Source organism: Staphylococcus sp. EG-SA-10, assembly GCF_017151945.1.
Classification (GTDB): domain Bacteria; phylum Bacillota; class Bacilli; order Staphylococcales; family Staphylococcaceae; genus Staphylococcus; species Staphylococcus aureus.
Map to the genome: position 1 here is coordinate 1 of NZ_JACVZJ010000007.1, position 57,671 is coordinate 57,671.

Consider the following 57,671-nt stretch of genomic DNA (forward strand, 5'->3'; position numbering starts at 1 on the left):
TACAAAGGAGAAAAAAAGAAGACAACCAAGCCCAATAATGGACTGGCCGCCTAATAATAAAAACTCTAAAAGTTGTAATTTAAAATAGTTCTTTAAATTATATACCCACCACATTTGGTGGAGAACCATAATATACAAGCTATATTTCTTTATATAAAAGTAAATGGACTGATCATTTTTTATAAAGTTAATCAGTCCGTATAAAAATAGGGCTTTGTTATGAATGGTCATAAATCACTAACCACATAACAAAACCCTTTTTCCTTTTATAAATCAGAAAGGTTTATAGCTTATATTTTATTCGTATAACCAAGCATCACGTGGTGAAGCATAGCTAGTAATTTCATTTTCATTAAACCATAAATTAATTTCACGTTCAGCAGACTCTAATGAATCTGAACCGTGAATGATATTTCTACCAACAGTTAAACCTAAATCACCTCTAATTGATCCTGGTGAAGCTTCTGAAGGATTGGTGCTGCCAATAATATGTCTAGATACATTAACTGCATCTTCACCTTCAACTACCATTGCGAACACTGGTGCTGATGTAATAAATGAAATTAAATCATTATAAAATGGTTTACCTTGGTGTTCACCATAATGTGTTTCAGCAAGTTCCATTGGTACTTGCATTAATTTACCACCGACAAGTTTTAGTCCTTTTCTTTCAATTCTTGAAATTACTTCACCAATTAGATTTCTTTGTACTGCATCTGGTTTAATCATTAAAAATGTACGTTCCACTTTATGTATCCCCCTGTGTTTAATAGGTTTATGTATATTACTATTATATATTAACAGGTTGGTAAAGCGCTTTCAATACTTTTCATAAATACTATGTGTTTCTTGACCCCATTTTTTTCGTCAAACTTAAAAGTAGTGATTTCGGATGTCCATCTGGTAACTCAGAAATCAAATCCAAAGCTTTACTTAAATACTTCGAACTTACTGCCTTAGCTTCATCGATGCTGTCAGATTTTCTAATGATTTGGATACATTCTTCAAATTCTTTGCGTTCACTATCACGACGTAATTGTTCGATTTTCAATTTGAAGTCTGGATTTTTACGCATTTCTAATAAAATCGGTAACGTAATATGACCATTAAGCAAATCACTTCCAACCGGCTTACCTAATTTCTTTTCGGTACTTGTGAAGTCTAATACATCATCAATGATTTGGAAGCTCATGCCTATATAATGACCAATCATTTTCAATTTTCGTACAGTCTCTTTATCAGATTGAGATGTAATTGCACCAACTTCAGTTGATAATTGAATTAACAGTGCTGTTTTACGATTGATACGTCGTAAATAATTGATAATTGTCTGTTGACTGTTAAATTGGTCTTGAAATTGGAAAAGTTCCCCTCTACAAACATCAACGATAGATTCAGATATTAATTGATGTACACGATTATCTTTAACGGCCATTAAGTGTTCAAGTCCTAATGCCAATAAAAAATTCCCAGTTAAAATAGCAGTTGTCTGATCCCATTTCTTTGATATGGTTAACTTGCCTCGACGCTTGTCGCTTTTATCAATAACGTCATCATGAACAAGTGTTGCCATATGAATTAACTCTAATGCGACTGCAACTTGATACGTTTGTTCAGACGTTTGTTCATCTTTGCCAAATTGGCTACTCAGAATTACAAATGCTGGGCGTACTCTTTTACCACCAGAAGACAATAAGTGTAATGATGCCTGTTCTAATACAGAATCTTTACTTTTTATTGCCTTTTCAAGTCGTTGTTCCACTTTCTTAATTTCATTGTTCATGTTTAACTTTGCCACGTTAATCACCTTTGGTATTATCTTTTTCTTTATAGCCAAGGTGCATTGCAGCAACGCCCCCTGTAAAACTACGTACTCTTACATTTATGAAACCCGCTTCTTCAAACATGCGCTTCAACTCTTCTTTTCCAGGAAAATTAAACGTAGATTGCTGTAACCATTCATATTCTTCTTTTGATTTTGCAAATAATTTTCCAAAAATAGGCATAACAAATTTAAAGTATAATGCATACATTTGTTTAAAGACTGGCAAAGTTGGTTGGCTCGTTTCAAGACATACCACCATACCACCTGGTTTAAGTACTCTATTCATTTCTTTTAACGCGACTAAATAGTCTGGAACATTCCTTAATCCAAACCCAATTGTTACATAATCAAAAGAATTGTCTTCAAACGGCAATTCCATTGCATCACCATGAACAAGTTTAACATTTTCCATTGAAGCAGTTTTTTCTTTTCCTACTTCTAACATATTCTCACTAAAGTCAATACCAGTAACTTCACCTGTTGGTCCTACAGCTTTGCTTAATGCGATTGTCCAATCACCAGTACCACAACAAACATCTAATGCTTTCGTACCTTTTCTAACACCCATGTCTTTCATGACACGTTTTCTCCATACTTTATGCTGCTCAAAACTAATAATATTATTTAATCTGTCATATTTTTTTGAAATATTTTGAAAAACGCGATGTACTTGCTCTTTATTTGCTTTATTGTCAGCCATGCTTAATTACCTCTACTTTTTAAATAACTTTTTTGGATATCGTGTAAGTAATGCTTTACTTCACTTTGATTATATTTCTTGAAGTATGATGGATAGTAATCAGACATATCTTCAAATAAATAATTATATATTTCCGACTCATCAATATTGATACCGAAATGAGATAACGTAATATATGGGAAAAGTGTTTCAATTTTTACTATTGCTTGAGAAATTTCATAATCATTTAAAGCTTGATGATGTAATGAAGATTTCAATTCATTAATTTCAACAATTGCTTTACTAATTTCATTTTGAAATGACAAATCATTGATTTCTGCTAGTAGCGTATAAAAATGTGCACTAATTAAATCTCCAATCAAAATGGAATGCTTAGACAAATGATTATATGTAATGTCATCAAGGTGTCTCATTGATGTGTCAATTGTGAGGCATGCTACTTTGGCAACATCTGGAATATCATATGAATCGAGTAACTTACCTAACCGATGATTAATATTAATGGATTCATATTCTGATACGCCCTTTAATCTTTCTTCTATTTGTCTTTCCAATTTGCTAACAGTTGTTTCCATGTCTACACCTCACGATATTATCACTATTCATATTAACATTATATGTAAGAAATTAAAATCTTTTGAAGCATTAAGATTACTTATCATTTTTAAATTTCAATTTAAACTAACAGTAATTTATGTAGCTTTTGTAATTCTCATAATAACCCTTACTTCATTTACATTATTCATCATTTTAAATAACGTAAAATACTATAGTAGACATGGTTACCTTTTAAGTAAATTCAACGCTAACAATTAATCTCATTATTCATATGTATATTTTGTAGTTGCTATTTTTATCAAAACTATGATGTCATGTAATATTTTGAACGCTTAAACAATGAATGTTCCAAAGATTAAAAACTTAGAAGAACATTACAATTTATGTACAGGTTGTAAGTATTAAAAGCAAAATAAAAAGCCCTTATTCAGGGCTTTTTAAGTAAAATTATTTTACAGCATCTTTTAATGCTTTACCAGCTTTGAATGCTGGAACTTTACTTGCTGGGATATCAATTTCTTTACCAGTTTGAGGGTTACGACCTTTACGTGCAGCACGTTCACGTACCTCAAAGTTACCGAAACCAATTAATTGTACTTTTTCACCTTTAGCAAGTGAGTTTTGGATTGATTCGAATACAGCATCTACTGCTGAACCAGCTTCTTTTTTAGTTAAATCAGCTTGCTCTGCAACTGCATTGATTAAATCTGTTTTGTTCATTAGACATTCACCTCCTGAGGTTTGATAATGATATGTTTATATCATTATGGTAAAACTTTAACACAAGCATTACATAAATCGCAATCATTTATGTGGCAAAAACGTTGAATTTAAGCCATTTCTATTCATTTTGCGTAATTATTAGCTGTATATGTGTAATAATACACATTTTATTCAGATTTTTTATCGCGCTCCATTAAATCTTTTACGCATTCTTTTACCGAAATATTTTCAAATAATACTCTATATAATGCATTTGTAATTGGCATATCCACATTTTTTTCTTTAGCTAAATGATAAACGGATTTAGTTGTATAAATACCTTCAACAACCATATTCATTTCAGATAATGCTTGATCCATTGATTCACCTTGTCCAAGTTTATATCCTAATGTGAAATTTCGAGAATGTGTTGATGTGCAAGTAACGATTAAGTCACCGATACCACCTAAACCTAGAAATGTCATAGGATCGGCACCTAACTTTTCACCTAATCTGCTAATTTCCGCTAAGCCACGAGTCATTAATGCAGCTTTTGCATTATCACCGTAGCCAATTCCAGCTACGATACCACTTGCTACTGCGATGATATTTTTCAATGCACCACCAAGTTCAACACCAATCAAATCATCATTCGTGTACACACGTAAATAATCATTCATAAATAAATCTTGCGTTAATTTACTTACATTTTTATCTTTTGATGAAGCAGCAACTGTAGTTGGTTGCTTGACTACAACTTCTTCCGCATGACTTGGCCCGGACAACACACCAATACCTGCATTATATTCAGGTGAAATAGAATCTTCAATCATTTCTGACACACGTTTAAATGTCCCATTTTCAATACCTTTAGCAACATGTATAAAAGTCTTTTTAGATGTCAGCTTATCATTAATTTGAGTAGCAACTTCTCGCATTGCTTTAGTAGGTAAAGCCATTAAGTAAATATCTGCAAATTGAATTGCTTTGGTCATATCTGAAGTAGCGATGATGTTAACGTCTAATTTCGCGTATTTTAAATACTTTTTATTTGTATGACATGTATTTAATTCATCAACAGCATCTTGATTTTTACCCCACATCAAAACATCATGTCCATTTTCTGCAAGAACATTGGCAAGGGCTGTCCCAAAACTTCCCATACCAAAAACGGTAATTTTAGTCATTGTTATCCCCCAATCGTTAATTTCTCTTTCGAGCTATAATATGAATTGGTGTACCTTCAAAACCAAAAGCGGCACGGATTTGATTCTCTAAATAGCGTTTATAAGAAAAATGCATTAATTCTACATCATTAACAAATACAACAAATGTCGGTGGTTCTATAGCAACTTGTGTTGCATAAAAGACATTCAAACGTCTACCTTTGTCTGTTGGTGTAGGGTTCATGGAAATTGCATCAGTAACGACTTCATTTAAAGTTGAACTTTGAACACGTTTTTTATGGTTTTCACTTGCTTCATTAATGTAAGGGAATAATGTACGTAATCTTGTGCGTTCTTTAGCAGACACAAAAGCAATTTGTGCATAATCTAAAAATTGGAATTCTTTACGTACTTCATCTTCAAATTTCTTCATCGTTTTACTATCTTTTTCCACAGTATCCCATTTATTTACGACAATCACGACTGCTTTACCTTGTTCATGTGCATATCCTGCAACACGTTTATCTTGTTCAATAATGCCTTGTTCTGCATCAATAACCACTAAAACAACATTTGAACGTTCAATCGCTTTTAAAGCTCTTAATACTGAATATTTCTCAGTTGATTCATATACTTTTCCTTTTTTACGCATACCAGCAGTATCGATTAAAACATAATCTTGTCCATCATAACTATACTCTGTATCAATAGCGTCTCTCGTTGTCCCTGCAACATTAGAAACGATAACGCGGTCTTCACCTAAAATAGCATTTACTAAACTTGATTTACCTACGTTTGGTCGTCCAATAATGGATAGTCGAATTGTATCTTCATCATAAGGGTCTTCTTCCTCTTCACCAAAATGAGAAACAACTGCATCTAACAAGTCACCAAGCCCTAAACCATGTGACCCTGATATCGGATACGGTTCACCAAATCCTAATGAATAGAAATCATACACGTCTGTACGCATTTCCATATTATCTACTTTGTTAACCGCTAATACGACCGGTTTTTTAGATTTGTATAAAATTTGAGCGACCATTTCATCGCTTTGTGTCAATCCTTCACGCACGTTAACCATAAAAATAATAACATCCGCTTCATCTATGGCGATTTCTGCCTGCGCTCTAATTTGTGTTTGGAATGGTGCATCACCAATTTCAATACCACCTGTATCAATAATATTGAAATCATGTGTTAACCACTCACCTGAAGAATAAATACGATCTCGTGTTACACCTGGCGTATCTTCAACAATCGAAACACGTTCTCCAACTATTCTATTAAAAATTGTAGATTTACCTACATTAGGCCTACCTACAATAGCTACTATAGGTTTAGTCATAAGCTAACTTCCTCTCTTTCTTATATCTTTTTAATAATATCACATGAGACTGTGTATTCAAAATGAGTTTATTACTGTAATGATAAAAACCAGCACTTAAAACTTTATCTTATAAAACACTTAGTTAAATTTGTCCACGTTATCATTCCGAATATATTTTGTTACATAAAAATACTCCACATGCAATCATAAACATGTGGAGTTGACTATTAAATATTGAATTATAGTTTAAGATTTTTAAGTTTATCACCAATCATATCGCCAATTGTTGGATTATCTTCTTCTTCGCTTTCTAAGTACGCCTTAGTCGTAGAAGGATCACTTTCAACAACATCTTCGTTTGGTAATGTTGCTTTAATAGATAGTGATACTCTTTCATTCTCTTCATCAATACCTAATATTTTAACATTTACTTGTTGACCAGGTTCTAACACTTCACCTGGCGTACCAATGTGTTTGTGTGCAATTTCAGAAATATGTACAAGTCCTTGTACACCTGGTGCAATTTCAACAAATGCACCAAAGTTTGCCAATCTTACTACGACACCTTCAATGACATCATTTTCGTGGAATTGACCTTTAATATTTTCGAAAGGTGTTGGTAACGTATCTTTGATTGATAATGAAATACGTTCTGTATCTCTATCAATAGATTTAATTTTAACTTTAACATCTTGACCAATTGAAACTACTTCTTCTGGTGTTTGAACATGTTCGTGAGAAAGTTCAGATACATGCACTAAACCATCAACACCGCCAATGTCTATAAATGCACCAAATTGAGTTAAACGCGCTACTTTACCATCAATAACATCGCCTTCATTTAAAGATTGTAATAATTGATCTTTTTTAGCATCGTTTTCTTCTTGTTCAACTGCTTTACGGCTTAAAATGACTCTATTATTTTCAGGATCCAATTCTTCAACTTTAATACGAATTGTTTGTCCATCAAACACAGAGAAATCCTCAATGAAGTCTGTTGAAATTAGTGAAGCCGGAACAAAACCTCTTTGTCCTACATCAACAACCAAACCACCTTTAACTACTTCTGTTACTTTCGCTTCGATGATTTCATTATTATCTAATTTTTCTTGTAAATAACTATAAGACTTCTCAGTTTCAAGTTGTCTTCTAGATAAGATGTAAGCTCCAGTTTCATTTTCTTCATCAAACTCAACTTTAGTGACATATGCTTCAACTTCGTCGCCCTCTTTTACAACTTCACTTGGGCTATCAATATGATGCGTAGATAGTTGACTAATAGGAATAATCCCATTAAATTTACCACCGTTGATATGAACAACAACTTGCTTGTCTTCAACTTGTTGTACCTCGCCAGTGACTTTGTCACCTTCTTTAATATCGTTAATCATTGATTCATTGAATTCTTCAGTCATCTTGTTTGCCTCCTTATACACTACATATTTATAACATCTTATAAACTGACAGAATTGTCAAGAAATTCTACCTTTATTACATTTAGTAAATTAGTTGTATCCATAAATATGTCACTTAATCTCATTCTGTGTATTAGTTGGACATATATTTATTACAACCATATATTAATACAAGTAATAAAGTCCGCTATGTTTATACATATTTTTTGTATAAAAATTAGCATAGCTCACTATTTTGTTTTATAAGTCTGTCATTTCATTGTTCTCTACAAGATATATTATAGTAAAATTTTATACTTTTATAAAACAAAAAGCCACGCAAATAAGCAACTTTTACATTTGAATAGTAAGAAGACCGTATATAGTGCATCTTTCTCGAATTATTACATAGGACACTTTTTGTGACTAAATCAGCTTCTTTTGCAATACTTAGATTTGTAACACTCATTTTCTTACCATTTGTAAAATGCTTTATGAATGTAATGAATTATTTTTGGAATTCTAATAATTTATCTTTATTATTTCTGTTTACGTTTTGAAAAACTTACACAATTGACTGATGCATTAACTTTTACCAAAAATAAAAAGGCAACTTTCATTCATCGTTGAATAAAAATCACCTTTTAATTTGAGTAAATTATTAACAGCACATTCAATTTGTATATGCATTAAGCGTTGCCCATTACAAATAAATAGTTATGACTTACTAGATTATTTAATTTGATTCACCATCGCTAAAATCTCGTCAGTAACTTCTTCAATCGTCTTGCCTGTCGTATCTAAAGTCACTGCATCATCTGCTTTTCTTAATGGTGATATTTCACGGTTCATGTCATATTGATCACGTGCTTCAATATCACGTTTTAAATCTTCAAAATTTGATTCGATACCTCTTAATTGATTATCTTTATATCTTCTTTCTGCTCGCTCTTCAACTGATGCAATCATATATACTTTTAAATCTGCATCTGGTAGCACTACAGTTCCGATATCGCGACCGTCCATTACGATACCTTTTTCTGCAGCTAACTCTTTTTGTTTTTTAACGGCGAATGAACGTACTGGCTCTTTAGATGCAACGTATGAAACATGTTGCGTCACATCATTATTTCTCAAAAAGTCTGTTACATCTTCGTTATCTAAAATGACACATTGACCTTTATCTGCTTTATAAGTTAAATCTAATGTTGTTTGGTCAACTAGTTTTGCAAAGTCCTCAGTTTTGTTTAATTTTAAATATTTGTATGTTAATGCACGATACATTGCTCCTGTATCTACATAAATCATTGATAGTTCACTGGCTACACGTTTCGCAATTGTACTTTTTCCGGCAGCAGCTGGACCATCTAATGCAATATTAATGGCTTTCATGCGTCATTTCCCTTCCTTGTCGTTTTATAAATAATATTTTATCATAATTAAGTAAATGAAATATAGGAGGAAATATATGAAACATCTACTTGTTATTCATACTGGTGGCACCATTAGTATGTCACAAGACCAATCTAATAAAGTAGTAACAAATGATATTAACCCTCTTTCACTGCATCAAGATGTCATAAATCAATATGCACAAATAGATGAATTAAATCCTTTTAATGTACCATCACCTCATATGACAATCCAACATGTTAAACAATTAAAGGATATTATTTTAGAAGCAGTAACAAATAAATATTATGATGGTTTCGTTATCACGCATGGTACCGATACGTTAGAAGAAACTGCCTTTTTACTTGATTTAATATTAGGTATCGAGCAACCTGTTGTTATTACTGGCGCAATGCGCTCGTCTAATGAAATTGGTTCTGACGGATTATATAATTATATTTCCGCTATTCGCGTTGCCTCTGATGAAAAGGCCCGTCATAAAGGCGTGATGGTTGTATTTAATGATGAAATACATACGGCCCGTAACGTTACCAAAACACATACGTCTAATACAAACACATTTCAAAGTCCAAATCATGGTCCGCTAGGTGTATTGACAAAGGATCGTGTGCAATTCCATCATATGCCATATCGCCAACAAGCATTGGAAAATGTCAATGAGAAACTAAATGTACCATTAGTAAAAGCATATATGGGTATGCCAGGTGACATTTTTAGTTTTTATAGTCGTGAAGGTATCGATGGTATGGTTATTGAAGCGTTAGGGCAAGGCAACATACCTCCAAGCGCATTAGAAGGCATTCAACAATTAGTATCTTTAAATATACCTATTGTGCTAGTTTCACGTTCCTTTAATGGTATTGTGAGTCCAACTTACGCATACGATGGTGGTGGTTACCAACTCGCACAACAAGGTTTTATTTTTTCTAACGGTTTGAATGGTCCAAAAGCAAGATTAAAATTATTAGTCGCGTTAAGCAATAATTTAGATAAAGCTGAAATCAAATCATATTTTGAATTATAATGATTACTTAACATAAAAAGGTCTATGTACAATAATTAGTCATCAACCTCATTTGACATATCATGAATGTCAGTCGTTGTAAAACTAAGTTATTTAGTACATAGACCTTTATTTTTATGATTCTAACGGCGTTTGTTTCTTAGCTAGCATGCTTTGAGCAATAATGCCACCGTGGAATTTACCATTTTCAATAAAAATGGTATTCGCATCGTTCCCTGCAGCAATCACACCTGCAATGTAGCAATTTTCGATATTTGTTTCGTATGTTTCTTTATTATACATAGGCGCTGTTCCAAATTCATTTGTATTAATTTGAATGCCTACAGATTTTAAAAATTCATAATCGGGATGATAACCAATCATCGCAAATACATAATCATTGTGTATCGTTTTACTTTCACCATTTACTTCATAAGTCACAGTATCTTCAGTTATTTGGGTAACATTAGCATTAAATTCCATGTCAATTTTTTCATGATTTACTAATGCTGTGAAATTTGGAAGTATCCACGGTTTAATTGAAGGCGAATAATCTCCACCACGATATAGAACCGTCACGTTAGCACCAGCTTTTTCCAACTCCAAAGCAGCATCGATAGCCGAATTCTTACCACCAATAATAACAACATCTTGATCAAAATACGGATGTGCCTCTTTAAAATAATGGAACACTTTAGGTAAATCCGCACCTTCAACCTCTAATGTATTATGCTGACCATAATAGCCTGTCGCGATTGTTAAAAATCGACATTCATAAACATCTTTCGTCGTAGTAATTGTAAATTTATTATTCATTTTTTTAACAGTTAATACTTCTTCAAATGCATTTACTTTTAATTGATGATGTTTTACAACTTCTCGGTAATAAACTAGCGCTTGATTACGTCTTGGTTTACTTTCTTCAACGATAAACGGTACGTCCCCAATACTTAATTTATCACTTGATGAGAAAAATGTTTGGTGAGTAGGATAATTGTAGATTGATTCAACGACATTACCCTTTTCAATAATTAAGGTATCAATACCTTTTCTTTTTTGTTCAATAGCCGCACTTAATCCGCATGGCCCTCCACCAATTATGATACTTTCAACTTTTTGCATTGTTTCGGCCTCCTTTAATCCCAAACTATTATAACAGTTCAGTGAATGATGCGCTAAGTCTGTGCTTGAAGATTTATGATATATTTTTGACAATTTGTTTAATGTGCATAGAGAATTGTTAGCTACGGAGTTGAATAGCACTACAATTTAATATGTTGATTTATTTTTTATTCTTCCTTGTTAAATTTGTTGATTATGGTGTTTTATCTTTTTGATGACTATGTAAAAAGTTAAATTGATATGTCAATATTCGAGACAACACCTTGTTAAATAACAAACTTTGAAAATGAAAAAACTGCTACATACTTATAAGCGCAATTTAAGTTTTCTAAATTATTTAGAGAAACTTTATAATATGCACGTTTGTATATAGCAGTTCAGTTACAATTTATTTAGTTATATTATGGAATAACGATTTGTTGCCCGTTTCTAATATTGTTACCACTTAAACCATTGGCACGTCTAATTTTTTCAACATTTTCCGGTGAACCTGAACCGTAGTATTGAATTGCGATACGGTATAAGTTTTCTTGACCATTCACTGTATGTCTTTGGCCACCACCTTGACGTTGTTGTTGCTGTTGTTGATTTTGATTAGCTTGTTGTTGATTTTGATTATTTTGTGCTTGGTTGTTCGCTTGATTAGCGTTGTTTTGATCATTATCAGATTCATCTTTAGTCGCTTTGTCTTGATCATCTTTTGATTTATCACTGTCTGTAGATTTTGATTTATCTTTAGAAGCGTCTTTAGATGTGTCTTTATCTTTACTTTCATCAGCATTATTTTTATTTGTATTCGCGATTTTATTTTCTTTTGTACCATTATTATGATTGTTTAATGCCATGCCTCCAAATATCGCTAATGCACCGATAATTAGTACAGCTGCAATTAATGGTAACAATACTTTGGCCATGCCACCTTTTTTACGTTCTTTATCTCTGTCATGGTGGTCATGTTCATCATGGTTTTGACTTGCATTATTAGAGGCATGTGATTTTGAAGCGGCAGAAGCACTTTTACTTGCTGCGCCTCCAGCCAAACCTGCTGTTCCAGCACCGATTGCTGCACCTTTTTTACCATTATGATGATCTTTAGATTCATCTTTGTCTTGCTTAACAGTTACATCATCATGTTTATCTTTTGATGTATTTGCTTGGTTAGCACCTGTTGCAAAATATGGTTTAGGTTGCTGAGATTGTTCAGCTTCACTCTTATCAGAAACTGTTGAATGCTCAGTGCTATTTTCTGCATCTTTAATAGTCTCGTGTTTATCATTGTCTTCGATTGGTTCTGGATGTGATTTATCCATTGCAAAAGCATTCTTATTATAATATTCCTCTTCATGTTGAGGTGTACTGTCTTGATGGCTAGGTTCTTGATTTACAGAACTATGCGCTGATGATTCGACTTGACGATCATCTAATGTGCCAGCCTCATTGTGAGCATTATCGTCAGATGCTTGTGATTCATCGTGATGTTGTTTGTTATGATTTGTTGCTAAATCACGGCGTCTTTTTCTTCTTTGGGCATTTCTTGGTGGGAACTGTTGCTCCGTATTCTCTGTTGTATCTTGATGTTCTAATTCTGATTGGTCTTTTTCGACATCTTCCGTATGGTCTTGATGTGAATTTGTGTCTATCGATTGACGATTTTTTTCAAAGTCATCTTTAAAATTATTAGACATAGCCATCTTCCTTTCTATTCTATTACAATGATTTTACATAAAATATACCCGTATGACACAAGTTTATGTATATTTTTCAAAATTATTTCAATCATTTTCCAATTGTGTATACACTAATTATAGCTTGTCAATTTTCTTTTAGTAAAGTAATACTATCTGAGAAATAAATTTTGCAACTTTTCATCAAATCCAATACTTCTAATTACCTTCTTCTTATTTAAAATTGCGATATCAGTTATATTAGAATCATTGTCACAACATCGATCTTGTGCCGGTGGATATTCACCGAAAAATTCTAATAAATACTTCCGTCTACATTGATCCAATTTGCAATAGCCAATCATGCGAAAGAATCCTAATTGCTTTCGTTTAAATGATTGCTTAAATACCTGTTTCAAGGCGCCGATACTATAGAATGAATGCAACGTTGTCAAAACGTCTTGTTTATCGGGAGCTAAAAATTCTCCTATTTCGAAATTTTGTACATCTTCTTCTGTTATCATATCTGCAAATAATAACGTTTCTAAAATATATTTATCGTCCGGTTGGAATAAACTAATTGCCTGACTTAGTTCACCATCGCGACCCGCACGGCCAATTTCTTGAATGTAGTTAGAAGGACTTGTTGAAAGATGAAAGTGAATGATTGTGCGAATATCTTTTTTATTAATCCCCATACCAAAAGCACTCGTTGCGACTATAATCGGAATATCATTATTTAAAAATTGTTGTTGAACTGTGTGTCGCTCTTGATAATTCATATCACCATGATAAATGCCTGTAAGAAAACCTGAATCATAAATAAGTTGCGCTAAATTCAGACACATCTTTTTCGATGAGACATAAATAATCGTTGGTCCCGACTGTTGTAGAAACGGCAGTAGCCACTCAATTTTATCCTCATCATCATGAAAATTAAGATGCTTAAAGCTTATGTTTGGGCGATTCATTGTAGTTTTAATAACGTTGAATTGAACCGCTAACATTTCCGTCAAATCATCTTGCAAATGTGGTGGTGCAGTTGCTGTCAACGCCAAGACAACTGCGTCCTTAAAATGCTTAGTTACCTTACCTATTAGCGCGTAATGTGGTCTGAAGTCGTAGCCCCATTCAGATAAACAATGTGCTTCATCTAGTACAATCATGCCAAAGTCTATCGTGGAAATTAATTTAAAATTTGCCGGTTGCAGGAGAAATTCTGGACTTAGAAAGATGAAGCGGCTATGTCGTAAACATTTAATATTATGCTTTTTCTCAATTTCATCCATACCAGAGTGGATACATGTTACACGTTTTTCTCCATTTATTTTCAACTGCATAACTTGGTCATCCATTAAAGATATTAACGGTGAGATAATTAATGTCGGCTTACCTGATAAATACGTAGGTATTTGATAACACAAACTCTTACCACTTCCAGTTGGAAGAATACCTAGAGTGTGTTGTTGAGACATTATACTTTCTATAATTTCCTGTTGTCCCGGTTTAAAACTCTCAAAACCAAATTTGTTTCGTAAAATATCATGCAACATTCAGATCACCTCTTTCAAAACCAACGATTAATACTTTTAATTGAAAATATGATAACGTGTCAAATTGTTCTTTGTAAAATTTTAATCGCTCGCCACGATGTTGTTGATAAAAATTCAAAAATTGCAGTTGATCTTCTTGTTCAACATAATCATCGTAATTAGACATATAACCTTTGATAAAGATTTCAAGTACATGATCTTCGATAGTATTGATTTTAACTTGTTGTTGAACCGCTATATCTTCCATCGTGAATTGTTCAAGCAATCTTGTATAAGTAATATAGGTTTGATTTAATAATGTAGGTTTCATTATTATTTTTGATAAAATAGTATATTCTCCACTTTCTAATTCAAACATCATTGTCACTAAATTATTCATTTCGTATTCAAACAATTGCTGTTGAGATAGTTTTTCTATTAAACTAACTTGCTGTCTCGTATACATTGGTTCATCATAGCCTTGCAAATAATAATGTAAGTAACATGGCCCTTTTAAAGTTATTGCTTTAAACAAGTTATGTAGTTCATTTTCAAAGTCAAATTGTAGTTTGTTTTCTTTAATGTAGTTATAGACAATTTTTACAGTTTCTTGTATCTTATTATTTTGAGAGATTGGTACGAAACGAAAATCTTGCTGCATAGTATTAGACATGGTTTGCACTAATAGTTGAATTGCTTGAAATGTTTGCCCCATACTTTCAAATGTATATCTAGGATGCAATATGATTTGCATTTCAGCATTAAATTCAGTTATATTTTCTAAAAATAGCTCAAAAGACGGATATTTTAATAGTGGTAAACTGTGATATAATGACAACTGTTGTTGACTACAAGCGTCAAAAAAGGTTTGGTGAGATTTCTTACCAACTAAGATATTGTAAATACTTTTATTTGTTTTATAGTTAAATGTTTGTTGTAATGCTGTTTTTATAATGTGTTGCAAGTTTAACCCTCACTCTGTAAAACGGATAATTTGAAAATAAAAATGATGCTGTCTAAAATTTTAGTCACATTACTATTTTAGCATTTTTATCAAAGGAGGCGAAGACATTGGCAAAATATACAATTGTTGATATGGATACTTGTATTGCATGTGGTGCATGCGGTGCAGCAGCGCCAGATATATATGATTACGACGACGAAGGTATTGCTTTCGTAATCCTTGACGATAACCAAGGTACTGCAGAAGTACCTGAGGAATTATATGAAGATATGGAAGATGCAATTGATGGATGCCCTACAGATTCTATTAAAATTGCAGAAGAATCATTTGATGGGGACGCTTTAAAATTTGAATAATTGATTTTTTAGACAAATGTTCCATAGAAAAAGCAGGCAAGCTATCGTTTATTGATAGTCACCTGCTTTTTATTATTATGTGTATATTATTTTGCTTTAATTTGATTAAATTCTTTTCAAGAAATTCGCAAGCCTTCTATATAGTAAAATAAATACAATAGAAATGACGATACCTTTAATAATATTGAATGGTATAATTCCTGAAACAATGATTACTTTAAGATTATTTGCGATATCAGCTAAGTTAAATATCATACCGTATAAAGGTAATAGAACGAAATAGTTCAAGATACTCAACACGATAGTCATAACGATTGTTGCAATGATTAATCCAGTAATCAAAGATTTTGTTGAACGTTTATTTTTATAGATGGCGTAAGCAGTTAATAAGAAACTTGCGCCTGCTAAAAAATTAGCAAATGGTCCAACTGGATCGCCCATACTAAATAAGTAGTTCAATAAATTTTTAACCAGTTCAACTATGATACCGGCAACTGGTCCAAACGTAAATGTAGCTAGCAATGACGGTACATCACTAAAATCTAAAGTTAAGTATGGTGGCAAAAATGGTATAGGAAACTTGATAAAAGTTAACACAAACGCAATCGCGCTCAACATACTTATTGTGATAAGACGTTTATTTTGTTGCATATTCAATTTTCTCCTTCCATTCATCTCGTAAGAATAGGAGGATTATTGCACAACAAAAAACCTCCATCTTCTCCCATCCAGACTATACTGTCGGCTCTAGAATCTCACTAGATCAGCCACTAATATGATACATACTAGCAGGTCGCAGGCTTTATTTACTGCCGGTTGGGAATTACACCCGACCCCGAAGATGAATTTTACATTATTAAATTTAATTCTCATTAATTTTATACTATATATCACAAAACCTCAATAACTATGCTTTAATTAGATCATAGTTACGTAATTGGAGAATGTTTCATTGGTGAGTTGCGTTCATTGGTTGGAATGTTGTTTGTTTGATTGTTTTTTGAGATGGATTTTGGGACGGTTTTTTGATTCTATCACTCAATTGGGTCAAGATCGTCATTAAATGGAAAGCAAATTATAAGAATCTAATAGGTCAAAAAGCTTTATATCAGTATTTCCATTTATATTATTAATTAAATCGCCAGAAGTTATACTTAAAATCTCTACTTATTTGCCTTCACAACAATAGTAGAATTGTCTTTCAATACTTAATCTAGCCAATATACACTAATCTCCGCTAAATATTCATCATTTATTTTATTCTTAGTCAAACACACCATATTCTGAAGTGCTTTTACCGTTATAATTTGGTTTAACTGTATTTATTTTTTTGTCCGAAAATTTTATACTAAGATCTATACCGTTTGGTATCTCTTTTTCTTTTTTTATTTCTTCTGCCATTTTTATTACATTTTCACTGTTACTTTTTTTAGTATAGTTCTTTTTTTACTAAATAGAGTAGTAGTTACCGAAACTTTAGACTTATCTTTTAATTGCTTCTTAACATTTGACAATTCTTTTGAAAATTCACTGTCACTTTTGTTTATTAATGGTTCAAAATAGTCTCTATACTCAGTTAAATTATACGGTATAGTCGTAATATAAAAATATTCATTTTCATATCCACTATTTTGTGTCTTGTTAATTGCCTCTTTTGTAAATCCTGTATATTGATATTTCTTTTCATTATCTTTGAAAAATTTATATAAATTGTCATACTTTTCTTTTTGTGCTCGATATTCAAAGCCACTCAACACTGTACCAACTAAAGTACTCATATCATCGCCTTTGTCCTCACTTCTTAATGAGCTATTACTGTCAATAATTGATTTGTCAAATGGAATACTCGCATTAAATACGATGTCGTGGTCATCACAATGCACGAATACTTCTACGCCGTCGCCACTACCTACAACATTGGTAGCTTTAACTTTTAGACCAAAGTTATCCATAAAAAATTGTTCGCCTCGTTTAGCAATTTTATCTTTATGCTTCTTCGCAAATTCAATCGCATCTTTTTCTGCAGGTGGTTGGAAGCCTTGTCCTACATATTTTGAAGCTTCCATTTCTTCTGGTACTGATTTTGTTTCATTGTTGGATTTGTTATTGGTAGTTGAACATCCTGATAGTAGTATCGTTGCTATTAAAATTAATTTTGCCTTTTTAAGCATATCTCATCACCCATTTATGCGCTTTTAAAAGTTACATTTTGTAAATAATTATACTCTCTTAATTTATTTGCGTCTTATAGTTTCTCTCTATATAAATCTTCAAATACATCTGCCTGCTTAAATCGTTTTTCGTTAACTGTAAAGTTATTATCTTTATTGATGTCTTGATAAACCATATAACTACTCAATTCTGTTAAATCTCTATCATTTATTTTATTCATCTTCAAATGCTCCAAACGACACTACTTTCTTATCATCAAAACGAGCTTTTTTTGTGCCAATAAGTTTATTTCCTAATTGAGTAGTTATAGTATTCTTGATTGGCATATCTTTTGTTTTTTCAATTTTCTCGGATAAATCTATTACATTATTTATCTTTTCTTTTCTATTCCTTTCATCATTCGTACTAAATAACGTTGCTACAGTATTTGTATTAGCAGTATAGTTTAGCTCTTTTCTAGCTTTTTGCATACCCTCTTTAAATTCTTTATCATTTTTTTGAATCAATGGTTCGTAATATTTACGATATTCTTTTAAATTTCTTGATAAATATGTAATATAAAAATATTCATTTTGATACCCGACGTTTTGCGTCTTGTTAATTGCTTCTTTAGTAAAACCTGTATATTGATATTTCTTTTCATTTTCTTTAAAAAATTTATATAAATTATCATACTTTTCTTTTTGCGCTCGATATTCAAAGCCACTCAGCACTGTACCCACCATCATACTCATATCATCACCGTTGTCATTACTACGCATTGAACCTTTTTGATGGATGGCGTCTTTGTACAAAGGCAGACTTGCATTAAATACAATGCCATGATCTTCACAATGCACATAAACTTCTACACCATCATCTTTACCTACAACATTGGTAGCTTTAACTTTTAGACCGAAGTTGTTCATAAAGAATTGTTCACCTACTTTTTCAAATTCTTTACGATGCTTCTTCGCAAATTCAATCGCATCTTTTTCTGCAGGTGGTTGGAAACCTTGGCCTACATATTTTGAAGCTTCCATTTCTTCTGGTACAGATTTTATTTCTATATTCGTGTCTTTTTTTGATTCACTTTCCATCGCGGAACATCCTGATAGCAGTATTGTTGCTATTAAGATTAGTTTAGTTCTTTTAAACATAGCTCATCACCCATTTATGTGTTTGTTTAGAATATAGAGAAATTAGCTGATTTCAAGTCATTCGACCTCAATCCTTATAGACTCATTATCACTGTAATTAACTCGATTAGTACTAATAGTAGATTTTGCTAGTTGTAAAAATATTTTCGTATTTTCAAAATTAAGGTGTAACTTTTTCGTACTTTCAGACAAATCTATAACATCATCTAATTTTTTGTCCTTTGAAAAGTTACTACTTTTCGAAAACAATGTAGTATGTACTTCTATTTCAGCTTTATAGCCTACTCCTTTCCTTGCTTCTTTCATACCTTTTTTAAAATTCAGATTATTCTTCTTTATTAGGGGTTCGTAATATTTTCTATATTCTTGGAGCGTCGGTATATTTGCAACTATATAAAAATATTCATTTTCATAGCCACTATTTTGTGTCTTGTTAATTGCCTTTTTTGTAAATCCTGTATATTGATATTTCTTTTCATTATCTTTGAAAAATTTATATAAATTGTCATACTTTTCTTTTTGTGCTCGATATTCAAAGCCACTCAACACTGTACCAACTAAAGTACTCATATCATCGCCTTTATCCTCACTTCTTAATGAGCTATCACTGTCAATAATTGATTTGTCAAATGGAATACTCGCATTAAATACGATATCGTGGTCATCACAATGCACGTATACTTCTACGCCGTCGCCACTACCTACAACATTCGTAGCTTTAACTTTTAGACTGAAGTTATCCATAAAAAATTGTTCGCCTCGTTTGGCAATTTTGTCTTTATGCTTTTTCGCAAATTCAATCGCATCTTTTTCTGCAGGTGGTTGGAAGCCTTGTCCTACATATTTTGAAGCTTCCATTTCTTCTGGTACAGATTTTGTTTCTTTATTAGATTCGTTATTGGTAGTTGAACATCCTGATAGCAGTAGTGTTGCTATTAAGATTAATTTTGCCTTTTTAAGCATATTTCATCACCTATTTATGTGTTTGTAAAACTTTTATGTTTGAAAAAGCTACTTATTCTCAATGAAAACAAGTAGCTTTTAATAAATAATTAGTATACTGCTTGTTTTTCTAATTGTTCTTTAACTTGAATTAAGTTTGAACGAATTAACGAAGCAGATTGATCCATTGTTTGAATAACTTGCCCTTCATTTTCGTTCAAGCCATTACAAACAACTTCAAACTGTTGTGCCATTTGATCAAGACGTGCATGAGCTTGAGTGTTTAAAATAAACATATCATCATAATGAGATGGTAAATTGACATTTCGTCGTTGTACGCAAATGTATAAAACCCTTGTTATACCAAGTTCTTTATTATTTTTAACCTTTTAAATTTTCCACAAGTGTTTGCCCTTATTTAAATAATCCGCCCTTTTTTTGCCCTGAAAAAATAACCACGTCAATTAAGACGTGGTTACCCTAAATATAGAAAGAAAGTGTTTGTAAATTTTAACATATTTAAGATTTTTTGATTATCTATCTGTTTAGCTCATAGGATTTTTTTCCTTAGATTGAGTATCTATTAATTTAACTGTATGATTTTCCCAATCAACTTCATAAATTGATGTATGAGTTGCTCTATTTTCATCTTTATAATTATTACCTATCCAGTGAAGTTGATTCCAAAAGTTTGTATATCTATCCATTTCTCTTTGATAAGTAACAGTAATTTTTGATTTTTTTGCAGCGTTTTGTTTTCGAGATAGGACACCAATAAATTCTGGATTGAAGTTACCTCTGGATAACACTGGCATTTTGTGATATTCCAAGAAGTTTTGTCCAGCATTTAAGTTGCTTTGTCTTGAGCCTAAAAACATTTCATTACCATAAGTTGAATGATAACTATCTCTGCCATATGGTCCCCAACCATTATTCATAATTTTATGTGCTTCAACATCCCAACCAATTTTTTTGAAATTAGTTCTTTTATCTAAGCTAGTTCTATAGCTTTCTTGTTTATAGTTAATTGTCTCTGAAAAAGATTTTGAACCATTACCTCCACCTGATAAGCCGTTAGAGATATTAATATCTCCACCATAAGAATAACCTACCGTTTGTTGTACTTGAAATTCTTCATTTTGATTTTTAGGTGCATAATCTACAACGTTTACTGAGTCATTAGAATCTGAATTAATTGAAATGTTGTACTTAGAACCCCAATAAAATTGAGAACTAATAGTGTCTTTTGGATTTGGCTTTGTATAGCCAGAATAAATGTTTCCAGCAGCTTTGAGTATTAATGTATCTTTATCATAACTTTTATCTTTAATAAAATTAAAAGTTAAAATCTGAGAAATTTTTAACTTATCGGAATCTGATGTTGCAGTTGTTTTGTACAAAGTAATTTTATCATCAACCTTTTTCTCACTTACAGGTGTGATATGTTGAGCTGCATCAACTGTATTGGATAGCAAAAGCAATGCAATTGATGTAACAACTGATGATTTGACTATTTTTTTCATATCAATTATGTCCTTTCACTTTAATTTCATGAGTTTTCCAGTTCACTTCATATTTAACTGTGTAATTTCTGTTTACAAATGCGTTGTGTATTCTAGATCCTTCTAAATAACTATTGCCATAGTGTGTTGTTCTTCTAGTAGCATGAGTAACATCCATATTTCTGCCATACGTTATTTCAAATTCACTTGTATCTCCTGAGCCTTTTTCATGAGAAACAGTTGCAATAAATGAAGGATTGAAACCACTGTGTACTAATGGGGGTAATTCATTGTCTGGCACAAAATAGTCTCTCGGATTTTGACTATATGGTTTATATCCAACAAATAAATTTGGATCATGTCCAGACATTTTACCTAATGATGTGATAAATGAATTAGCTTTTATTCCCCATTGAACACTTTTTGAATTTTGATGTTCTACTTCACTGATATAGTTTTGTTGATTATAACTAATTGTTTTTGAATAATTAAATGAACCATTACCTCCTGTTGATGGACCACTATTAAAATTACCACCTATGTTATAACCTAATGTTTGACTAACATTTACTGAATCTATTTTATTTTTAGGTAGATAATTTATTAAATCTACATTGGGGTCATTTGTTTTGAGACCAATATTGTATTGGAAAGGCCACCTCATTGCTTTTATATGATCTGTGTTTTTGTAATTGTAATAAGTAGTCTTTGAATTGATAAAACCTTGCATTTTTAAAATCAAAGCGTCTTTGTTATACTTTTTATCTTTAACAAAATCAAACTGAATATTTTGTGTGACCCCCCACTTATCGCTACTTGTATCTTCTGTTCTTTTGACTACCTCAGCGCCATCACCAATATTCTCAATATTGTTATCAGCTTTAGATTCATGAAACGAAGTAGCAATAGGAGTGATTATTCCTAACGACAATGTTGCAGCTAATAGTCTTTTTTTGACCATAAAAATCATTTCCTTTCTTTATAAATTTTATTACATTTTTATATTAAACCTTTTTAACTTTTAATAAAATTAAATATTTATTAAAAGATTTATCGAGTTTAAAATATCTACAAATGTGTTTTTTTACTATTATTTCGAAAAAAACCCGTTCATTACCAAACAAATTATAAATAATTTATATTTTGATTGATAATAAACATAAAACCACGATATAGTTGACCATAACAACTTTTTAATCATAGCACACAATACGAACACAAAATAATTTATATACTAAAAACGTTTGTTTTTTTAAAATTTAATATATTCATGTAAAAATTAACTGTTTATTAATTTTAAATAATAGGCAAGTACCGATGTACCTGCCTAAGATTCATCATATACAATTATCAAACTGCACTAAACTTACCAAAACTGCTTATTCTATTACCTGCCTTGTCTACCTCTCCTGTAGCAATATAACGACGTTGTCCACTATTAGCAATATAAGTAATCCATCTATACCCATTGATGCAATATGCTCCGTCATATTTGATTGTTGCGTTATTAGGTAATACACCTGTAATTCTTGAATTAGTTGAATAGCCATCCCTCACGTTATTACCTTTAACATTGGCAACTGTGTAATAACCAGTTTCTTTTTTATACGGTACATTATTTTTATCGGGTGTATAACCTGCTGGCACTGGCGGATTCTTTTGGTTTTTAGCTGATGTTTTAACATTACCAGCTACCAAACCACCTATAGGCTTACCATGAATCGCACCAGCTATTAATTTAGAATACAAGTCATAATTCTTCTTAATCCAATCCATATCTTTTTTATTAGTAATAAAACCTAATTCAGATAAACGATAATTGATATTTATTTCTGCTGATACATTAACGTTCAGTAAATCATTACGAGGTGTTACACCTCTTATTTGTCCTAAGTTATTTTTAATAACATCTTGTATACTTTTATCAATAGTATCTGCATTGAATTGACTTGAAATAATAACATGCCCACCACTTGCACTTTCTCCTGCTGCGTCTAAATGAATCTCTAGAACAATGTCATACCCCTGTGATTTAACCCAATATAAGCCATAATCTTTATTATTTCCTACATTAACACCGTAAGCAGTATCTTGATACATATCTTGTGATTGACTTGAGCCACCATATAATGCAACTTCGTGACCTGCATGTCTTAAATACTTAGCGATATTTGGTGTTATATATTTACGGATAAAATCACGTTCATTTGTTCCGTTTCCGACTGCTCCAGGATCGTTATAACCATGACCGGCTACAAGCATAATTTTTTTAGGTTTAATTACTGCTTGCTTTTTGGCAGTTGCTTGCTTAATAACGCTTTTAGCTTTATCTCCAACACTTACTTTATCTGGGAAATTTAATCTAATAAAATACATTGGGTCATCGTAATAATGAACATGTCTTGTAACGGTTTCGGGACCCCAACCAGGTTGCGCAACGCCATTTGTCCAACCTTTACCATTCCAATTTTGGCCAAACGATGTGAAAGTGTTTAGATTAGCGCTCTCAACAATTTCAACATGTCCAGCTCCGCCACCATACTTTGACGGGAAAACGACAATGTCCAACTTTTGCGGTAAAAAGCTATCATAGTTTTTAATTATTTGCCCGTATTTTTCAATCCTTGCTTTATTATCAAATGGAATATTATAAGCGTATAAACCTTGTAACCTTTCGCCTGTTGCTATCATAAAAAACATATTTGCGTAATCGTAACACTGAAATCCATAAAACAAATCAGGATTGAACTGCTTCCCTAATGAATTATCAAACCATTTTTCTGCTTGGTTTTTTGTTATCAACATTGGTCAACACCTACCCTAAATCATTTGTGTCGTTCATATTCGTAGGTGTCATTACTTCTTTAATTGGCGCTTGCCCTGTTGCTTTTCTATACTTGTTTTCAGCTTTATATTTCTTTAGCTTTTGATTTGCCCATTTACCTTCTTGAGATGTTGGATTGTCTTTATACGTAGTATATAAAGCAACAACAGTAAGTATTATTGATGATATAGTCTCATCGTCTACTGGAATCGGGCTAATACCTTTGTTCGCTAAGAATTGATTTACTAATGCTAAGATCAATACGATGTATCTTGTTATTACTTTTGCATCCATTTGTTTGCTCCTTTTTTCCAAAATAAAAAGCCAGTGCCGAAGCACTGACTCTTAACTATTACTTACACTTACTAAACCAGAAACACGACCAAAAGCTATATCCTAAAATTCCCTTAAGCATGGTAATCACCTCCTTTAAATGCCAAAAATAGTTTTTAACAAGGCTATAACAAATGTACTTAGAATCGTCCCTATTAATCCTAGAATCCACATCTTGATGTCTCTAATATTTTTAGCATTTTTCTCTTTATTTTTTTCATCTTCTTCTTTGTCACGCCTTAGTTCTTCGAAATTTCTATCTAACTTGTCATAAATTTTTTCTTGCGTTCTCAGACTGTCTTCTATTCTGTCGAATTTTTCAAACATAGTCTTATCATTTTCTTCTAATCGCGTTAAACGCCAATCTTGTTCGTGTCGTTTGGTAAATCCAAACATTACACCACCCACTTTATTCAAATTAAAAAGCCATAAGATTATAACCTATGACTCTAGATTTTCTGGATACTTTTCTCCTGTAATAATTGCATATTCCTCTTTATCTATAACTTCCATATCTACATACCACGCTATATCTTCTTTACTATATTCTTTCAATTGATACCATGTTTTAATATCTTCGAATGTTGGTGAAATTAATTTAAGCATTTTCAGTCTTTCCTTTAACCTCTTCTAATTTTTTATTAAGTGTCACAAGTTGTTTTGCCATTAGTGCATTTTGCTTATTAACTTGCATCGATAACTTTGTACTTTGAACAACTTGTTTCTGCATACTAGCAACCATTTTTCGTAAGATGTCATCAGAAGCGACTGTGTTTTGTTCTTCACTGTCAATCTGTTGATGCAAGTCATCTTTTTCTTCTGAATAATCTTCGTTAAAAACTATTTCCCCATTTGAATATTTAAAGGCTTTAGGTCTAAAAACTTGAGAGAAATTTTCTGGTAAATTTTCAATATCAATACCTTCTTCAAAGCCACCAATGATAGCGTATGAAATTATCTCATTACGCTTGTTAACTAATATTTGCATTATTTTCTCACTCCTATAATTTTGTTAATTGTCCCTCTATTTGCGTTCGCACCAGAGCCTCTTTGACTTCCTAAGTCGAAATAGACATCGTTTGATATAGTTAAAGATGTACGACTAGATTTAGTTAATCCAAACTCATAAACACCTCCACCATTTCCATCACCATCTGGAAGATTTGAGGGATTCAATGAAATCTTTCCTCCTCCAAAAGGACTGCCAAACTCTGTAAAGTCACCACCTGGAAAAGTCCCATAAAAAATTAATAAAATAAATTGGTCTAAACTCTCATTTAAGTACAATGTAGAGCCCACACCATTTGCTGTTCCATCAAAAATAACCGAATACCTTTTATTAAACTTGTCATCTGCGTATAATTTAGCGTTACTTTCGGCCATATTAGCTTTTGATTGGGCACTTTGAACAGTTTCAAAAGGTGTATTGTAATCATTAATAGCTAATTCTGACCACTCAGACCATGAACCCGCTTCTTTTCTTTTAACAAACACTTTATTTGTACCGTTCGGTCGATAAGTCATACGCTTGTAATCTGAAGTTACTACTAAATATTCGACAGTACCGTTAGTACTAACACCTCTTGGATAATTTATAGCTTGCGAAACATAAATAAATTGGGTTGAATCACCTATTCTTTGTTCTGGATTATTAAAATCAAATCCAGTAATCTGCATTATCTTACCATCATCTTTAGTAATCTTAGCTTTTTGCCAATTTGAAGTAGAACCACTTGTGACTAAACCACCACTATTCACTGACTGCTTGAAGGCTTCATGTTTCTCATCCATATATCGCTTTTGCTCATCGAATGTTCTTGAATATGCTTGCGCTTTATTTTCCAAATCAGATATATGGCTATTAGCAAGTTGCTTTAATTCATCTATACTTGAAGATTTTGCTATTTGAATATCTGATAGACCTTTTTCTTTAGCTTTTTCAATCAGACTCGCATAATCTTCACCATTTTTTATAGCCTCGTCCATTGCTTTCGCACGATCCATAATAGTTTTTTCTAATTCCTGAAATTCAACAATATAGTGTAATTTTGTTTCAGATGGAATCATGCTAAACAAACTTTTTTCAACGTTAAATGTGATAGTTCTCTCGACAACTACCACGTCTGAATTACCTAATTCTGCAACCGAAACTTGAGCTTGATAACTTCCATCTCGTTTAATTACATCATTAGGTAATTGAAATTTTAAAATACCTTTAAATGGATCTAATATTTCTAGTGGAGCAACTACCATGACTCCTTTACCTCGAATCGCTATTCGTGCTTTGATATTTTCTTCACTCAATAATAACGGTTGATTATTTTTAGTGATATTAAAAAGAAGAACAGAAGAATCACTCTCTCCTGTTCTAAAAGTTATATCTAGATTTGAAATATTTTCATAATGCGCTGTGTTTTCTAAATTTATAGCTACAGATTTCTCTAAATTACTCATTAACTTATAATTCTCCCATCGTGGAACATCCCCCTAAAATTAATGTCGTAGCTAAAACTGATCCAATGAATTTTTTCATATGACACCTCGAATAATTTAATTATTACAATATATCTATATTTTACCCTATTTTTATAATCAAATAAATAACTTTATCAAACTTTATATTTTTATATAAATTAGTAATATATTTAATAGTTGATATTCGCAAAAACCCTAAATCCTAATCCACATACAAAATTCCCCACATCAATAAAAAAACGCATGCTATAAATTAGAGTCTCTAATTAATAACATGCGTTCTTAAATAACTATATTCAGTTTTATTCCGGCTTTGGTAGTTTGATAATAAACGTTGTGCCTTTTCCTAATTCGCTTTTAACATCAATGGAACCACCATGCTCTTCGATAATCATTTTACAAATGAACAAACCTAAACCGGTACCTTGTTTACCTCGCGTTCTCGCTGCATCAACTTTATAAAAACGATCAAATACTTGTTGTAAATGTTCTGGTGCAATGCCTGTACCTGTATCTTTAATGTATAAAATATCTTCGCTTTCATTTTCATCACAAGTAATTGCAATTTCATCACCAGGTTTCGTATAACGTGATGCATTATCAATTAAGTTCGTTAGTACTTGGTCCATGCGATCCATATCATAACTCCAAACACGCTTCTTACAATAATTAAAAGTCATATTTAGACCTAAATCATCAGCTTGTTGACGGTACTTAATTTTCATCTTATCTAGTAACGCTGCAATAGGCTGAACTTCTTTATTTACGGATAACCCTTCAGCATCCATGCGAGCGACATTTAACAATTCATTAACTAAACGATTTAAACGTTTCGATTCGTCAAGGACAATGGCAAGCGATTCTTTTATTTCATCCGGTTCTGTAACAATACCATCTACAATTGATTCAGTATAACCTTGAAGTAATGATATCGGTGTACGTAATTCATGTGATACATTAGCAATGAAATCTTTCTTCATTTGATCTAGATTGTGCTCATTAGTCATATCACGAACTGTCACAACAACACCACTTTTACCCCCCTGTTCAATCTTATCGATATAGCTTGTGGTCACAACAAAGAATCGTGCATTCATTTCTAAATCACGCATTTCTGTTTGTTTTGATTTAAAAGTATCTTCAATTTGTCTTAATAAGAAAGCTTTAGCATCCTCATCAATATTGTCCATAATATCATTCGCCATCTTATTAGATAAGATAATTTGTCGACTCTCATTAATACCTAGGACACCTTCTACCATAGAGTTAATTAAGCTGTCTCTAATATTTTTAGATGTGGATAATGCGTCGACATGCTCTTCGATTTCTGTACTCATCTGATTAAATGCCTGCGATAATTGACCAATTTCATCTTTCGTTGTGACAGAAGGTTTATAAGAGTAATCCCCTTCAGATACACGTGTAGCTTGGTCTCTTAAACGTCTTAAAGGTTTTGTAATTCTTGACGATAAGAAAAACGCAAAGACTGTTGTAATTGTTAAGAAAATAACAGCCGTAATTATAGTGATAATCGTAATAGCATTATTTGTATCTTCGATTGATTTCAAGTCTTTATATATAAAGACTCCACTATATTTGCTATGACTATTCTTCTGTGCTTTTGTTGGATAGCCTAACAGAATATACGTTTGGGATGAACCCTTTTCTTTAATCGTTACATTTCGAGTAACAGATTTACCTTTATCAAACACATCGTCAAAATGGTCGTTGTTGACTACTTCATTCAACATTTGCTTTTTAATGTTAGAAAGTGAAGCCGTTGATTGACGATGTTTATTATTTATAATCATCAACCCACCAGGATTTTCAATTAATGTTTGACTATATTTTATTGCTTCTTCTTTATTATGTGATTGTTCGACCAGTGAACTTATACGTCTAGCATCTTCTCTTATGGCATTTTCGGTTTCTTGTGTGAAATAGTATTGCATAAAGGTAATTAAAGCAATACTTAATAAAATTAAAACTGTCGTCACTATTAAAATAATAGTTAACCACAGTTTAATTACGACACTATTTAGCCGGCTCATCATTAGATTTAACCTCAAATTTATACCCAACGCCCCAGACTGTTTGAATCATATGCGCAGCTTCGCTAGACACACGATTTAACTTTTCTCTAAGTCGTTTAACATGAGTATCAACTGTTCTTAAATCACCATAGAATTCATAATGCCAAACTTCTTTTAATAATTGTTCACGGTCAAATACTTTATTTGGTGTTTTAGCTAAATATATTAATAATTCATACTCTTTAGGAGTCAAATTAACTTCTTGATTATCAGCAAGTACGCGATGTGCATCATTATCTATTTCTAAATGTTTAAATTCAATCACATCACGTGCGTGAGGTTCGCTTTGTTCTACAGTTGTAGATTGCGTTCTTCTTAGAAGTGCTTTAACTCTTAAGACTACTTCTCTTGGTGAAAATGGTTTGACGATATAATCATCTGCACCAGATTCAAAACCTTCAACACGGTTTGTTTCTTCACCTTTAGCAGTCAACATAATAATCGGTGTTTGTTTATGTTCACGCAATTTAGTTGCCACCTGGATACCATCCATTTCAGGCAACATTAAATCTAGTAGTATGCAAGCATAATTATTCTCCATTGCAAGTTCATAAGCCTCTTGGCCATTACTTGCTTCATGGATTTCAAAAGATTCTCTTTCTAAATACATTTTAAGTAATCTTCTGATTCTATCCTCATCATCTACGATAAGTATTTCGTTCGACATACAGGTCTACCTCCCACACATGCTTTTCTTTACAAAAGTATTATATCACAGGAAAGCGCATACAGTTATTAAAAACCTAAAATTTTGTGAAAAAATTCTCAAACTTTGTGATAAATACATATTTTATTTAATTATTTCCCATGTTCTGCTAAATGACGCATCACTTTTACTTCATGAGGCGTCAATACACGTCCTTCACCAGCATTCAAACCGACAACATTTAAAGGTCCATATTCAATACGAGACAGTTTCGTCACTTGATGACCAAAATGTTCGAACATTCTTCTGACTTGACGATTACGCCCTTCTGTAATTGTAATTTCAACCAATGTTGTGTTTTTATCTTTATCTTGTTTCTTAACTTTCACTTCAGCCGGTTGCGTCATACCATCTTCTAATTCAATACCTTTTTCTAGCGCTTTCACTTCTTCTCTCATTAAATAACCTTTTAATTTTGCGACATATTTCTTCTTAATTTGATATCTTGGATGTGTCATTAAATTAGTAAATTCACCATCATTTGTAAGTAATAACAATCCAGAAGTATCATAGTCTAAACGACCAACAGGATAAATACGCGCTTCGATATCTTTAAAGTAATCTGTAACCACTGTACGTCCTCTATCATCAGATACACTTGTTATCACTTGAGTTGGTTTATGGAATAAAATGTAAATTTTGTCTTCTAGCTCTATTTTAATACCTTCAACTTCAATCGTATCTGAAGGCTTCACTTTTGTTCCTAATTCAGTGACAGTTGTACCATTAACTTTCACTTTACCTTCAGAAATTAAAGTTTCTGCTTTACGTCTTGAAGTATAACCGCTATTTGCTATACGTTTTTGTAATCGTTCTAATTCTTTAGTCATTATTTTCTCCTTTTTGATTGACTAGATTACTGAAAAAAGCATCCATTTCTTCATCGTCTTCTTCAGTTGTCGGCAAATCTTCTATACTTGAAATACCAAATACATTTAAAAATAAATCAGTAGTGATTAATTGTTGGCTACGCTGTTCATTGACCACTTTAGCCTCTACTAGTCCTTTAGCAATCAATGTCTTGACCGCACCATCTGAATTGATACTACGAATTAATTCAATATCACTTCTTGATAATGGTTGGTTATAAGCAATAATTGATAGAACTTCCATTGCTGCTTGTGATAATTTCATTTGTGACTTTTGTTCAATTAATTGTTCAATGTACGTTGCCGCTTCTTTTTTAGTCGTTAAAACATACGTCGTTCCAAATCGTTGTATTATTAATCCATGTGATGAATAATTTTCAATTAATTCTACGAGTTGGTCTTTCGATATATCTAAAATTTCTAATAGCTGTTTTTCATCTAAACCTTCATCGCCAGCTGTAAATAATAGCGACTCTAATATACCATGATTATCCAAAATGGTAGTTCACTCCTCTAATAATGTTAATATCTTCAAAATTACGTTGTTGCTCAATATTAATTATTCCTGCCTTTGACATCTCTAAAATAGCTAAAAAGTGAGTGACTACTTGTTCAATTGGCTCAGAAAACGTAAACAGACTAAAGAAGTTAAAATGATCTTTATCTTTCAATCTCGATGTCACTTGTTCTGTAGCTTGTTGAATGGTAAATGTCTCTTTTCGGATTTCAACAGATTTAGGTGTATTTAACTCAACTCTATTTTTAACTCTTTGATAAGCTACAATTAATTCAGTTAAATCAATCGTATGATTTGGATCCCAAGATTCATCTGTTTCCAAATGAGATAAATCTGTCGGTCTTTTTGTAAAATAAAAATCTCTTTCTTCTTTCATGTCATTTAAAATAGCAGTATATTCTTTATAATTTTGATATTCTATTAAACGCCCAACTAAATCTTCCCGTGGGTCATCATCAACATCCATATCTGATGTTGATTGTGGTAATAGCATCTTACTTTTAATCATTAAGAGTTCTGACGCTAATACTAGGTATTCACTTGCAATATTAATTTCAAGCTGTTTCATTGCATGAACGTACTGCATATACTGCTCTGTTAATGCTTGCATAGGAATATCATAAATATCTATTTCAAATTTTTGGATAAGATGCAGTAATAAATCTAATGGTCCATTGAAAGCATCTAATTTAACTTCATACATAATATCTACCTCGTACTGCGTCATATGTGCATAATTCTCTAAAATATTATAGCATGAAAATAACTTACTTTTAAATTGGGGTGATAACAAAATGCAACAGGCACTGATAAATTTCTATTATCAATTTCATACTAAGCAACATTATTTCCTATGTCATGACATTTTAGAAGATGCATGGAAAGCTGAAAATAACTACAGTAAGCAAGATGCAGTTGTTAGTTTAATCTTGTTTGCAACTGCTTGTTACCATTATCGCCGCAATAATTTAAAAGGCGCCTATAAGTCTTTTAATAAATCTAAAGAAATAATACAAAATGCTAAAGATAGAGATGCGTTACACCTTAATTTAAATGATTATCAGTTGTTAATTGAGCAACAAATTGCAAAATTGAATGCAGCAAAGCCTTTTTCATCTGTTATATTACCAATAACTCCAGACTTTGAGCGCATCATCAAGGCCAACTATCCAGATTATGATTATAATCACGAAACAGCAACAGATCCTTTTATTGTAGACCATCACATGCGGCGTGATCGTTCAGAAGTGATTGCAGCAAAAGAAGAAGCGATTCAATTAAGAAAACATAGACGTAATTAATCAACCAATTTAAAAAAGCCACAATAGCACAGACATTTTTAGTCATGTGTATTGTGACTTTTGAGTTATGGTTCACTTTATGCTCTAGGATGAAATTGGTTATACATTTTTCTAATCTGAGATTTTGAAACATGTGTATAGAGTTGGGTAGTAGATATGTCAGAGTGACCTAACATCTCTTGCACTGCTCTTAAATCTGCGCCATTTTCCAATAAATGTGTCGCAAAAGAGTGGCGTAACGTATGTGGCGTTAACGTCTTTTTAATGTTTGCCTTTACACCATTTTGTTTAATCATTTTCCATATTGCTTGTCGTGATAAAGGTTTACCATGCATATTTAAAAATAAGACTTCGGTAACAGTCTTTTTTAAAAGTTGCGGTCTAATCGTTTCAATATAAGTAGTTAAGTACTCAATGACTGCGTCGCCTAATGGTACAATTCTTTCTTTATCGCCTTTACCAAATACGCGTACAAACCCCATTATTAAGTTCACGTTCTCTAACTCTAAATGTATCAATTCAGATACACGCATTCCCGTTGCGTACAGAAGTTCTAACATCGTACGATCACGATAACCATTAATTTTATTTAAATCCGGCGTTTCTAATAAAGCCAACACTTCGTCAACATTTAAAACGTCAGGCAATTTTTTGTCATATTTTGGTGAATCTAATAATACCGTTGGATCTTTCGCTGCATATTTTTCTCTTATAGCAAATTGATGAAAACTACGGATTGTTGAAATAAATCGCGCAATAGATTTAGCAGATTGCCCTTGGTCTATTAAATGCCCCAAACACTCTTGAATTAATTGTCGATCTATAAAATCAATATGCGAGATATGATGTTCAGTCATATAATCTTGATACTTTTTCAAATCACGTCTATAAGCACCAATTGTGTTAGAACTTAGACCTTTTTCAATTTGTATAAAACGCAAATATTCTTCAATAATTGTTTCCATAACCACACCTCTAAAAAAAGCGAAGGTTAATTTAACCTACGCAATTTACTATCCTTTACCTTTAGCTTGGCACGTTTCACACACACCATGGAAAGTTAAACGATGATCTAAAATTTTAAAATTGAACTCATTTTCAACTCGATTTTCAACTTCTGGTAACAAATCTTCATCGATTTCATCTACACGACCACATTCCATACATACTAAATGATGGTGGAAATGTTTTGCGCCTTCTTTTCTTAAATCAAAACGAGCGACGCCATCACCAAAGTTAATTTTGTCGACAACTTTTAGTTCAGCTAACAACTCTAACGTTCTGTATACTGTCGCCAAGCCAATTTCAGGCGCTTTGTCTTTTACTTTCAGATATACGTCTTCAGCACTTAGATGATCTTTTTCATTTTCAATTAGAACTCTAACAGTAGCTTCGCGTTGTGGCGTTAGCTTATATGATGATTGTTGTAATTGTTGCTTAACGCGATTTAATCGTTCTTCCAACGATGTCCACTCCCCTACTAATAATTAAAATCATTACAAATTATTTCAAACTTCACAATTAAAACTAACAGTTTTCTCAATAAAATGCAAGCTTTTCTCATTTGTTATTTAGAATGATTATAATTTAATAATAGGTGTTGTAATGCAATGATAGTCTTCGCATCTTCTATTTCTTTATTCATTAGCATCGATTTAACATTCTCAATCGGAACTTTAATGACTTCGACAAATTCATCTTCATCTAAGTGAACTGTGCCTTCTTCTAAATTATCCGTAAAATATATTGATAATTGTTCATCACAAAAACCTGGTGAACCATACATATCTACAACATGCGTTAACTCTTTGGCAATATATCCTGTTTCTTCTTCTAATTCACGCTTAGCCGCTTCGACTCTATCTTCATCATCTTCTAATTTACCAGCTGGAATTTCTAGCAATGGTTTTTCTACTGGTTTACGATACTGTTTCACTAATACGACTTCTTTTTTAGGTGTCAATGCACAAACAGCAACTGCACCATTATGATAAACTAATTCCCTTGTTGACGTTTCACCGTTTGGTAATGTCACTGTATGAATTTCTACATCTACAATTTTGCCATTATAAATAACTGTTCGATCAATTGTTTTTTCATTTAAATCCATTATAATCACGTTCCTTTAAATTCATATTATATATTGATACACTATGCTTGTTAGCTAAAGTGTATCGAAAGGAGAACAGACATGCAAAAAAATATATTAAAAAGTGGTATTGCATTATCTGAATTAGGTCTAGGTTGCATGAGTTTAGGTACAGATTTAAAAAAAGCCGAACAAATTATAGATTGTGCTGTTGAAAATGGTATCACTTATTTTGATACAGCAGACATGTACGATAAAGGTATAAATGAATCAGTTGTTGGTAAGGCACTTCTTAAATATCAACAACGCGATGATATTGTCATTGGTACTAAAGTAGGCAATCGTTTAACAAATGATGGCAGTACAACATGGGATCCGAGTAAATCCTATATTAAAGAGGCGGTTAAAGGTTCACTAAAGCGTTTAGGTATTGATCATATCGATTTATATCAACTTCATGGCGGAACCATTGATGACCCATTAGACGAAACAATAAGTGCATTTGATGAATTGAAACAAGAAGGAATTATACGTGCTTACGGTATTTCTTCTATTCGCCCAAATGTAATTGATTATTATTTAAAACATAGTCAAATCGAAACGATAATGTCTCAATTCAATTTGATTGATAATCGTCCAGAATCATTATTAGATACAATTCACAACAATGATGTTAAAGTATTGGCAAGAGGACCTGTGTCTAAAGGATTATTAACTTCAAACAGTGTTAATGTGCTCGACAATAAATTTAAAGATGGTATTTTTGATTATTCTCATGATGAATTGGGTGAAACAATAGCCTCTATTAAAGAAATTGAAAGTAATTTATCTGCATTGACATTTAGTTATTTAACATCACATGACGTGCTTGGTTCCATCATTGTGGGTGCAAGTAGCGTCGACCAATTAAAAGAAAATATTGAAAACTATCATACTAAAGTTAGTTTAAATCAGATTAAAACAGCAAGAGCTCGTGTAAAGGATTTGGAATATACCAATCATTTAGTGTAGAAGTCATTTTCAGTAATAAAAACAGCAGTATGAGGCGTTTCATTATAAAAATGCCTTACTGCTGTTGTTTATGTAAAATTCGCTATAATTTATGATTAAGATTACTCACTTATGATAGAAATTAAAGAGTTGTCCTCACGCATCAGTATTTAGTAATTTCGCCCTGCGCCAGTGCCTCAAGCAAACTTCTGCTACTTCATCTTTTAATAATTTTATTAAAACATCTTTCTATATTTCACTTCGCATGTTGATTCATCATTATTAGTTATTATTTGTACACCCAGCACATTTCCTTGCAACACAAGTAGTTTGAATTTTTCACAAGTATAATATAATGTACTGTCTGAAATTTGATCTACAGAAATATCGCCTAAAATATCCAGCACTGTAAATTCTTCAAACACTGATAGTTGTTCCGCATATCGTACACAAAGTCTTACCACACTCTCCGATTGACAGTTCATTGCCATCCCACCTACTTATGCTTTATTTTTAAATAATTTAGGGAAAAATCGTTCAAAAAATCTAGGCGCAATTTGATACATTTTCAACGCATGATGCATCCATTTAGGCCGATTAATTTCTAATTGTTTTGTTTTAATGCCATAAATGATATCTTCTGCAAGCTGATTAGCATCAAGCATAATTTTCCCCATCTTTTTAGCATACTTCATTGATGGGTCGGCTTTTTGATGAAAAGGTGTATCAATCGGGCCAACATTAACTGTCATGATATGTAAGTTTGGTGACTCTAGTCTTAAAGCATTCATTAATGCATAAAACCCTGCTTTCGATGCCCCATAATGTGCAGCATTTGCTTGTGTGGAAAATGCGGCTTGACTTGATATACCTACAATATGTGCGTTAGATGTTAAATATGGTCTCAACACAGTATATAAAACATTAAAACTAATTAAATTAAGCTGATACGTTTCAATCATTTCTGAAAAACTATGGTCTGAAATAGATTTGAAATAACCTAAACCTGCACTATAAATGAATCCATCGAATGATGTATTGTCTTCAAATTGCAATGCCTGTATCGACTTCAAATCATTTAAGTCACAAGGAATAACATTTATAGTTTTCCCCAATTCCTGGTCAAAGATTCTAGTTGCTTTATCAACATCACGCACCAACAACGTTACATGCACTTTATTTTCTAGTAACTTTCGGACAATCGATAAACCTAAACCACTCGTACCACCAGTCACTATAAAATGTTGTCCTTTCATCAATTAACCTTCCTTTTCCATTATATAGAATGCAATTTATCAACTTTACATAATTGAGACAAGTTGATTATCTTTCCTAATATATATACAATAATAAGAAAATATAACATACAAATCAAAAACTAAAGGGATGTGACGTTAATGAAACTCGTATTTTATGGAGCTGGTAATATGGCACAAGCTATATTTACAGGAATTATTAACTCAAGCAACTTAGATGCCAATGATATATATTTAACAAATAAATCTAATGAACAAGCTTTAAAAGCATTCGCTGAAAAACTAGGTGTTAACTATAGTTATGATGATGCGACATTATTAAAAGATGCAGATTATGTATTTTTAGGTACCAAACCACATGACTTTGATGCTCTAGCAACACGCATCAAACCACATATTACAAAAGACAATTGCTTCATTTCAATTATGGCAGGAAATCCGATTGATTATATTAAACAACAATTAGAATGCCAAAATCCAGTTGCTAGAATTATGCCAAACACAAATGCGCAAGTTGGACACTCAGTTACTGGCATTAGTTTTTCAAACAACTTTGACCCTAAATCTAAAGATGAAATTAACGATTTAGTTAAAGCATTTGGTTCTGTAATTGAAGTATCAGAGGATCATTTACATCAAGTAACAGCTATCACCGGAAGCGGTCCAGCATTTTTATATCATGTATTCGAGCAATACGTTAAAGCTGGTACGAAACTTGGACTAGAAAAAGAACAAGTTGAAGAATCTATACGCAACCTTATTATAGGTACAAGTAAGATGATTGAACGTTCAGATTTGAGTATGGCTCAATTAAGAAAAAATATTACCTCTAAAGGTGGTACGACACAAGCTGGCCTTGATACATTGTCACAATATGATTTAGTATCTATTTTCGAAGATTGTCTAAATGCTGCCGTCGACCGTAGTATTGAACTTTCTAATATAGAAGACCAATAAAAACAAACCCGCCAACACATGTATGCATCATCGCAAGCACTGTGTTTGACGGGTTATTTTAATAAATTATTACTATTTGGCAAGCATTGTTTATTACTTTGTCATTAGACTTTAAAACTATCAAAATCTTTTACAAAATTAAAATTTGGTGTATCTTCATTTTGTATCAATGTTTGATAAATTTCATTTATATCTTCTGTATTATAGCGATTGCTCAAATGTGTAATCAACGTACGTTTAACATTGGCTTCTTTTATCAATGCAAATACGTCTTCAATATGGCTATGATGATAATTGTTGGCTAAATGCTTTTCACCATCTATATAGGTTGCTTCATGTACCATCACATCAGCATCTCTAGAAATCACACGTTCATTAGAACATGGTTTTGTATCACCAAAAATTGCTACAATTGGACCCTGTTTGGACTCACCTCTAAAATCTTTCGATTGATAAACTTGACCATTATGTTCAAATGTATCATGAGATTTTACTTCTTGATATTTAGGACCTGGTTCAAGACCAATGTTTTTTAACGCTTCAACATTGATTGTACCTGTAGTTTCAGGTGCCATTACTCTATATCCATATGATGGAATACCATGATTAAGTAAATGCGCCTCTACAGTAAAACCATCATGATGATATGTTAGATGATCATCGATTTCAATATATGTAATTGGATAGTTTAAATGTGACTCTGATAAATTCATAGACATTTCCACATATGCTTTAATTCCTTTTGGTCCAACTAATGTAAGCGGCTTTTGTTCACCACCCTGAAAAGAACGACTAGAAAGTAATCCTGGCAAACCGAAAATATGATCGCCATGCATATGAGTAATAAATATATGTGTCACTTTTCCTAATTTAATTGCATGATGTAAAATTTGGTGCTGTGTACCTTCACCAACGTCGAAAAGCCATATGGAATTGGAATATGGTTCTAAATTTAAGGCGATTGCTTGTGTATTTCTCTCTTTTGTAGGCAAACCTGCACTCGTTCCAAAAAATGTAACTTCCATATATGCCCCTCCTTTTCTTCAATTCATTTTATCATAAAATTTGTATCAATTTAGTTTTAATTTATACTTGAATCAAAATCTGTTAAAAATTCGTCTTTGCTAGTTAATTTTTCTAACTTTAACGTAGACATAACTATATAAATTTTGATAATTACGTTATACTTGTCATTAATAAGTATCACATTAAACATGATACATGAATCGATATTTCATTTAAGACACTGCATACTGTCGAGCATATTGAATGACCTGCTGAATGGATTATCTTATAATAATAAATCATATATCTAATTAAGAATTGAGGTTTTAATCTTGAGTACTAAAAACAAACACATCCCTTGTTTAATCACAATCTTTGGTGCAACTGGTGACTTAAGCCATCGTAAGTTGTTTCCATCAATATTCCATCTCTACCAACAAGACAATTTAGATGAACATATTGCCATCATCGGTATTGGACGTCGTGACATTACTAATGATGATTTCCGTAATCAAGTAAAATCATCAATTCAAAAGCACGTAAAAGATACAAACAAAATTGACGCGTTTATGGAACATGTCTTCTATCATAGACATGATGTTAGTAATGAAGAAAGCTATCAAGAATTATTAGATTTTAGTAATGAATTAGATAGCCAATTTGAATTAAAAGGTAATCGACTATTCTATTTAGCAATGGCACCACAATTCTTTGGCGTTATTTCTGATTATCTAAAATCTTCTGGTCTTACTGATACAAAAGGATTTAAACGCCTTGTTATCGAAAAACCATTCGGTAGTGATTTAAAATCAGCCGAAGCATTAAACAATCAAATTCGTAAATCATTTAAAGAAGAAGAAATTTATCGTATTGACCACTATTTAGGAAAAGACATGGTTCAAAATATCGAGGTATTACGTTTTGCGAATGCGATGTTTGAACCATTATGGAATAACAAATATATTTCAAACATCCAAGTTACATCTTCTGAAATACTAGGTGTTGAAGATCGTGGTGGCTATTATGAATCAAGTGGTGCGCTAAAAGATATGGTGCAAAACCACATGTTACAAATGGTTGCATTATTAGCTATGGAAGCACCTATTAGTTTAAATAGTGAAGATATCCGTGCTGAGAAAGTAAAAGTACTTAAATCACTGCGTCATTTCCAATCTGAAGATGTTAAAAAGAACTTTGTTCGTGGTCAATATGGCGAAGGCTATATCGATGGTAAACAAGTTAAAGCATACCGTGATGAAGATCGCGTTGCAGATGACTCTAACACACCTACCTTTGTTTCAGGTAAATTAACAATTGATAACTTTAGATGGGCTGGCGTACCTTTCTATATTCGTACTGGTAAACGTATGAAATCTAAAACAATTCAAGTTGTCGTTGAATTTAAAGAAGTACCAATGAACTTATACTATGAAACTGATAAACTGTTAGATTCAAACCTATTAGTAATCAATATTCAACCTAATGAAGGTGTATCTTTACATCTAAATGCTAAGAAAAATACACAAGGTATCGAAACTGAACCTGTTCAATTGTCTTATTCAATGAGCGCTCAAGATAAAATGAATACTGTAGATGCATATGAAAATCTATTATTCGATTGTCTTAAAGGTGATGCCACTAACTTTACGCACTGGGAAGAATTAAAATCAACATGGAAATTTGTTGATGCAATTCAAGATGAATGGAATATGGTTGATCCAGAATTCCCTAACTATGAATCAGGTACTAATGGTCCATTAGAAAGTGATTTATTACTTGCTCGTGACGGTAACCATTGGTGGGACGATATTCAATAATTGAATTAAAACGCACATGTTAAACAAAAATAAATGAGCGAATGACAAGGATTGATTACGAATCAAGTAAATCAATTGTTCTATCATTCGCTTTTTTTCTAGACTATATTATGAAATTATATTTTACAATGCCCAAAACTATTTTAATAATCATTGAACAAATGGGTGTATAATTTATAGAAATAATGTAGAATAAAAATAAATGATTGAATTAATTGGAGTGAAAGTTTTGGACGTTATCAAGCAAATACAACAGGCAATTGTTTATATTGAAGATCGTTTATTAGAGCCTTTCAATTTGCAAGAATTAAGTGATTACGTTGGTCTTTCGCCATACCATCTTGATCAATCATTTAAAATGATTGTCGGCTTATCTCCAGAAGCTTATGCACGCGCGCGTAAAATGACACTCGCTGCAAATGATGTGATTAATGGTGCTACACGACTTGTAGATATCGCTAAAAAATATCACTATGCAAATTCAAATGATTTTGCAAATGATTTTAGTGATTTTCACGGCGTATCACCTATTCAAGCTTCTACTAAAAAAGATGAATTACAAATTCAAGAGCGATTATATATCAAATTATCAACTACTGAGAGAGCACCCTATCCATACAGATTAGAAGAGACAGATGATATTTCATTGGTTGGATATGCACGATTTATAGACACTAAGTATTTGTCACATCCTTTTAATGTTCCGGATTTTTTAGAAGACTTGCTCATTGATGGTAAAATTAAAGAGTTACGACGATATAATGACGTTAGTCCATTTGAACTATTTGTTATTAGTTGTCCTCTTGAAAATGGTTTAGAAATATTTGTAGGTGTACCAAGTGAACGTTATCCTGCACACTTAGAAAGTCGATTTTTACCTGGCAAACATTGTGCGAAATTCAATTTACAAGGTGAAATTGATTATGCAACTAATGAAGCTTGGTACTATATTGAATCAAGTTTGCAGTTAACATTGCCATATGAACGAAATGATTTATATGTTGAAGTGTACCCTCTCGATATTTCATTTAATGACCCATTCACTAAAATTCAGCTTTGGATTCCTGTTAAACAGAGTCCTTATGACGAAGATTAAATAATTAAAAACAAAGAAGCCCCCTAATATATCTATAGGTCTACAAATGGCCTTAGATACTATTAGGGGGCATATTAATATGTTAATTTAGTTCGATAACACATGCTTCATATGGACGTAACTGTTTTAAATTAACTTTGGCATCATAATTAAATAGCTTCACTTCTCCATGACTTATATCAAATGGTACAGTTAATTCTGCTTCGTGGTTAGTAAGATTACCTACAATAAGAACTTGCTTTTCATTTAATGTTCTCGTGTATGCAAAAACTTGTGAATTTTCAGCATCTACTAAATCAAATTGACCATATACGTATACATCATTAGACTTTCTTAATTGAATTAAATCTTTATAAAATTGTAATACTGAATGCTCATCTTCTAATTGTTGTGCAACATTGATAGTTTTATAATTCGGATTTACTGGGAACCACGGTTCACCATCTGTAAATCCTCCATTTAACGTATCATCCCATTGCATTGGTGTGCGAGAATTATCTCGGTTCTCATCTTTATATTTCGCAAGTAAAGCGTCTACATCTCCACCTTGAGCTTTCACAATTTGATAGTCATTTTTAACAGCAACATCGTTAAACGTTTCAATACTTTCAAATGGATAATTCGTCATACCAATTTCTTGACCTTGATAAATGAATGGCGTACCTTGTTGCAAGAAATAAACTGCTGCATGACTTGTTGCTGATTCATACCAATACTTGTCATCGTCACCCCACGTCGATACACGTCGTGGTTGGTCGTGATTTTCAATAAACAACGCATTCCAACCTTTATTTTCAAGTTGTTTTTGCCATCTATTTAATACAGATTTATACGAATTTACATCAAAGTGAGAATCACCACTATTCCACAGTCCCAAATGTTCAAATTGGAATATCATATTAAATTTACCATTTTCTTCCCCGACCCAGTCATCAGCATCATCAGGGCTTACACCATTCGCTTCACCAACAGTCATAATGTCATACTTACTTAATGAGCGATCTTTCATCTCTTGTAACCAAGTTTGTATACCTGGCTGATTCATATCTACATCAAATGCTGGGGCATATGTTTTACCCTCAGGTACAGGTAAGTCACCCGCTTCAAACGTCTTCTTAATATGCGTAATTGCATCTACTCTAAATCCATCAATGCCTTTATCAAACCACCAGTTCATCATTTCGAATACAGCATCTCTAACTTCCGGATTTACCCAATTCAAATCAGGTTGTTTTTTACTGAATAGATGGAAATAATATTGCTCAGTATTAGCATCATATTCCCATGTAGATCCATTAAAGATACTTTCCCAGTTGTTAGGTTCAGAGCCATCTGGCTTTGGATCTTGCCAAATGTACCAATCACGTTTGGGATTGTCTTTACTAGATTTGGATTCTATAAACCAAGGATGTTCATCAGATGTATGATTCACAACTAAATCTAAAATAAGCTTCATGCCTCTATCATGAACACCTTTTAATAAACGATCAAAGTCTTCCATCGTTCCAAATTCATCCATAATCTCTTGGTAGTCACTAATATCATAACCATTGTCATCATTAGGTGATTTAAACATTGGACTGAGCCAAATGACATCGATACCTAAATCTTTTAAGTAGTCCAATTTATCAATCATTCCAGGTAAATCCCCAATACCATCGTGATTACTATCATTAAAACTTCTTGGATATACTTGATATGCTACTGCTTCTTTCCACCATTGCTTATTCATTTTAAAACTCCTTTGCTATCGCTGTGTTGATTTTCTTATTTTTAATTCTGTATCTATAATGACCAGTTCAATAACATCCTGTGCTTTGTTTTTTAATATATTTAAAATAGCAGACCCGGCTTGTTGCCCTAACATTCGAGGCTTGATGTCAATACTGGTTTGAGATGGTGACGCAATTTCGGTTAAATAAGAATCATTGAACGTTGCTGTCATTACATCTTTCGGAATTTCAATATTAAGTTCATATAGGACACTTAAAATCGCTAAATGTAACATAGCATCTAACGAAATGATTGCCTGTTTAATATTTGGGTCCTTCAAACGCTTATGTAGATTTTGCATGTAATTAAAAATAACTTCTCTTTCATTACTAGTCTCAATAATTTGATAATTAATTTTATTTTGAGAAGCTATCGTTTCAAATCCTTGAATCCTGTCTTTCGAAACTTCAAAATCGCCTTTTTCTGTAATAAATATTAATTCATCTACACCTTGTTCAATAACATGTCGTGTCAAATTTTCAGAAGCTAATATATTATCATTATCTATGTGTGTAAATTGATGATCTATATCCGATGTAGGCTTACCAATCACAATAAATGGCATGTTTTCATCAATTAACATTTGTTTAATCGGATCATTTTCTTTTGAATAGAGCAGTATAAACGCATCAACCATTCGTTGTTTAATCATTTTATAAACTTCATCCATTAAATCATTCATATTATTTGAGACTGTCGTTTGTGTACCATAGCCATGCTGGTTGCACGTTTCAGAAATCCCTAGCAATACATTGATGTAGAATGGATTCAGTCGAATAGGCTCCTCAGACCCTTTTAACACTAAACCAATTTTATATGTTTGGTTAGTAATTAAAGTTCTAGCAGCAGTATTAGGAAAATAATTCAATTCTTCCATAACTTTCTTCACTTTTGAAATTGTCGCTTCGCTAATACGTTGATTTCCTTTTATAACTCTTGAAACTGTCGAAGGAGAAACACCGGCTTTTAGTGCAACATCTTTAATCGTAACCATTTAATCACCTCCTGTTAATCTCCGAATTGGAAAACGCTTCCAAGCTCTGTATAATAACAGTTTAGTCACACTTTCTAAAAAAGTCAAAAGTTTTGTGCAAACGATTGCATAAAACGATAAAAATAAAACCTTCATACTGAAATTTAATTCAAAAATCAATATAAAGGCTTGTATAAATATTAAAATTGATTGTTTAGTCACTAACTGCAAAATAGTTACCTTGGCCATCTTGGAAATTAAATACACGTTGACCATTCATTTCTACTATATCATGCCCAGTTAAACCTAAATCATTTAATTTTGAGTATAATGCATCAAAGTTTTTCTCTTTAAACATTAAAGATGGTGTTCCTAGGTTCACCTCCGGGCTATACTTTTCAATAAATTCTTTTGCCATAATCGTCAATGACGTTTCAGCATCTTTCGTAGGTGATACTTCAACTGCAACATAGTCCTCAGCTAACGGTGTTTCACTTACAACAACAAATTCTAAAGTTTCTATCCAAAATGCTTTCGCTTTTTCAACATCATCAACATATAACATAACTTGATTTAACTTTTCCATAAAATAGTACCTCTATTTCTCTATAGTACATGCTATCATAACACAGTAAATATTTTATTACTTCACAAAATGCTTAAAAATATGGCGGGATGCTTTTAAGGTAATAGATATTGCTTGTGTAATTTTTTATAGGTTGTAGCTACTCTATCACACTCTCTTTTATATTTATCAAAAGATATAAAAAAGGATAGTATCTTTCAACTATCCTTTAGTCAATATTATTCTTCAATCCATTGTGTATGGAATACGCCTTCTTTATCTTTTCTTTCGTACGTGTGAGCACCGAAGTAGTCACGTTGTGCTTGAATTAAGTTTGCAGGTAAATCAGCTGCACGGTAACTATCATAGTAATTAATACTTGATGAGAAACCAGGTGTTGGTACACCATTTTGAACACCAGTTGCGACAACATCACGTAACGCATCTTGATATTCAGTAACGATGTTTTTAAAGTAAGGATCTAGCAATAAGTTTTGTAATCCTGGATTATTATCGTAAGCATCTTTGATCTTTTGTAAGAATTGTGCACGGATAATGCAACCTTCTCTCCAAATCATAGCTAAATCACCAAGTTTTAAATTCCATTCATTATCTTCACTTGCTTTACGCATTTGCGCGAAACCTTGTGCGTAAGAACAAATTTTACTCATATATAATGCTTTACGAATTTTTTCTAAAAAGTCTTTCTTGTCACCATCAAATGATGCTTTTGGACCATTTAATTCTTTAGAAGCATTTACGCGCTCTTCTTTGATTGAAGAGATAAAACGTGCAAATACAGATTCAGTAATGATTGTTAATGGAATACCTAATTCTAATGCGTTAATTGAAGTCCATTTTCCTGTACCTTTTTGACCTGCAGTATCAAGAATTTTTTCAACTAATGCTTCTTTATTTTCATCTAATTTCATGAAAATATCACCAGTGATTTCAATTAAATAACTTTCTAATTCACCAGCATTCCAGTCTTTGAACGTTTGAGCAATGTCTTCATGAGACATGCCTAATAATTCTTTCATCATAGCATAACTTTCTGCAATTAATTGCATGTCAGCATATTCGATACCATTGTGTACCATTTTCACATAGTGTCCAGCACCATTAGGTCCAATATAAGTAACACATGAAGCACCGTCTTTTGCCTTTGCAGCAATTGCATCAAGAATATCTGCAACTTTGTTATAAGCTTCTTCTTGTCCACCCGGCATTAATGACGGACCAGTTAACGCTCCAATTTCACCACCAGAAACGCCCATACCAATAAAGTTGATTGCACTTTGTGCTAATGCTTTATTACGTCTGATAGTATCTTGATAGTTTGTATTACCACCATCAATTAAAATATCTCCATCATCTAATAAAGGTAACAAACTATCAATCGTTGCATCCGTAGCTTTACCTGCTTGAACCATTAATAAAATTTTACGTGGTTTTTCTAAGGAATTAACAAATTCTTCCAATGAATACGTTGGATGAATATTTTTCCCTTTTGATTCTTCAACCATTAAATCAGTTTTTTCACTTGAGCGGTTAAATACAGATACACTATATCCGCGTGATTCAATATTCCAAGCTAGGTTTTTACCCATAACGGCTAAACCAATAACTCCAATTTGTTGTGTCATATTACTTACCTCACTTGTTGATTTTTCATTAGTATTGTATCACAAAATAGACATACACTACACTAAATCATTTCGATTGTCGCGCAACTATTTTGATTATTTCTAACACTTGACTTGCAAGCAAGTTCAATGATTTAATCGGCATTCTCTCATTTGTTGTATGGATCTTTTCATAACCCACTCCTAAAATGACTGAAGGAATACCAAATGTATTAATAATACTGCCGTCTGAACCGCCACCAGAAATAATTGTATTTGCAGATAATCCTAAATTACGAGCACTTTCTTGTGCAATTTTAACAACCGTTTCATTATCATTAATTTTAAATCCTGGATAACTTTGCTCCACTGTAACTACTGCTTTCCCACCTAATTCTGATGCAGTTGTTTCAAACACATCAGTCATATGTTTGACTTGTGTTTTTATTCTTTCTGGATCGTGAGAACGTGCCTCTGCTTCTAAAATGACTTCATCTGCAACAATATTCGTAGCTGAACCGCCATGAAACTTACCAATATTGGCAGTAGTGATTTCATCAACTTGTCCTAATTTCATTCGACTAATTGCTTTCGCCGCAATATTAATAGCACTAACACCCTCTTTTGGCGTACTTGCATGAGCCGTTTTGCCAAAAATTTTAGCTGAAATTAACATTTGCGTCGGTGCACCTACAACCGTAGTACCGACATCAGCACTTGCATCAATAGCATAACCAAAGTCCGCGTCCAACAACTCTGAATTTAATTCTTTAGCACCAATTAAACCTGATTCTTCTCCAACAGTAATCACAAATTGAATTTGTCCATGTGGGATTTGTTGTTCCTTTATCACTTGCAAAACTTCAAGCATAGCTGCTAATCCTGCTTTATCATCTGCACCTAGAATAGTCGTACCGTCAGAGTATATGTAGCCGTCATCTTTTACAATTGGCTTTACATTAATTGCGGGTACAACAGTATCCATATGGCTCGTCAAATATAATTTAGGTACTTCGCCTTCTTCGATAGTACTATTCATTGTACACACTAGATTATTGGCACCTAATTTAGGATGTTTAGCCGCTTCATCTTCTTTAACTTCTAACCCTAATGATATGAATTTTTCTTTTAAAATAGGTTGGATTGTTGATTCATTCCCTGTCTCAGAATCGATTTGTACAAGTTCTAAAAACGTATTAAGTAATCTTTGCTCATTAATCATAATGGATCCCCTTTTATCAAAATTTTCATGTACGCCAAACGGTAAAAATTGATGAAATAAAATGTTACAGTAATTGACGTTACACAGATTTATCAGGCTTGTAAATTGTGTCATATTATTTTCAATTTAATATATATATTTATTGTAACTCAAACTAAGCTTTGTCAAAAATATATTGATTGATTTTTCGAAGATATCGTATAATGAGGAAAATGACATAAGCAAACTTACTCATGTTTTTTATAATATTCCTTTATGATGATTGCTAGTTATATCATCTCAAGTTAAAAGTTTTATATCTTATGTCGTAATTATTAATACAAAGGTTATTCATTTGGAGGCACACAAAATGCAAAATAAAGTTTTAAGAATTATCATTATCGTTATGCTTGTATCAGTTGTATTAGCATTGTTATTAACGAGTATCATTCCAATTTTATAAACTATATCTCAACTACCTATAAAAAATCATACAATTAAAAATCCATCCGTTATAAACGCATGTATTAATTAGTTATCGTATTGCAACGATTTCTTTCAAACATGGGTCATACGGATGGATTATTTTTTAAGCTACTTCACTATGCATTTTCAATGAACCAAATTGCGATTTGATTTGTAAATATTCTTCTAATTCATTTAATATTTGAATAATACTTGCTCTCGAGTTAAGCGCTTTGTGTGTTGTTGGCAATGGCAGTTCATCCAATTTCAAACGCGTCTCATACAAATTGTGTAAACGCATTGCTGTATAGTCATTACTATTCACATTTAGACCAATTTCTTTCAGCAGTGACGCAACATCATTTAAAAGTGGATCTTTATGACAGATACTTTCGATGAGCGGTTTCATTCTCATTAACAATTCCACTTGCTCTTCTCGCATATCAAAATAATGATAGTATGAATTTTCGTTTCTAACAAAATGATTTTTAACATCTCGGAACGCGATAGACTTCGCCTTTTTAATATTTAAAAGTAACGCTTCAAATTCAATCGCAATGGTATCTTCATATTTTTCACAAATATAACTATATTTACTAAAAATATCAGCAATTTGTTGCTCAATTTTACATTTGTATTCGTCTAGTTGTTTGTCTAAACTTGGCATCATTAAATTCATTGTAAATGCAATGCTTAGTCCAATTAACAGTAATAATGTTTCATTAACAATTAAATGTACATCAATTGATTTTGCATTAAAAACATGAAGTAATATAACGCAACTCGTAATGACACCTTCTTGTACTTTTAATACGACAGTTAATGGTATAAATAACAATACGATAATACCGAGTACAATTGGACTCTGACCTAATAAACTAAATATTGCTGAACCTAAAAACAATACTAAAAAACATGATACTAATCTTGAAATAATCGCTTGTAGCGAATGTACTTTTGTATGTTTAATACATAATACGACTAATATGGCGCTTGAAGCATAATTATCTAAACCTAACAGCTTACTAATAATTACACCTAAAGTCATACCCACTGCTGTTTTTATTGTTCTAAATCCAATCTTGTAAGGATTTAACTTTAACATGGGTTAGCGCCTCTTATCTTTCTTCACAATATTTATTGAATAATGTTTGTAATTGATTAATTACGTTCATCACATCATGACCTTCGATTTGATGTCTTTCAATCATTTCTGTAATCTTTCCATCTTTTACTAATGCAAATGACGGACTTGAAGGCGCATAACCTTCGAAGTACTCACGCGCTCTTTGTGTCGCTTCTTTATCTTGTCCAGCAAATACTGTCACTAGACGATCAGGTAATACGTCATAATGTAAAGCATGTGATGCTGCTGGTCTTGCGATACCACCTGCACAACCACATACAGAATTGATCATAACTAGTGTTGTACCATCTTGTTTAAGAACTTTGTCAACATCTTCTGCAGTAGTTAATTGCTCATATCCCGCAGATTCAATTTCATTCCTTGCTTGTTCTACAACACCGTTCATGTATAAATCGAAATTCATGTCCATAAGTTCAATCACCTATCCCTTTATATTTAAACTATCCTCATTCTACTAATTAATAACATATTGTTCAATAAACTAATCTGAATCACACCTATATTTAGACACAATTTTAACAATATACCAAACATTATTGAGCTTACAATCATGGAAACTAATTTGTTCACCTGTTTTCATTAATATGTTTCAAGTATGATGTCTTATTTTGACTTTACTGCAAAAATGCATTCAACCATGTTGATTATTGTTCTTTATGTTTTTTTGAATATATTGCAAATATTTTATTGCCCAAAAAAATACATCCATCGACAAGAACAAGATAAAACAAGTTGTCGATAGATGTATCTGTGTTATCACTAATATATATTTGTATTTTCTAAAGTATACTGTTCGATACGCTGTTTAATATGATTCATAAATTTACCAGTTTGTAAACCATCTAAAATGCGATGATCTATTGAAATACATAAATTTACCATACTTCGAATTGCTATCATATCATCAATTACTACTGGCTTTTTAACGATGGATTCTACTTGTAAAATCGCTGCTTGAGGATGATTTATAATCCCCATTGATGATACTGAACCAAATGTACCAGTATTATTAACTGTAAATGTTCCACCTTGCATATCTTCAGTTGTCAATTGCTTATTACGCGCTTTTGTTGCTAAAGTATTAATTTCTCTAGCTATACCTTTGATTGACTTTTCGTCTGCATGCTTAATCACAGGTACGTATAATTTATTTTCATCAGCAACAGCAATTGAAATATTAATGTCTTTATGTAAGACAATTTCATTTCCTTGCCAGCTACTATTTAATAATGGATATGCTTTTAAAGCATCTGCTACAGCTTTTACAAAGAAAGCAAAGAAAGTTAAATTATATCCTTCTTTATTTTTAAAGTTGTTTTTATAATGGTTTCTCGTATTCACAAGGTTTGTAGCATCAACCTCAATCATCATCCATGCATGTGGAATCTCCGTTACACTATTAACCATGTTTTGTGCAATTGCTTTACGCACACCATTTACTGGTATTGTGCTATTTTCACTATTGTCTTCAGATGATTGGTTACTTGATGTAGCTACTGAAGTTGATTGTGTTTGAACTTGTTTGTCAGATTGAGCTGTGGTACCACCATTTTCAATAACTGACATTAAATCCTTCTTAGTTACACGACCTTCAAATCCACTACCTACAACTTGTGATAAATCAATGTCATGCTCTGAAGCGAGTTTAAATACAACAGGTGAAAAGCGACCATTATTTCGCGGTTGATTTTGTTTAGCAGTAGATGTCTGTTCCACTGTTGCACTAGCTTTTTTAGTAGATTTCTGAGTATGCTCATCCACTTTTGCTTGTATCTCTTCAGTTGTTTCATTTGTCTTTTCATCAGCAGTTTCAATTTTACAGATAATTGTATCAATAGCTACCGTCTGCCCCGCTTCAACTAAAATTTCTGTAATTGTTCCTGATATCGTGGAAGGGACTTCAGCTGTCACTTTATCTGTAATAACTTCACATAATGGTTCATATTCATCAATATGATCACCAACAGAAACTAACCATTGTTCAATGGTACCTTCATGAACACTCTCACCTAACTTAGGCATTGTTATTTCCATGACTTTCCCTCCCTAGAATTCTGCTAATTCACGCATTTTATTTAAGATTTTTTCTGGATTCATCATAATTTCATTTTCTAATACAGGTGAAAATGGCATAGATGGTACATCTGGAGCAGCTAAACGCATGATTGGTGCATCTAGTTCAAACAGACAATGTTCTGCAATAATCGCTGACACCTCAGACATAATACTACCTTCTAAATTATCTTCAGTTACAAGTAAAACTTTACCTGTATGTTTAGCACGATCAATAATTGTTTCTTTATCTAATGGATAAACAGTTCGTAAATCTACGACTTCAACATTGATACCATCTGCTGCTAAAATATCCGCTGCTTGTAAACAATAATTGACCATTAATCCATAACAAAATACTGTTAAATCTTCACCTTCACGTTTAACATCTGCTTTTCCTAAAGGTACAGTGTAATATTCTTCTGGCACTTCTTCCTTTAAGAATCTATAAGCCTTTTTATGTTCAAAGTATAAAACAGGATCATTTGATTCAATTGAAGATAATAATAGACCTTTAGCATCATACGGTGTTGAAGGTATAACAATTGTTAAACCTGGTGATGAAGCAAATATACTTTCAATACTTTGTGAATGATAAAGTCCACCATGAACACCGCCACCAAATGGTGCACGAATCGTTAATGGGCATTGCCATTCATTATTTGAACGATAACGCATTTTCGCGGCTTCACTAATAATTTGATTTGTTGCAGGTAAGATAAAATCTGCAAACTGAATCTCAGCAATTGGTCTTTTACCAACCATAGCTGCGCCAATGGCTGTTCCGACAATATTTGACTCAGCTAATGGTGTATCGATAACTCTGTCCTCACCATATTGTTGTTGCAGTCCTTGAGTAGTACCAAATACGCCACCTTTTTTACCAACATCTTCACCAAGAATAAATACATCTTTATTTTGTTGTAATGCTAAGTCTTGTGCCTGGCGAATCGCCTCTAAATAAGATAATTTAGCCATTAGTTAAGACTCCCTTCTTCGTACACAAATGCATAGGCTTCTTCGACACTTGGATATGGCGCGTCTTCAGCAGCCTTTGTCGCTTTATTGATAATGTCTTTATGTTCTGCTTCTATTTCTGCCAACCAAGCATCATCGATAATGCCAGCTGAAAGCAACTCTTTTTTGAACTTTTCGTTGCAGTCTGCTTTTTTAAGCGCTTCTCGCTCTTCTTTCGTACGATATTGGTCGTCGTCATCCGATGAATGAGCTGTCATACGAGAAGTTACTGCTTCAATCAAAGTTGAACCTTGACCAGAAATAGCTCGTTCTCTTGCTTCTTTCATCGCTTTATACATTGCTAATGGATCATTACCATCTACTTGTTCACCATGTATACCGTAACCAAGTGCTCTATCCGATAATTTTTCAGCTGCGTATTGTAATGAATCAGGTACTGAAATTGCATATTTATTATTTATAATGACACATACAAAAGGAAGTTTGTGTACACCCGCGAAGTTTAAACCTTCATGGAAGTCACCTTGGTTTGAGCTACCTTCACCAACAGTTGCTGTTGCAATTTTCTTCTTACCATCCATTTTTAAAGCTAAAGCAGCACCAACAGCATGGGGTATTTGGGTTGCTACCGGTGAACTTTGTGACAAAATATTCTTAGCTCTACTACTAAAGTGTAATGGCATTTGTTTTCCACCAGAGTTAACATCGTCTTTCTTTCCAAACGCTGATAAAAACGTATCATACGCTGATATACCCATATAAGTAACGAAAGCTAGATCTCTATAATAAGGCGCAGTAATATCACCTTCTTCTAATGCGTATGCCATCCCAATCTGAGTTGCTTCTTGTCCTTGACCACTTACAACAAATGGAATTTTACCTGCACGGTTCAATAACCACAGTCTTTCATCTATTTTTCTACCTAAATCCATCCATTTATATATTACTTTTAGGTCTTCTTCGCTAAGGCCTAATGATTTATAATCAATCATGTTAAATCCTCCTATTTATACGTGAATAGCTCTACTTTCTGCTTTCAATCCTAATTCCATCAACACTTCAGAGATGGAAGGATGTGCGTGTGTTGTTAGTCCTAATTCTAATGCCGAGCCATTCATGAACTGTAACAGTGATGCCTCATTAATCAATTCTGTTACATGTGGACCAATCATATTAATACCCACAATTTCTTCAGTTGATTGATCAATCACCATTTCGCTATACCCTTCGTTTGCGTCATGGCTATCAATCACTGCTTTACCAATTGCTTTAAATGGTACTTTAAAACTTTTAACTTTCATTCCCTCTGCCTTTGCTTGCTCAATGTTTAAACCGATAGAAGCAATTTCAGGTTGTGAATAAATACACTTAGGCATCATGTTATAGTTTACTGGGATTGGGTTCCCTTCAAACATATGATCGACGGCCACAACACCTTCTTTTGATCCAACATGTGCCAATTGTAATTTTCCAATACAATCACCAGCTGCATAAATATGTTTATCTTCAGTTTGTTGAAATTCGTTCGTTAAAATATGTCCTGATGTTGAAAGTTTTATTTTAGTGTTGTTTAAACCAATATCTGATGTGTTAGGTTTTCTACCAATCGATAGCAACACTTTATCTACTTTAATTATGTCTGAGGAAATTTCAAACGTAACACCATCTTCGTTAACATTTATATCATTTTCAGAAAGTTTTATTCCCTCATAGAATTTAACACCACGTGCTGACAATGATTTTTTTAATAGTTGTGAAGCTTGTTTACTTTCAGTTGGTAAAATTCTTTCACCAGCTTCTATAACTGTTACGTCAACACCTAAATCTATCATCAATGATGCAAATTCCATTCCGATAACACCACCACCAATAATACCAACACTTGATGGTAACGTCTTTAATGATAATATATCATCGCTAGATAAAATTTTATCATGATCAAATGATAAGAATGGCAACTCTGCAGGCGAAGAACCAGTTGCAATTAATACAAATTGGTTGGGTAATAAGTCTGATTCACCATCTTCATATTCGACAGAAATTGTGCCACTTTGAGGTGAAAATATAGATGTACCTAGAATACGTCCCGTGCCGTTATAAATGTCAATGTGATTGTGTTGCATTAAATGCTTTACACCTTGATACATTTGATTAATAATGTCTTCTTTTCGTGCCAACATATTTTCAAAATTAACATTAGCATCTTTGACATCAACGCCAAACATTGCTGCCTGTTTTACTGTTTGAAATACTTCAGCAGATTTAAGCAGCGATTTAGTAGGAATACAACCTTTATGGAGACAAGTACCTCCTAATAGTTGTCGTTCTACTATTGCCACTTTCTTACCTAATTGAGACGCACGTATCGCAGCAACATATCCTGCAGTACCTCCACCGAGAACGACTAAATCATATTGTTTCTCTGACATGTTCTTACTCCTAACTAATGATATATATCCATTGAAAATTTATTAATACATAGTTTTCATGTCCATTAATTACATATTTTACATGATTGTCTATTTAGTTTGAATGCACATAAATAAATCCACAAATGAGTATTCAACACACTTTGGAAATTATCTACGTCTTTGATTGTGTTGTATCATTTCTCTTGCATTTTCACGAGTTAAATCAGTAACACTTGCACCTGAAATCATTCGTGCAATTTCATCTACTTTATCATCGCCAATTAACTCTTGAACTTGTGTTGTTGTACGATCATCTTTTGATGATTTCGAAATTAATAAATGATGGTCGCTCATCGATGCAACTTGTGGCAAGTGAGATATACAAATAACTTGTATATATTCTGCTATATCTCGCATTTTCTCTGCCATTTTTTGTGCGGCTTGTCCAGATACACCTGAGTCAACCTCATCGAATAAAATTGCAGTTTGACCTCTCGATTTAACAAAAATACTTTTTAACGCTAACATAATTCTAGAAAGTTCTCCACCTGACGCAATTTTATTTAAACTTTTTAATGGTTCCCCTTTATTAGGACTGATTAAAAATTCTACAAATTCGATTCCATCAATATTCGGTTCTTCTAATTTTTTAAATGAAATCTCAAGATTTGCATCTTTCATTTGTAAGTTTTGAATTTCCGATACAATGTGGTCTCTTAACTCCCTAGCAACTATACGACGCTGCTTAGATAACGCTTGTCCAACCTCTATAACTTGATTATACAATGCATTTATTTCTTCTCGTAACTGCGATGTACTTTGTTCATAGTTTTCAATTTTATTGATTTCATTATTAAGCTTTTCTTGATATGCGATTAATTCTGAAATATCTTTTCCATATTTGCGTTTTAAATTATTCAGCAAATTCATACGAGATTCATACTCGTTTAACACTTGTTCGTCGAATTCTGTATTAGCCATTTCATCATATAACTCATGTTTTGCATCTTCTAAAATGTAATAAAATTGATCAATATCTTCTTTTAATTTGTCATATTTGTTTGGAACTATATCGTTTATTGTTAACAAATGGTTGCTTAGTTCATACAAACGATCAGTGATAGCATTTTCATCCGTTAATGTCATATGTGCGTTATTAAGCGCTAAACTTAATTTTTCAGAGTTTTGAATACGTTTAATATCTATTTCAAGTTGCTCTATTTCGCCTTCTTTTAGATGTGCTTCAGACAATTCTTCTAATTGAAATTTCATTAAATCTAAACGCTGCAGCAATGCTTGGTCTGCTGATTCTAAATCTTCTAACTCTTGCTTTTTGGCTTTATAATTTTGAAAAGTTTGGTGATATTTATCCAACAAATCTTGATAACGTGATTCTGCGTAATTATCCAATAATGTTAAATGGTATTTTTGTTTCAACAAAGATTGCGTTTCATGTTGGCCATGAATATCTAATAATTCTTGCATAACTTTTCGTAAATCTTGTAAAGTAACTGTTTGATTATTAATTTTACAAAGACTTTTACCAGAGCTGAAAATTTCCCGTTTAACTAATAAAAAATCTTCATCTACATCAATATCCATATTTTTCAATATATGTATAGCATCTTTACTCTCGTCAATATCAAATATACCTTCGATGACAGCCTTTTTTTCACCATGTCTTACAAAATCAGATGAAGCTCTCATTCCAATTAATTGTCCAATTGCATCTATAATAATTGACTTACCTGAACCCGTTTCACCACTTAAAACAGTTAAACCATCAGAAAATTGAATTTCTAACTCTTCAATAATAGCAAATTGCTTGATTGATAAGGTTTGTAACATAAACTCATCGCATCCTTATAACAAATTGAAAATTCTTGACTTGATTTCATCACTTGCCTCTTTGCTTCGACAAATAATTAAACAAGTATCATCACCACAAATTGTGCCTAGTACTTCTTCCCAATTGATTTGGTCTAATATAGCTCCAATAGATTGTGCATTACCAGGTAATGTTTTTAGAACAAGTAAATTATCAGTACCATCTATATTAACAAAGGAATCCATTAAATAACGTCCCAATTTTTCTAAAGGATGGAATTTTCTATCATTTGGTAAACTATAAACATATTGACCTGAAGGTATAGGTACTTTAATAAGTTGTAGTTCTTTAATATCACGAGAAACAGTTGCTTGAGTGACATTTAAATCATAATCGTTTAATCGTTTAACTAATTCATCTTGTGTCTCTATCTGTTCATTTGAAATAATTTCTCTAATTTTTATATGCCTAACCGATTTTTTGGGCACAGTAAACACCTCTGATTACGAATATTTATACATTTATTTTAACACATGCACTGATTTACGACTACTAAACACCTTTACGTAAAAAGGGTAAACATGGTTTATCTATCTTGATTATCTATTTATAAATATTTTTCATATTACGCATAACAATTGCTTAAAATATGTATAAAGATGAATATATGTGTAATAAACTTGCTAATTATTAGATTTAATAAGCGTCAATTGTTTGAACATATTTAATTAAAATCACATTGATATCACAGATGCGAATATTGTCGTATAGAAATTGAAAATTCTATTTTTAGATGAAAGTCTTTAACATAATTTTAAGTTTCAACATGAGAAAAATCGAT

Annotated in this window: 60 protein-coding genes, 5 pseudogenes and 1 riboswitch; of the genes and pseudogenes, 8 read left to right on the forward strand and 57 right to left on the reverse strand. The window is 32.4% G+C overall.

Annotated features, from left to right (window positions below; translation table 11 throughout):
- From IDG45_RS14155 to cmk, 12 genes and pseudogenes are all read right to left on the reverse strand, one after another.
- A pseudogene (locus IDG45_RS14155) lies at nucleotides 1-231 on the reverse strand (hypothetical protein); the annotation flags it as partial.
- Between the two features lie 66 nt (nucleotides 232-297).
- On the reverse strand, nucleotides 298-747 hold the full coding sequence (gene ndk, locus IDG45_RS07160) for a nucleoside-diphosphate kinase (protein WP_000442480.1): 450 nt from the start codon (nucleotides 745-747) through the stop codon (nucleotides 298-300).
- A gap of 91 nt (nucleotides 748-838) precedes the next feature.
- Nucleotides 839-1,798, reverse strand: a complete 960-nt coding sequence (locus IDG45_RS07165) for a polyprenyl synthetase family protein (RefSeq protein WP_001096479.1) — start codon at nucleotides 1,796-1,798, stop codon at nucleotides 839-841.
- Between the two features lies 1 nt (nucleotide 1,799).
- A complete protein-coding gene (locus tag IDG45_RS07170) occupies nucleotides 1,800-2,525 on the reverse strand; it encodes a demethylmenaquinone methyltransferase (RefSeq protein ID WP_000774684.1) in 726 nt (241 codons plus the stop codon).
- Between the two features lie 2 nt (nucleotides 2,526-2,527).
- Entirely contained in the window at nucleotides 2,528-3,100 is a 573-nt protein-coding gene (locus IDG45_RS07175) for a heptaprenyl diphosphate synthase component 1 (protein ID WP_000450555.1), read from the reverse strand.
- Nucleotides 3,101-3,530: 430 nt separating this feature from the next.
- The gene (gene hbs, locus IDG45_RS07180; protein WP_001043863.1) at nucleotides 3,531-3,803 is read right to left on the reverse strand and encodes a non-specific DNA-binding protein Hbs; all 273 of its coding nucleotides are present in this window, start codon (nucleotides 3,801-3,803) and stop codon (nucleotides 3,531-3,533) included.
- 170 nt (nucleotides 3,804-3,973) lie between these two features.
- Nucleotides 3,974-4,972, reverse strand: coding sequence for an NAD(P)H-dependent glycerol-3-phosphate dehydrogenase (locus IDG45_RS07185; RefSeq protein WP_000161743.1), 999 nt, complete (start codon nucleotides 4,970-4,972; stop codon nucleotides 3,974-3,976).
- 16 nt (nucleotides 4,973-4,988) lie between these two features.
- Complete coding sequence (gene der / locus IDG45_RS07190; protein ID WP_000165530.1) at nucleotides 4,989-6,299, reverse strand: ribosome biogenesis GTPase Der; 1,311 nt, start codon at nucleotides 6,297-6,299, stop codon at nucleotides 4,989-4,991.
- A gap of 221 nt (nucleotides 6,300-6,520) precedes the next feature.
- Nucleotides 6,521-7,696 carry a 30S ribosomal protein S1 gene (gene rpsA, locus IDG45_RS07195; protein ID WP_000133955.1) on the reverse strand — a complete coding sequence of 392 codons (1,176 nt, stop codon included), beginning with the start codon at nucleotides 7,694-7,696 and terminating at the stop codon, nucleotides 6,521-6,523.
- Nucleotides 7,697-7,952: 256 nt separating this feature from the next.
- The gene (locus IDG45_RS07200) at nucleotides 7,953-8,144 is read right to left on the reverse strand and encodes a hypothetical protein (RefSeq protein WP_111063926.1); all 192 of its coding nucleotides are present in this window, start codon (nucleotides 8,142-8,144) and stop codon (nucleotides 7,953-7,955) included.
- Between the two features lie 116 nt (nucleotides 8,145-8,260).
- On the reverse strand, nucleotides 8,261-8,365 hold the full coding sequence (locus tag IDG45_RS07205) for a hypothetical protein (RefSeq protein ID WP_111063924.1): 105 nt from the start codon (nucleotides 8,363-8,365) through the stop codon (nucleotides 8,261-8,263).
- Nucleotides 8,366-8,407: 42 nt separating this feature from the next.
- Nucleotides 8,408-9,067: a (d)CMP kinase gene (gene cmk / locus IDG45_RS07210; protein WP_000644392.1), complete on the reverse strand. Its 660-nt coding sequence runs from the start codon at nucleotides 9,065-9,067 to the stop codon at nucleotides 8,408-8,410.
- 76 nt (nucleotides 9,068-9,143) lie between these two features.
- Here cmk and IDG45_RS07215 point away from each other — a divergent pair, with 76 nt between their 5' ends.
- The gene (locus tag IDG45_RS07215) at nucleotides 9,144-10,112 is read left to right on the forward strand and encodes an asparaginase (protein WP_000681768.1); all 969 of its coding nucleotides are present in this window, start codon (nucleotides 9,144-9,146) and stop codon (nucleotides 10,110-10,112) included.
- Nucleotides 10,113-10,226: 114 nt separating this feature from the next.
- On the opposite strand, the gene ypdA is transcribed toward IDG45_RS07215, so the two are convergent.
- The 5 genes and pseudogenes from ypdA to IDG45_RS07240 form a co-directional block, all read right to left on the reverse strand.
- Nucleotides 10,227-11,213 (reverse strand): bacillithiol disulfide reductase YpdA, encoded by a 987-nt coding sequence (gene ypdA, locus IDG45_RS07220; protein WP_001174260.1) that lies wholly within the window; start codon nucleotides 11,211-11,213, stop codon nucleotides 10,227-10,229.
- A 196-nt stretch (nucleotides 11,214-11,409) separates the two neighbouring features.
- Nucleotides 11,410-11,490, reverse strand: a pseudogene (locus tag IDG45_RS07225) (hypothetical protein); the annotation flags it as partial.
- 124 nt (nucleotides 11,491-11,614) lie between these two features.
- Nucleotides 11,615-12,898 (reverse strand): LysM peptidoglycan-binding domain-containing protein, encoded by a 1,284-nt coding sequence (locus tag IDG45_RS07230; protein WP_000069302.1) that lies wholly within the window; start codon nucleotides 12,896-12,898, stop codon nucleotides 11,615-11,617.
- A 152-nt stretch (nucleotides 12,899-13,050) separates the two neighbouring features.
- A complete protein-coding gene (locus tag IDG45_RS07235) occupies nucleotides 13,051-14,430 on the reverse strand; it encodes a RecQ family ATP-dependent DNA helicase (protein WP_000902112.1) in 1,380 nt (459 codons plus the stop codon).
- Nucleotides 14,420-15,373 (reverse strand): YpbB family protein, encoded by a 954-nt coding sequence (locus IDG45_RS07240; protein ID WP_001163818.1) that lies wholly within the window; start codon nucleotides 15,371-15,373, stop codon nucleotides 14,420-14,422. The genes IDG45_RS07235 and IDG45_RS07240 overlap by 11 nt, the downstream gene beginning before the upstream one ends.
- A gap of 107 nt (nucleotides 15,374-15,480) precedes the next feature.
- Here IDG45_RS07240 and IDG45_RS07245 point away from each other — a divergent pair, with 107 nt between their 5' ends.
- Entirely contained in the window at nucleotides 15,481-15,729 is a 249-nt protein-coding gene (locus IDG45_RS07245) for a ferredoxin (protein ID WP_001151998.1), read from the forward strand.
- A gap of 105 nt (nucleotides 15,730-15,834) precedes the next feature.
- Here the strand turns inward: IDG45_RS07245 and IDG45_RS07250 are convergent, their stop codons facing one another.
- The 20 genes and pseudogenes from IDG45_RS07250 to IDG45_RS07345 all read right to left on the reverse strand — a co-directional run bounded on the left by IDG45_RS07250 (nucleotide 15,835) and on the right by IDG45_RS07345 (nucleotide 32,004).
- A complete protein-coding gene (locus IDG45_RS07250) occupies nucleotides 15,835-16,380 on the reverse strand; it encodes an ECF transporter S component (RefSeq protein ID WP_001186910.1) in 546 nt (181 codons plus the stop codon).
- Between the two features lie 61 nt (nucleotides 16,381-16,441).
- Nucleotides 16,442-16,576, reverse strand: a riboswitch (FMN riboswitch).
- Between the two features lie 82 nt (nucleotides 16,577-16,658).
- Nucleotides 16,659-16,789, reverse strand: a pseudogene (locus IDG45_RS07255) (hypothetical protein).
- Nucleotides 16,790-16,992: 203 nt separating this feature from the next.
- A pseudogene (locus IDG45_RS07260) lies at nucleotides 16,993-17,900 on the reverse strand (DUF1672 domain-containing protein).
- Nucleotides 17,901-17,995: 95 nt separating this feature from the next.
- Nucleotides 17,996-18,121, reverse strand: a pseudogene (locus IDG45_RS07265) (hypothetical protein); the annotation flags it as partial.
- A complete protein-coding gene (locus tag IDG45_RS07270; protein WP_025174501.1) occupies nucleotides 18,114-19,040 on the reverse strand; it encodes a DUF1672 domain-containing protein in 927 nt (308 codons plus the stop codon). The gene IDG45_RS07270 and the pseudogene IDG45_RS07265, both read right to left, overlap by 8 nt.
- A gap of 57 nt (nucleotides 19,041-19,097) precedes the next feature.
- Complete coding sequence (locus IDG45_RS07275) at nucleotides 19,098-20,003, reverse strand: DUF1672 domain-containing protein (RefSeq protein WP_000913240.1); 906 nt, start codon at nucleotides 20,001-20,003, stop codon at nucleotides 19,098-19,100.
- An 89-nt stretch (nucleotides 20,004-20,092) separates the two neighbouring features.
- Nucleotides 20,093-20,278, reverse strand: a complete 186-nt coding sequence (locus IDG45_RS07280) for a hypothetical protein (RefSeq protein ID WP_000470337.1) — start codon at nucleotides 20,276-20,278, stop codon at nucleotides 20,093-20,095.
- Nucleotides 20,279-20,527: 249 nt separating this feature from the next.
- Nucleotides 20,528-21,511 carry a Panton-Valentine bi-component leukocidin subunit F gene (gene lukF-PV, locus IDG45_RS07285; protein WP_024937002.1) on the reverse strand — a complete coding sequence of 328 codons (984 nt, stop codon included), beginning with the start codon at nucleotides 21,509-21,511 and terminating at the stop codon, nucleotides 20,528-20,530.
- A complete protein-coding gene (gene lukS-PV / locus IDG45_RS07290; protein ID WP_000239544.1) occupies nucleotides 21,507-22,445 on the reverse strand; it encodes a Panton-Valentine bi-component leukocidin subunit S in 939 nt (312 codons plus the stop codon). The genes lukF-PV and lukS-PV overlap by 5 nt, the downstream gene beginning before the upstream one ends.
- Before the next feature lie 389 nt (nucleotides 22,446-22,834).
- A complete protein-coding gene (locus IDG45_RS07295) occupies nucleotides 22,835-24,289 on the reverse strand; it encodes an N-acetylmuramoyl-L-alanine amidase (RefSeq protein WP_000909207.1) in 1,455 nt (484 codons plus the stop codon).
- 10 nt (nucleotides 24,290-24,299) lie between these two features.
- Entirely contained in the window at nucleotides 24,300-24,602 is a 303-nt protein-coding gene (locus IDG45_RS07300; RefSeq protein WP_000339141.1) for a phage holin, read from the reverse strand.
- 135 nt (nucleotides 24,603-24,737) lie between these two features.
- Nucleotides 24,738-25,037: a DUF2951 domain-containing protein gene (locus IDG45_RS07305; protein ID WP_000466784.1), complete on the reverse strand. Its 300-nt coding sequence runs from the start codon at nucleotides 25,035-25,037 to the stop codon at nucleotides 24,738-24,740.
- Between the two features lie 45 nt (nucleotides 25,038-25,082).
- The gene (locus IDG45_RS07310) at nucleotides 25,083-25,247 is read right to left on the reverse strand and encodes an XkdX family protein (RefSeq protein ID WP_000916020.1); all 165 of its coding nucleotides are present in this window, start codon (nucleotides 25,245-25,247) and stop codon (nucleotides 25,083-25,085) included.
- Complete coding sequence (locus IDG45_RS07315; RefSeq protein WP_001166600.1) at nucleotides 25,240-25,629, reverse strand: DUF2977 domain-containing protein; 390 nt, start codon at nucleotides 25,627-25,629, stop codon at nucleotides 25,240-25,242. The genes IDG45_RS07310 and IDG45_RS07315 overlap by 8 nt, the downstream gene beginning before the upstream one ends.
- Nucleotides 25,629-27,095, reverse strand: coding sequence for a BppU family phage baseplate upper protein (locus IDG45_RS07320; RefSeq protein WP_000067140.1), 1,467 nt, complete (start codon nucleotides 27,093-27,095; stop codon nucleotides 25,629-25,631). Before IDG45_RS07320 ends, IDG45_RS07315 begins: the two co-directional genes overlap by 1 nt.
- 323 nt (nucleotides 27,096-27,418) lie before the next feature.
- On the reverse strand, nucleotides 27,419-29,170 hold the full coding sequence (gene srrB / locus IDG45_RS07325) for a two-component system sensor histidine kinase SrrB (protein ID WP_000987769.1): 1,752 nt from the start codon (nucleotides 29,168-29,170) through the stop codon (nucleotides 27,419-27,421).
- Nucleotides 29,151-29,876 carry a two-component system response regulator SrrA gene (gene srrA / locus IDG45_RS07330; protein WP_000064078.1) on the reverse strand — a complete coding sequence of 242 codons (726 nt, stop codon included), beginning with the start codon at nucleotides 29,874-29,876 and terminating at the stop codon, nucleotides 29,151-29,153. The genes srrB and srrA overlap by 20 nt, the downstream gene beginning before the upstream one ends.
- Nucleotides 29,877-30,007: 131 nt before the next feature.
- On the reverse strand, nucleotides 30,008-30,745 hold the full coding sequence (locus IDG45_RS07335) for a pseudouridine synthase (RefSeq protein ID WP_000159577.1): 738 nt from the start codon (nucleotides 30,743-30,745) through the stop codon (nucleotides 30,008-30,010).
- A complete protein-coding gene (gene scpB, locus IDG45_RS07340; protein ID WP_000368650.1) occupies nucleotides 30,738-31,280 on the reverse strand; it encodes an SMC-Scp complex subunit ScpB in 543 nt (180 codons plus the stop codon). The genes IDG45_RS07335 and scpB overlap by 8 nt, the downstream gene beginning before the upstream one ends.
- Complete coding sequence (locus IDG45_RS07345) at nucleotides 31,273-32,004, reverse strand: segregation and condensation protein A (protein WP_000273371.1); 732 nt, start codon at nucleotides 32,002-32,004, stop codon at nucleotides 31,273-31,275. Before IDG45_RS07345 ends, scpB begins: the two co-directional genes overlap by 8 nt.
- Before the next feature lie 91 nt (nucleotides 32,005-32,095).
- Between IDG45_RS07345 and IDG45_RS07350 the strand changes: the two genes are divergently transcribed.
- The gene (locus tag IDG45_RS07350) at nucleotides 32,096-32,602 is read left to right on the forward strand and encodes a DUF309 domain-containing protein (protein WP_001183422.1); all 507 of its coding nucleotides are present in this window, start codon (nucleotides 32,096-32,098) and stop codon (nucleotides 32,600-32,602) included.
- A 77-nt stretch (nucleotides 32,603-32,679) separates the two neighbouring features.
- Here the strand turns inward: IDG45_RS07350 and xerD are convergent, their stop codons facing one another.
- The 3 genes from xerD to IDG45_RS07365 all read right to left on the reverse strand — a co-directional run bounded on the left by xerD (nucleotide 32,680) and on the right by IDG45_RS07365 (nucleotide 34,712).
- On the reverse strand, nucleotides 32,680-33,567 hold the full coding sequence (gene xerD, locus IDG45_RS07355; RefSeq protein ID WP_000447733.1) for a site-specific tyrosine recombinase XerD: 888 nt from the start codon (nucleotides 33,565-33,567) through the stop codon (nucleotides 32,680-32,682).
- Nucleotides 33,568-33,615: 48 nt separating this feature from the next.
- Nucleotides 33,616-34,065, reverse strand: a complete 450-nt coding sequence (fur, locus tag IDG45_RS07360; RefSeq protein WP_000392691.1) for a ferric iron uptake transcriptional regulator — start codon at nucleotides 34,063-34,065, stop codon at nucleotides 33,616-33,618.
- Between the two features lie 104 nt (nucleotides 34,066-34,169).
- Nucleotides 34,170-34,712, reverse strand: coding sequence for an NUDIX hydrolase (locus IDG45_RS07365; protein ID WP_000365235.1), 543 nt, complete (start codon nucleotides 34,710-34,712; stop codon nucleotides 34,170-34,172).
- 81 nt (nucleotides 34,713-34,793) lie between these two features.
- Here IDG45_RS07365 and IDG45_RS07370 point away from each other — a divergent pair, with 81 nt between their 5' ends.
- The gene (locus IDG45_RS07370) at nucleotides 34,794-35,702 is read left to right on the forward strand and encodes an aldo/keto reductase (protein ID WP_031927559.1); all 909 of its coding nucleotides are present in this window, start codon (nucleotides 34,794-34,796) and stop codon (nucleotides 35,700-35,702) included.
- 215 nt (nucleotides 35,703-35,917) lie between these two features.
- On the opposite strand, the gene IDG45_RS07375 is transcribed toward IDG45_RS07370, so the two are convergent.
- Nucleotides 35,918-36,166: a hypothetical protein gene (locus tag IDG45_RS07375; RefSeq protein ID WP_000995802.1), complete on the reverse strand. Its 249-nt coding sequence runs from the start codon at nucleotides 36,164-36,166 to the stop codon at nucleotides 35,918-35,920.
- Between the two features lie 15 nt (nucleotides 36,167-36,181).
- Nucleotides 36,182-36,937 carry an SDR family NAD(P)-dependent oxidoreductase gene (locus IDG45_RS07380; RefSeq protein WP_000678228.1) on the reverse strand — a complete coding sequence of 252 codons (756 nt, stop codon included), beginning with the start codon at nucleotides 36,935-36,937 and terminating at the stop codon, nucleotides 36,182-36,184.
- 141 nt (nucleotides 36,938-37,078) lie between these two features.
- Between IDG45_RS07380 and proC the strand changes: the two genes are divergently transcribed.
- Nucleotides 37,079-37,894, forward strand: a complete 816-nt coding sequence (gene proC, locus IDG45_RS07385; protein WP_206171581.1) for a pyrroline-5-carboxylate reductase — start codon at nucleotides 37,079-37,081, stop codon at nucleotides 37,892-37,894.
- A 104-nt stretch (nucleotides 37,895-37,998) separates the two neighbouring features.
- Here proC and rnz read toward each other — a convergent pair whose 3' ends face one another.
- Nucleotides 37,999-38,919, reverse strand: a complete 921-nt coding sequence (rnz, locus tag IDG45_RS07390; protein ID WP_000454060.1) for a ribonuclease Z — start codon at nucleotides 38,917-38,919, stop codon at nucleotides 37,999-38,001.
- 312 nt (nucleotides 38,920-39,231) lie between these two features.
- On the opposite strand from rnz, the gene zwf reads away from it, so the two are divergent.
- Both zwf and IDG45_RS07400 read left to right on the forward strand, forming a co-directional pair.
- Entirely contained in the window at nucleotides 39,232-40,716 is a 1,485-nt protein-coding gene (gene zwf, locus IDG45_RS07395) for a glucose-6-phosphate dehydrogenase (RefSeq protein ID WP_000105070.1), read from the forward strand.
- 229 nt (nucleotides 40,717-40,945) lie between these two features.
- Nucleotides 40,946-41,812, forward strand: a complete 867-nt coding sequence (locus IDG45_RS07400) for an AraC family transcriptional regulator (RefSeq protein WP_000382585.1) — start codon at nucleotides 40,946-40,948, stop codon at nucleotides 41,810-41,812.
- Between the two features lie 82 nt (nucleotides 41,813-41,894).
- Here IDG45_RS07400 and IDG45_RS07405 read toward each other — a convergent pair whose 3' ends face one another.
- The 6 genes from IDG45_RS07405 to IDG45_RS07430 form a co-directional block, all read right to left on the reverse strand.
- The gene (locus tag IDG45_RS07405) at nucleotides 41,895-43,544 is read right to left on the reverse strand and encodes a glycoside hydrolase family 13 protein (protein WP_001041938.1); all 1,650 of its coding nucleotides are present in this window, start codon (nucleotides 43,542-43,544) and stop codon (nucleotides 41,895-41,897) included.
- A gap of 15 nt (nucleotides 43,545-43,559) precedes the next feature.
- Nucleotides 43,560-44,579 carry a LacI family DNA-binding transcriptional regulator gene (locus tag IDG45_RS07410; protein WP_206171583.1) on the reverse strand — a complete coding sequence of 340 codons (1,020 nt, stop codon included), beginning with the start codon at nucleotides 44,577-44,579 and terminating at the stop codon, nucleotides 43,560-43,562.
- Nucleotides 44,580-44,834 (reverse strand): hypothetical protein, encoded by a 255-nt coding sequence (locus tag IDG45_RS07415; RefSeq protein WP_072357813.1) that lies wholly within the window; start codon nucleotides 44,832-44,834, stop codon nucleotides 44,580-44,582.
- Nucleotides 44,773-45,144, reverse strand: a complete 372-nt coding sequence (locus IDG45_RS07420) for a VOC family protein (protein ID WP_000413431.1) — start codon at nucleotides 45,142-45,144, stop codon at nucleotides 44,773-44,775. The genes IDG45_RS07415 and IDG45_RS07420 overlap by 62 nt, the downstream gene beginning before the upstream one ends.
- Nucleotides 45,145-45,362: 218 nt before the next feature.
- Nucleotides 45,363-46,769: an NADP-dependent phosphogluconate dehydrogenase gene (gnd, locus tag IDG45_RS07425; RefSeq protein WP_000193707.1), complete on the reverse strand. Its 1,407-nt coding sequence runs from the start codon at nucleotides 46,767-46,769 to the stop codon at nucleotides 45,363-45,365.
- A 67-nt stretch (nucleotides 46,770-46,836) separates the two neighbouring features.
- The gene (locus tag IDG45_RS07430; RefSeq protein WP_000606707.1) at nucleotides 46,837-47,970 is read right to left on the reverse strand and encodes a tripeptidase T; all 1,134 of its coding nucleotides are present in this window, start codon (nucleotides 47,968-47,970) and stop codon (nucleotides 46,837-46,839) included.
- Between the two features lie 262 nt (nucleotides 47,971-48,232).
- Between IDG45_RS07430 and prli42 the strand changes: the two genes are divergently transcribed.
- The gene (gene prli42, locus IDG45_RS07435) at nucleotides 48,233-48,412 is read left to right on the forward strand and encodes a stressosome-associated protein Prli42 (protein ID WP_001789875.1); all 180 of its coding nucleotides are present in this window, start codon (nucleotides 48,233-48,235) and stop codon (nucleotides 48,410-48,412) included.
- A gap of 126 nt (nucleotides 48,413-48,538) precedes the next feature.
- Here prli42 and IDG45_RS07440 read toward each other — a convergent pair whose 3' ends face one another.
- From IDG45_RS07440 to ahrC, 8 genes are all read right to left on the reverse strand, one after another.
- Nucleotides 48,539-49,519, reverse strand: coding sequence for an aromatic acid exporter family protein (locus IDG45_RS07440; protein WP_000916200.1), 981 nt, complete (start codon nucleotides 49,517-49,519; stop codon nucleotides 48,539-48,541).
- Between the two features lie 13 nt (nucleotides 49,520-49,532).
- Nucleotides 49,533-49,970 (reverse strand): bacilliredoxin BrxB, encoded by a 438-nt coding sequence (brxB, locus tag IDG45_RS07445; protein ID WP_000367419.1) that lies wholly within the window; start codon nucleotides 49,968-49,970, stop codon nucleotides 49,533-49,535.
- Between the two features lie 350 nt (nucleotides 49,971-50,320).
- The gene (locus IDG45_RS07450; protein WP_000406850.1) at nucleotides 50,321-51,595 is read right to left on the reverse strand and encodes a dihydrolipoamide acetyltransferase family protein; all 1,275 of its coding nucleotides are present in this window, start codon (nucleotides 51,593-51,595) and stop codon (nucleotides 50,321-50,323) included.
- 12 nt (nucleotides 51,596-51,607) lie between these two features.
- Nucleotides 51,608-52,591, reverse strand: a complete 984-nt coding sequence (locus IDG45_RS07455; RefSeq protein WP_001096637.1) for an alpha-ketoacid dehydrogenase subunit beta — start codon at nucleotides 52,589-52,591, stop codon at nucleotides 51,608-51,610.
- A complete protein-coding gene (locus IDG45_RS07460; protein WP_000568348.1) occupies nucleotides 52,591-53,583 on the reverse strand; it encodes a thiamine pyrophosphate-dependent dehydrogenase E1 component subunit alpha in 993 nt (330 codons plus the stop codon). The genes IDG45_RS07455 and IDG45_RS07460 overlap by 1 nt, the downstream gene beginning before the upstream one ends.
- A gap of 15 nt (nucleotides 53,584-53,598) precedes the next feature.
- Complete coding sequence (gene lpdA / locus IDG45_RS07465) at nucleotides 53,599-55,020, reverse strand: dihydrolipoyl dehydrogenase (RefSeq protein WP_001291540.1); 1,422 nt, start codon at nucleotides 55,018-55,020, stop codon at nucleotides 53,599-53,601.
- Nucleotides 55,021-55,170: 150 nt separating this feature from the next.
- A complete protein-coding gene (recN, locus tag IDG45_RS07470) occupies nucleotides 55,171-56,850 on the reverse strand; it encodes a DNA repair protein RecN (protein ID WP_000942210.1) in 1,680 nt (559 codons plus the stop codon).
- A 15-nt stretch (nucleotides 56,851-56,865) separates the two neighbouring features.
- The gene (gene ahrC, locus IDG45_RS07475) at nucleotides 56,866-57,318 is read right to left on the reverse strand and encodes a transcriptional regulator AhrC/ArgR (RefSeq protein WP_001124985.1); all 453 of its coding nucleotides are present in this window, start codon (nucleotides 57,316-57,318) and stop codon (nucleotides 56,866-56,868) included.
- Nucleotides 57,319-57,671: the final 353 nt, after the last annotated feature.

Excerpts from the sequence above, each read along its gene's own strand:
- IDG45_RS07300 (WP_000339141.1), bottom strand. The coding sequence starts at position 24,602 with ATGGATGCAAAAGTAATAACAAGATACATCGTATTGATCTTAGCATTA.
- IDG45_RS07185 (WP_000161743.1), bottom strand. The coding sequence starts at position 4,972 with ATGACTAAAATTACCGTTTTTGGTATGGGAAGTTTTGGGACAGCCCTT.
- IDG45_RS07365 (WP_000365235.1), bottom strand. The coding sequence starts at position 34,712 with ATGGATTTAAATGAAAAAACAATTGATCGAACAGTTATTTATAATGGC.
- IDG45_RS07230 (WP_000069302.1), bottom strand. The coding sequence starts at position 12,898 with ATGTCTAATAATTTTAAAGATGACTTTGAAAAAAATCGTCAATCGATA.
- IDG45_RS07455 (WP_001096637.1), bottom strand. The coding sequence starts at position 52,591 with ATGGCTAAATTATCTTATTTAGAGGCGATTCGCCAGGCACAAGACTTA.
- IDG45_RS07295 (WP_000909207.1), bottom strand. The coding sequence starts at position 24,289 with ATGTTGATAACAAAAAACCAAGCAGAAAAATGGTTTGATAATTCATTA.
- IDG45_RS07410 (WP_206171583.1), bottom strand. The coding sequence starts at position 44,579 with ATGGTTACGATTAAAGATGTTGCACTAAAAGCCGGTGTTTCTCCTTCG.
- IDG45_RS07270 (WP_025174501.1), bottom strand. The coding sequence starts at position 19,040 with ATGTTTAAAAGAACTAAACTAATCTTAATAGCAACAATACTGCTATCA.
- lpdA (WP_001291540.1), bottom strand. The coding sequence starts at position 55,020 with ATGTCAGAGAAACAATATGATTTAGTCGTTCTCGGTGGAGGTACTGCA.
- IDG45_RS07420 (WP_000413431.1), bottom strand. The coding sequence starts at position 45,144 with ATGGAAAAGTTAAATCAAGTTATGTTATATGTTGATGATGTTGAAAAA.
- IDG45_RS07275 (WP_000913240.1), bottom strand. The coding sequence starts at position 20,003 with ATGCTTAAAAAGGCAAAATTAATCTTAATAGCAACACTACTGCTATCA.
- IDG45_RS07320 (WP_000067140.1), bottom strand. The coding sequence starts at position 27,095 with ATGAGTAATTTAGAGAAATCTGTAGCTATAAATTTAGAAAACACAGCG.
- IDG45_RS07235 (WP_000902112.1), bottom strand. The coding sequence starts at position 14,430 with ATGTTGCATGATATTTTACGAAACAAATTTGGTTTTGAGAGTTTTAAA.
- ypdA (WP_001174260.1), bottom strand. The coding sequence starts at position 11,213 with ATGCAAAAAGTTGAAAGTATCATAATTGGTGGAGGGCCATGCGGATTA.
- recN (WP_000942210.1), bottom strand. The coding sequence starts at position 56,850 with ATGTTACAAACCTTATCAATCAAGCAATTTGCTATTATTGAAGAGTTA.
- xerD (WP_000447733.1), bottom strand. The coding sequence starts at position 33,567 with ATGGAAACAATTATTGAAGAATATTTGCGTTTTATACAAATTGAAAAA.
- IDG45_RS07460 (WP_000568348.1), bottom strand. The coding sequence starts at position 53,583 with ATGATTGATTATAAATCATTAGGCCTTAGCGAAGAAGACCTAAAAGTA.
- srrA (WP_000064078.1), bottom strand. The coding sequence starts at position 29,876 with ATGTCGAACGAAATACTTATCGTAGATGATGAGGATAGAATCAGAAGA.
- IDG45_RS07315 (WP_001166600.1), bottom strand. The coding sequence starts at position 25,629 with ATGCAAATATTAGTTAACAAGCGTAATGAGATAATTTCATACGCTATC.
- IDG45_RS07205 (WP_111063924.1), bottom strand. The coding sequence starts at position 8,365 with ATGCATATACAAATTGAATGTGCTGTTAATAATTTACTCAAATTAAAA.
- IDG45_RS07200 (WP_111063926.1), bottom strand. The coding sequence starts at position 8,144 with ATGAGTGTTACAAATCTAAGTATTGCAAAAGAAGCTGATTTAGTCACA.
- rpsA (WP_000133955.1), bottom strand. The coding sequence starts at position 7,696 with ATGACTGAAGAATTCAATGAATCAATGATTAACGATATTAAAGAAGGT.
- gnd (WP_000193707.1), bottom strand. The coding sequence starts at position 46,769 with ATGACACAACAAATTGGAGTTATTGGTTTAGCCGTTATGGGTAAAAAC.
- IDG45_RS07345 (WP_000273371.1), bottom strand. The coding sequence starts at position 32,004 with ATGTATGAAGTTAAATTAGATGCTTTCAATGGACCATTAGATTTATTA.
- IDG45_RS07215 (WP_000681768.1), top strand. The coding sequence starts at position 9,144 with ATGAAACATCTACTTGTTATTCATACTGGTGGCACCATTAGTATGTCA.
- IDG45_RS07430 (WP_000606707.1), bottom strand. The coding sequence starts at position 47,970 with ATGATTAATGAGCAAAGATTACTTAATACGTTTTTAGAACTTGTACAA.
- rnz (WP_000454060.1), bottom strand. The coding sequence starts at position 38,919 with ATGGAAGTTACATTTTTTGGAACGAGTGCAGGTTTGCCTACAAAAGAG.
- cmk (WP_000644392.1), bottom strand. The coding sequence starts at position 9,067 with ATGAAAGCCATTAATATTGCATTAGATGGTCCAGCTGCTGCCGGAAAA.
- IDG45_RS07440 (WP_000916200.1), bottom strand. The coding sequence starts at position 49,519 with ATGTTAAAGTTAAATCCTTACAAGATTGGATTTAGAACAATAAAAACA.
- lukS-PV (WP_000239544.1), bottom strand. The coding sequence starts at position 22,445 with ATGGTCAAAAAAAGACTATTAGCTGCAACATTGTCGTTAGGAATAATC.
- IDG45_RS07305 (WP_000466784.1), bottom strand. The coding sequence starts at position 25,037 with ATGTTTGGATTTACCAAACGACACGAACAAGATTGGCGTTTAACGCGA.
- IDG45_RS07170 (WP_000774684.1), bottom strand. The coding sequence starts at position 2,525 with ATGGCTGACAATAAAGCAAATAAAGAGCAAGTACATCGCGTTTTTCAA.
- IDG45_RS07415 (WP_072357813.1), bottom strand. The coding sequence starts at position 44,834 with ATGGTCAACGTGTATTTAATTTCCAAGATGGCCAAGGTAACTATTTTG.
- IDG45_RS07375 (WP_000995802.1), bottom strand. The coding sequence starts at position 36,166 with ATGAACTGTCAATCGGAGAGTGTGGTAAGACTTTGTGTACGATATGCG.
- IDG45_RS07250 (WP_001186910.1), bottom strand. The coding sequence starts at position 16,380 with ATGCAACAAAATAAACGTCTTATCACAATAAGTATGTTGAGCGCGATT.
- der (WP_000165530.1), bottom strand. The coding sequence starts at position 6,299 with ATGACTAAACCTATAGTAGCTATTGTAGGTAGGCCTAATGTAGGTAAA.
- IDG45_RS07380 (WP_000678228.1), bottom strand. The coding sequence starts at position 36,937 with ATGAAAGGACAACATTTTATAGTGACTGGTGGTACGAGTGGTTTAGGT.
- proC (WP_206171581.1), top strand. The coding sequence starts at position 37,079 with ATGAAACTCGTATTTTATGGAGCTGGTAATATGGCACAAGCTATATTT.
- IDG45_RS07370 (WP_031927559.1), top strand. The coding sequence starts at position 34,794 with ATGCAAAAAAATATATTAAAAAGTGGTATTGCATTATCTGAATTAGGT.
- IDG45_RS07280 (WP_000470337.1), bottom strand. The coding sequence starts at position 20,278 with ATGTTTATTTTAAACACTCAAGCTCATGCACGTCTTGATCAAATGGCA.
- IDG45_RS07450 (WP_000406850.1), bottom strand. The coding sequence starts at position 51,595 with ATGGAAATAACAATGCCTAAGTTAGGTGAGAGTGTTCATGAAGGTACC.
- brxB (WP_000367419.1), bottom strand. The coding sequence starts at position 49,970 with ATGGACATGAATTTCGATTTATACATGAACGGTGTTGTAGAACAAGCA.
- IDG45_RS07175 (WP_000450555.1), bottom strand. The coding sequence starts at position 3,100 with ATGGAAACAACTGTTAGCAAATTGGAAAGACAAATAGAAGAAAGATTA.
- IDG45_RS07310 (WP_000916020.1), bottom strand. The coding sequence starts at position 25,247 with ATGCTTAAATTAATTTCACCAACATTCGAAGATATTAAAACATGGTAT.
- IDG45_RS07350 (WP_001183422.1), top strand. The coding sequence starts at position 32,096 with ATGCAACAGGCACTGATAAATTTCTATTATCAATTTCATACTAAGCAA.
- srrB (WP_000987769.1), bottom strand. The coding sequence starts at position 29,170 with ATGATGAGCCGGCTAAATAGTGTCGTAATTAAACTGTGGTTAACTATT.
- IDG45_RS07335 (WP_000159577.1), bottom strand. The coding sequence starts at position 30,745 with ATGACTAAAGAATTAGAACGATTACAAAAACGTATAGCAAATAGCGGT.
- IDG45_RS07405 (WP_001041938.1), bottom strand. The coding sequence starts at position 43,544 with ATGAATAAGCAATGGTGGAAAGAAGCAGTAGCATATCAAGTATATCCA.
- hbs (WP_001043863.1), bottom strand. The coding sequence starts at position 3,803 with ATGAACAAAACAGATTTAATCAATGCAGTTGCAGAGCAAGCTGATTTA.